Origin of the sequence: Phascolarctobacterium sp. Marseille-Q4147 (assembly GCF_017968825.1) — a bacterium.
GTDB lineage: Bacteria > Bacillota > Negativicutes > Acidaminococcales > Acidaminococcaceae > Phascolarctobacterium_A.
This window is the reverse complement of sequence record NZ_CP072874.1, coordinates 1,790,496-1,848,166: the sequence shown is the minus strand read 5'-3', so window position 1 is coordinate 1,848,166 and position 57,671 is coordinate 1,790,496. Positions and strand designations below refer to the sequence as shown.

The 57,671-nt window shown below is 45.3% G+C and carries 51 protein-coding genes, 1 tRNA gene, 2 pseudogenes and 2 riboswitches (1 of these 56 only partly in view); of the genes and pseudogenes, 14 read left to right on the top strand and 40 right to left on the bottom strand.

What is annotated here, in order from left to right; translation table 11 throughout:
• Positions 1-202 precede the first annotated feature (202 nt).
• The 9 genes from KAH19_RS08595 to KAH19_RS08555 form a co-directional block, all read right to left on the bottom strand.
• Positions 203-1,021, bottom strand: coding sequence for an Rpn family recombination-promoting nuclease/putative transposase (locus KAH19_RS08595; protein ID WP_210684239.1), 819 nt, complete (start codon positions 1,019-1,021; stop codon positions 203-205).
• A 459-nt stretch (positions 1,022-1,480) separates the two neighbouring features.
• Positions 1,481-2,062, bottom strand: coding sequence for an orotate phosphoribosyltransferase (pyrE, locus tag KAH19_RS08590; protein ID WP_210684238.1), 582 nt, complete (start codon positions 2,060-2,062; stop codon positions 1,481-1,483).
• 4 nt (positions 2,063-2,066) lie between these two features.
• Positions 2,067-2,783: an orotidine-5'-phosphate decarboxylase gene (pyrF, locus tag KAH19_RS08585; RefSeq protein WP_210684237.1), complete on the bottom strand. Its 717-nt coding sequence runs from the start codon at positions 2,781-2,783 to the stop codon at positions 2,067-2,069.
• Positions 2,784-2,846: 63 nt separating this feature from the next.
• Entirely contained in the window at positions 2,847-3,812 is a 966-nt protein-coding gene (locus tag KAH19_RS08580; RefSeq protein WP_210684236.1) for a dihydroorotate dehydrogenase, read from the bottom strand.
• A complete protein-coding gene (locus KAH19_RS08575) occupies positions 3,806-4,573 on the bottom strand; it encodes a dihydroorotate dehydrogenase electron transfer subunit (protein ID WP_210684235.1) in 768 nt (255 codons plus the stop codon). The genes KAH19_RS08580 and KAH19_RS08575 overlap by 7 nt, the downstream gene beginning before the upstream one ends.
• 2 nt (positions 4,574-4,575) lie before the next feature.
• Complete coding sequence (carB, locus tag KAH19_RS08570) at positions 4,576-7,785, bottom strand: carbamoyl-phosphate synthase large subunit (protein WP_210684234.1); 3,210 nt, start codon at positions 7,783-7,785, stop codon at positions 4,576-4,578.
• 2 nt (positions 7,786-7,787) lie between these two features.
• Positions 7,788-8,867 (bottom strand): carbamoyl phosphate synthase small subunit, encoded by a 1,080-nt coding sequence (locus tag KAH19_RS08565; protein ID WP_210684233.1) that lies wholly within the window; start codon positions 8,865-8,867, stop codon positions 7,788-7,790.
• Positions 8,852-10,147, bottom strand: coding sequence for a dihydroorotase (locus KAH19_RS08560; RefSeq protein WP_210684232.1), 1,296 nt, complete (start codon positions 10,145-10,147; stop codon positions 8,852-8,854). Before KAH19_RS08560 ends, KAH19_RS08565 begins: the two co-directional genes overlap by 16 nt.
• Positions 10,131-11,087, bottom strand: a complete 957-nt coding sequence (locus KAH19_RS08555; RefSeq protein WP_040564652.1) for an aspartate carbamoyltransferase catalytic subunit — start codon at positions 11,085-11,087, stop codon at positions 10,131-10,133. Before KAH19_RS08555 ends, KAH19_RS08560 begins: the two co-directional genes overlap by 17 nt.
• 252 nt (positions 11,088-11,339) lie before the next feature.
• On the opposite strand from KAH19_RS08555, the gene KAH19_RS08550 reads away from it, so the two are divergent.
• The gene (locus KAH19_RS08550) at positions 11,340-12,581 is read left to right on the top strand and encodes an acyltransferase (RefSeq protein ID WP_210684231.1); all 1,242 of its coding nucleotides are present in this window, start codon (positions 11,340-11,342) and stop codon (positions 12,579-12,581) included.
• Positions 12,582-12,654: 73 nt separating this feature from the next.
• Here KAH19_RS08550 and KAH19_RS08545 read toward each other — a convergent pair whose 3' ends face one another.
• The 4 genes and pseudogenes from KAH19_RS08545 to KAH19_RS08530 form a co-directional block, all read right to left on the bottom strand.
• Positions 12,655-14,088 carry a glucose-6-phosphate isomerase gene (locus tag KAH19_RS08545; RefSeq protein ID WP_210684230.1) on the bottom strand — a complete coding sequence of 478 codons (1,434 nt, stop codon included), beginning with the start codon at positions 14,086-14,088 and terminating at the stop codon, positions 12,655-12,657.
• Positions 14,089-14,218: 130 nt separating this feature from the next.
• Positions 14,219-14,650, bottom strand: a pseudogene (locus tag KAH19_RS08540) (peptidylprolyl isomerase); the annotation flags it as partial.
• Between the two features lie 182 nt (positions 14,651-14,832).
• Positions 14,833-15,618, bottom strand: coding sequence for a hypothetical protein (locus KAH19_RS08535; RefSeq protein WP_210684229.1), 786 nt, complete (start codon positions 15,616-15,618; stop codon positions 14,833-14,835).
• 48 nt (positions 15,619-15,666) lie between these two features.
• A complete protein-coding gene (locus tag KAH19_RS08530) occupies positions 15,667-16,482 on the bottom strand; it encodes an SH3 domain-containing protein (RefSeq protein WP_210684228.1) in 816 nt (271 codons plus the stop codon).
• Between the two features lie 297 nt (positions 16,483-16,779).
• On the opposite strand from KAH19_RS08530, the gene iadA reads away from it, so the two are divergent.
• On the top strand, positions 16,780-17,949 hold the full coding sequence (iadA, locus tag KAH19_RS08525; protein ID WP_210684227.1) for a beta-aspartyl-peptidase: 1,170 nt from the start codon (positions 16,780-16,782) through the stop codon (positions 17,947-17,949).
• Between the two features lie 99 nt (positions 17,950-18,048).
• Here iadA and KAH19_RS08520 read toward each other — a convergent pair whose 3' ends face one another.
• The 4 genes from KAH19_RS08520 to KAH19_RS08505 form a co-directional block, all read right to left on the bottom strand.
• Positions 18,049-19,005, bottom strand: a complete 957-nt coding sequence (locus KAH19_RS08520) for a TIM barrel protein (RefSeq protein ID WP_210684226.1) — start codon at positions 19,003-19,005, stop codon at positions 18,049-18,051.
• A gap of 203 nt (positions 19,006-19,208) precedes the next feature.
• A riboswitch (cobalamin riboswitch) is annotated at positions 19,209-19,361 on the bottom strand.
• Positions 19,362-19,560: 199 nt separating this feature from the next.
• Entirely contained in the window at positions 19,561-20,370 is an 810-nt protein-coding gene (locus KAH19_RS08515) for an ABC transporter ATP-binding protein (RefSeq protein ID WP_210684225.1), read from the bottom strand.
• On the bottom strand, positions 20,370-21,392 hold the full coding sequence (locus KAH19_RS08510; protein WP_210684224.1) for an iron ABC transporter permease: 1,023 nt from the start codon (positions 21,390-21,392) through the stop codon (positions 20,370-20,372). The genes KAH19_RS08515 and KAH19_RS08510 overlap by 1 nt, the downstream gene beginning before the upstream one ends.
• The gene (locus KAH19_RS08505; protein ID WP_210684223.1) at positions 21,382-22,332 is read right to left on the bottom strand and encodes an ABC transporter substrate-binding protein; all 951 of its coding nucleotides are present in this window, start codon (positions 22,330-22,332) and stop codon (positions 21,382-21,384) included. Before KAH19_RS08505 ends, KAH19_RS08510 begins: the two co-directional genes overlap by 11 nt.
• Before the next feature lie 199 nt (positions 22,333-22,531).
• On the opposite strand from KAH19_RS08505, the gene KAH19_RS08500 reads away from it, so the two are divergent.
• The 3 genes from KAH19_RS08500 to fba all read left to right on the top strand — a co-directional run bounded on the left by KAH19_RS08500 (position 22,532) and on the right by fba (position 24,397).
• Positions 22,532-22,729, top strand: a complete 198-nt coding sequence (locus KAH19_RS08500; protein ID WP_210684222.1) for a DUF896 domain-containing protein — start codon at positions 22,532-22,534, stop codon at positions 22,727-22,729.
• Positions 22,729-23,382 (top strand): RluA family pseudouridine synthase, encoded by a 654-nt coding sequence (locus KAH19_RS08495; protein WP_210684221.1) that lies wholly within the window; start codon positions 22,729-22,731, stop codon positions 23,380-23,382. The genes KAH19_RS08500 and KAH19_RS08495 overlap by 1 nt, the downstream gene beginning before the upstream one ends.
• Before the next feature lie 85 nt (positions 23,383-23,467).
• The gene (fba, locus tag KAH19_RS08490; RefSeq protein ID WP_210684220.1) at positions 23,468-24,397 is read left to right on the top strand and encodes a class II fructose-1,6-bisphosphate aldolase; all 930 of its coding nucleotides are present in this window, start codon (positions 23,468-23,470) and stop codon (positions 24,395-24,397) included.
• A gap of 90 nt (positions 24,398-24,487) precedes the next feature.
• Here the strand turns inward: fba and KAH19_RS08485 are convergent, their stop codons facing one another.
• Positions 24,488-26,095, bottom strand: coding sequence for an MBL fold metallo-hydrolase RNA specificity domain-containing protein (locus tag KAH19_RS08485; RefSeq protein WP_210684219.1), 1,608 nt, complete (start codon positions 26,093-26,095; stop codon positions 24,488-24,490).
• A 259-nt stretch (positions 26,096-26,354) separates the two neighbouring features.
• On the opposite strand from KAH19_RS08485, the gene KAH19_RS08480 reads away from it, so the two are divergent.
• Positions 26,355-27,539 carry an ISL3 family transposase gene (locus KAH19_RS08480; protein WP_210684218.1) on the top strand — a complete coding sequence of 395 codons (1,185 nt, stop codon included), beginning with the start codon at positions 26,355-26,357 and terminating at the stop codon, positions 27,537-27,539.
• 218 nt (positions 27,540-27,757) lie between these two features.
• Here KAH19_RS08480 and KAH19_RS08475 read toward each other — a convergent pair whose 3' ends face one another.
• Positions 27,758-27,898 (bottom strand): hypothetical protein, encoded by a 141-nt coding sequence (locus KAH19_RS08475; protein WP_210684217.1) that lies wholly within the window; start codon positions 27,896-27,898, stop codon positions 27,758-27,760.
• 97 nt (positions 27,899-27,995) lie between these two features.
• Between KAH19_RS08475 and KAH19_RS11105 the strand changes: the two are divergent.
• A pseudogene (locus KAH19_RS11105) lies at positions 27,996-28,076 on the top strand (virulence protein); the annotation flags it as partial.
• Positions 28,077-28,256: 180 nt separating this feature from the next.
• On the opposite strand, the gene KAH19_RS08465 reads toward KAH19_RS11105, so the two are convergent.
• Positions 28,257-28,333, bottom strand: a tRNA-Pro gene (locus KAH19_RS08465).
• Positions 28,334-28,415: 82 nt separating this feature from the next.
• Positions 28,416-28,751 carry a hypothetical protein gene (locus KAH19_RS08460; RefSeq protein ID WP_210684216.1) on the bottom strand — a complete coding sequence of 112 codons (336 nt, stop codon included), beginning with the start codon at positions 28,749-28,751 and terminating at the stop codon, positions 28,416-28,418.
• A 165-nt stretch (positions 28,752-28,916) separates the two neighbouring features.
• Between KAH19_RS08460 and mscL the strand changes: the two genes are divergently transcribed.
• From mscL to KAH19_RS08435, 5 genes are all read left to right on the top strand, one after another.
• Positions 28,917-29,345, top strand: a complete 429-nt coding sequence (gene mscL, locus KAH19_RS08455) for a large conductance mechanosensitive channel protein MscL (protein ID WP_368495204.1) — start codon at positions 28,917-28,919, stop codon at positions 29,343-29,345.
• 165 nt (positions 29,346-29,510) lie between these two features.
• Positions 29,511-30,734, top strand: coding sequence for a tyrosine--tRNA ligase (gene tyrS / locus KAH19_RS08450; RefSeq protein WP_210684214.1), 1,224 nt, complete (start codon positions 29,511-29,513; stop codon positions 30,732-30,734).
• Between the two features lie 101 nt (positions 30,735-30,835).
• Positions 30,836-32,161 carry a branched-chain amino acid transport system II carrier protein gene (gene brnQ / locus KAH19_RS08445; protein ID WP_210684213.1) on the top strand — a complete coding sequence of 442 codons (1,326 nt, stop codon included), beginning with the start codon at positions 30,836-30,838 and terminating at the stop codon, positions 32,159-32,161.
• Positions 32,162-32,201: 40 nt separating this feature from the next.
• Positions 32,202-33,065, top strand: coding sequence for an Mrp/NBP35 family ATP-binding protein (locus KAH19_RS08440; protein WP_246869343.1), 864 nt, complete (start codon positions 32,202-32,204; stop codon positions 33,063-33,065).
• A 25-nt stretch (positions 33,066-33,090) separates the two neighbouring features.
• A complete protein-coding gene (locus tag KAH19_RS08435) occupies positions 33,091-33,570 on the top strand; it encodes a YbaK/EbsC family protein (protein WP_021719328.1) in 480 nt (159 codons plus the stop codon).
• Between the two features lie 149 nt (positions 33,571-33,719).
• Here KAH19_RS08435 and KAH19_RS08430 read toward each other — a convergent pair whose 3' ends face one another.
• The 18 genes from KAH19_RS08430 to KAH19_RS08350 form a co-directional block, all read right to left on the bottom strand.
• Complete coding sequence (locus KAH19_RS08430) at positions 33,720-34,295, bottom strand: 4Fe-4S binding protein (protein WP_210684212.1); 576 nt, start codon at positions 34,293-34,295, stop codon at positions 33,720-33,722.
• The gene (locus tag KAH19_RS08425; protein ID WP_021719326.1) at positions 34,288-34,479 is read right to left on the bottom strand and encodes a 4Fe-4S binding protein; all 192 of its coding nucleotides are present in this window, start codon (positions 34,477-34,479) and stop codon (positions 34,288-34,290) included. The genes KAH19_RS08430 and KAH19_RS08425 overlap by 8 nt, the downstream gene beginning before the upstream one ends.
• Positions 34,480-34,494: 15 nt before the next feature.
• Positions 34,495-35,757: a thioredoxin gene (trxA, locus tag KAH19_RS08420; protein WP_246869342.1), complete on the bottom strand. Its 1,263-nt coding sequence runs from the start codon at positions 35,755-35,757 to the stop codon at positions 34,495-34,497.
• Between the two features lie 47 nt (positions 35,758-35,804).
• Positions 35,805-36,566 carry a DUF134 domain-containing protein gene (locus KAH19_RS08415; protein WP_210684211.1) on the bottom strand — a complete coding sequence of 254 codons (762 nt, stop codon included), beginning with the start codon at positions 36,564-36,566 and terminating at the stop codon, positions 35,805-35,807.
• A 99-nt stretch (positions 36,567-36,665) separates the two neighbouring features.
• Entirely contained in the window at positions 36,666-37,184 is a 519-nt protein-coding gene (locus tag KAH19_RS08410; RefSeq protein WP_210684210.1) for a DUF6125 family protein, read from the bottom strand.
• 35 nt (positions 37,185-37,219) lie between these two features.
• Positions 37,220-38,335 (bottom strand): Coenzyme F420 hydrogenase/dehydrogenase, beta subunit C-terminal domain, encoded by a 1,116-nt coding sequence (locus tag KAH19_RS08405; RefSeq protein ID WP_210684209.1) that lies wholly within the window; start codon positions 38,333-38,335, stop codon positions 37,220-37,222.
• Positions 38,336-38,486: 151 nt separating this feature from the next.
• Entirely contained in the window at positions 38,487-40,970 is a 2,484-nt protein-coding gene (locus KAH19_RS08400; protein ID WP_210684208.1) for an excinuclease ABC subunit UvrA, read from the bottom strand.
• Positions 40,971-41,471: 501 nt separating this feature from the next.
• Entirely contained in the window at positions 41,472-42,311 is an 840-nt protein-coding gene (locus KAH19_RS08395) for a MerR family transcriptional regulator (protein WP_210684207.1), read from the bottom strand.
• Positions 42,312-42,322: 11 nt separating this feature from the next.
• Positions 42,323-43,318 (bottom strand): ABC transporter substrate-binding protein, encoded by a 996-nt coding sequence (locus KAH19_RS08390; RefSeq protein ID WP_210684206.1) that lies wholly within the window; start codon positions 43,316-43,318, stop codon positions 42,323-42,325.
• Complete coding sequence (locus KAH19_RS08385) at positions 43,311-46,733, bottom strand: cobaltochelatase subunit CobN (protein ID WP_210684205.1); 3,423 nt, start codon at positions 46,731-46,733, stop codon at positions 43,311-43,313. Before KAH19_RS08385 ends, KAH19_RS08390 begins: the two co-directional genes overlap by 8 nt.
• Before the next feature lie 27 nt (positions 46,734-46,760).
• On the bottom strand, positions 46,761-48,878 hold the full coding sequence (locus KAH19_RS08380; RefSeq protein ID WP_210684204.1) for a TonB-dependent receptor: 2,118 nt from the start codon (positions 48,876-48,878) through the stop codon (positions 46,761-46,763).
• 572 nt (positions 48,879-49,450) lie between these two features.
• Positions 49,451-50,632 carry a metallophosphoesterase gene (locus tag KAH19_RS08375; protein ID WP_210684203.1) on the bottom strand — a complete coding sequence of 394 codons (1,182 nt, stop codon included), beginning with the start codon at positions 50,630-50,632 and terminating at the stop codon, positions 49,451-49,453.
• A 14-nt stretch (positions 50,633-50,646) separates the two neighbouring features.
• A complete protein-coding gene (locus tag KAH19_RS08370) occupies positions 50,647-51,183 on the bottom strand; it encodes an RNA 2'-phosphotransferase (RefSeq protein ID WP_210684202.1) in 537 nt (178 codons plus the stop codon).
• Between the two features lie 12 nt (positions 51,184-51,195).
• Positions 51,196-51,387 (bottom strand): hypothetical protein, encoded by a 192-nt coding sequence (locus tag KAH19_RS08365; protein ID WP_210684201.1) that lies wholly within the window; start codon positions 51,385-51,387, stop codon positions 51,196-51,198.
• Between the two features lie 103 nt (positions 51,388-51,490).
• Positions 51,491-51,973 (bottom strand): WYL domain-containing protein, encoded by a 483-nt coding sequence (locus KAH19_RS08360; RefSeq protein WP_210684200.1) that lies wholly within the window; start codon positions 51,971-51,973, stop codon positions 51,491-51,493.
• Between the two features lie 314 nt (positions 51,974-52,287).
• Entirely contained in the window at positions 52,288-52,416 is a 129-nt protein-coding gene (locus tag KAH19_RS10990; protein ID WP_256437800.1) for a hypothetical protein, read from the bottom strand.
• A 147-nt stretch (positions 52,417-52,563) separates the two neighbouring features.
• Positions 52,564-52,770 carry a hypothetical protein gene (locus tag KAH19_RS08355; RefSeq protein ID WP_210684199.1) on the bottom strand — a complete coding sequence of 69 codons (207 nt, stop codon included), beginning with the start codon at positions 52,768-52,770 and terminating at the stop codon, positions 52,564-52,566.
• Positions 52,767-53,741 carry a LysR family transcriptional regulator gene (locus tag KAH19_RS08350; RefSeq protein ID WP_210684198.1) on the bottom strand — a complete coding sequence of 325 codons (975 nt, stop codon included), beginning with the start codon at positions 53,739-53,741 and terminating at the stop codon, positions 52,767-52,769. The genes KAH19_RS08355 and KAH19_RS08350 overlap by 4 nt, the downstream gene beginning before the upstream one ends.
• Positions 53,742-53,980: 239 nt before the next feature.
• Positions 53,981-54,070, top strand: a riboswitch (glycine riboswitch).
• A gap of 68 nt (positions 54,071-54,138) precedes the next feature.
• Here KAH19_RS08350 and KAH19_RS08345 point away from each other — a divergent pair.
• Positions 54,139-55,179 carry a low specificity L-threonine aldolase gene (locus KAH19_RS08345; protein ID WP_210684197.1) on the top strand — a complete coding sequence of 347 codons (1,041 nt, stop codon included), beginning with the start codon at positions 54,139-54,141 and terminating at the stop codon, positions 55,177-55,179.
• A 12-nt stretch (positions 55,180-55,191) separates the two neighbouring features.
• The gene (locus KAH19_RS08340; protein ID WP_210684196.1) at positions 55,192-56,409 is read left to right on the top strand and encodes a dicarboxylate/amino acid:cation symporter; all 1,218 of its coding nucleotides are present in this window, start codon (positions 55,192-55,194) and stop codon (positions 56,407-56,409) included.
• Between the two features lie 452 nt (positions 56,410-56,861).
• Here the strand turns inward: KAH19_RS08340 and KAH19_RS08335 are convergent, their stop codons facing one another.
• Positions 56,862-57,671 carry the 3' end of an autotransporter outer membrane beta-barrel domain-containing protein gene (locus KAH19_RS08335; protein ID WP_210684195.1) on the bottom strand. Its footprint extends 3,708 nt past the window's final position, so 810 of the gene's 4,518 nt are visible here — the last part of the coding sequence; its start codon lies off the right edge, out of view — the gene reads right to left on this strand; its stop codon occupies positions 56,862-56,864.

Genomic DNA, 57,671 nt, shown 5'->3' with positions numbered 1-57,671 from the left:
TTTATTTCCGATAAGTTCTGCGCCTTATCAGTAGTGTTCGTGGTTTATGATGCTAGTATAATATATCATTGTTAAGGAAGTATTATGCCGATGTTAAGAGCATGTTAAATAGCAAAAAAGCACCTGCCTATCATTTATCTGATAAGCAGGTGCCAAAACTTATGTTATTGTGTTTCTAATGTGATGCCATTTAAAATTAAAATCATGCGGTCAGCTTGGAGGCCAATTCACGAACCTCTGCTTCTGTAAGCTTAGAGTGACGTACGGTGAATTCTATGCTCATGCCGTCAGCAAGCAAGCCTTTAGCAAATTCAATATTTTTCTCTTTGGCAGTTTCCTTTGCCACTGCTTCTGCCTTTCTTGCAGCATATTCTTCAATTACATCAGTCATTTTTTCTTCACCCTCCTTACTGTATTTCAAAAACTCCATGCGTTCGGCAAATTCATGGTAATGCAGATTCTTTGGCTCTGTGCAATATAAATCCTGCATCAGCTTACCCAACGCTGTATCATCTCGACGCTGGCTGTTGACATAGATAATGTGAGAGCCATCCTCAAAGCATTTCGCATTTTCATCGATTCTGCGCCTGATATTATATAACGGCAGATTATCGTGCAAGACATCATTTTCAGTGATAAAAATTACATAAGTATCCGGCAGCTCTTCATAAAGCTTACTAGGCTGCAGAAAATGTGTATCAAGGATACTGCTGTAAAATCTGGCGCGTCTTGCCGGAGCGCCCTCATCGCTTCTCTGCACCTCTACGTTAAAATAACGTCCTTTGCTATCCTGCGCTAAAATATCCAGTTGAGAAGAATGTCCGTAGATGTTTTGAATAAAGCTCTGAATCCTGACATTCCTCACCTTAATTTTATCATCTCCCAGGATAACGCGCAAGAAAACCTGTGCTGCTTCTTTGTTGTCATCAAGCATAAAATTCATAAACCTGTTGTTCATCATACAAAGACTGCGAATAACCTGCTTAATTTCACTTTCTTGACTTGCTTCATTTGTTTGCATAGCTTCAACTCCCTTCTTCTTAATAAAAAACGCCTTATGTACTACTCGATAATACATAAGGCGTTCGTGACGCTGCAATGACCATGCTCCAGGCAGGTGTGCAAGATCTTATGAATTTATATTATCAGATTTTTCTGATTTTGTCAAGAGGAAAGCTCTTGTGCGCTATCCCTTAAAAGTATAGTAACTTTAAAGGAAAAAGCAAACTTATAAGGAAAAAGCACCTGCCTATCATTTATTGATAAGCAGGTGCTTTGAATTTTAGATTAGCTTATTTATCCTCTTTCTTGCTCCTTATTCAGTCGCAAGCGAGGATAATTCGACATTCAGTTTCTCGCGGCGCTACGCTTGCGACAAATCGGGTGTCATTTATCCTCTTTCTTGCTCCCTGTTCGGTCGCAAGCGAGGACAGCGCGACCAACGAGTTTTTTATTCGCGAAGCTCATAAAAACTCGGGTCTTACTTGCCAGTTCTGCCACGTTTGGTGAACGGTACGCCTTTAGCGCACAGCGGGCAGGTTGCCGGATCAAAGGTTTCTACGTTCAGGTGCAGCAGAGCCTCGGTGCGAACGCCAAAGTCTACCTTACCGCCGCTGCGGTCAACCAGCAGACCAACGCCTACGAGCTCGCCGCCATGCTCTTTAACTACTTCCATAACCTCTTTAACACTGCCGCCGGTGGTTACGATGTCTTCAACAACCAGTACGCGGGTGCCTGCCGGAATTTGGAAGCCACGACGCAGAGTCATTTTGCCGTTTTCACGCTCGGTGAAGATAGCACGGGTGCCCAGAGCCTTGCCAACCTCGTGAGCCAGCAGGATACCACCGGTCATCGGGCCAACTACCAATTCAACATTGTCGTTTTCATAACGACGTGCAATTTCCTGGCACAGGCGCTCGGTATATTTAGGATGCTGCAATACGTTGAATTTTTCAACATACATAGGGCTATGCAGACCGCTGGTCAGCAAAAAGTGACCATGGAGAACTGCTTCGGTTTCCTCGAGCATTTTCATAACATCTTTTTCTTCTAAAACTGCCATTTGCTTACACTCCTTTAATCTCTTCTACAATTGCCAATGCTGCTGCTTGTCTTGCTTCAGCCTTAGTAATAGGTCTGCCTACTACGATGTGACTGCTGCCGTTTTGCAGAGCGCCTGCCGGTGTTGCAACGCGCTTCTGGTCATCCAGAGAGCTGCCTGCAGGACGTACGCCCGGGGTAACAATCAGGAACTCGGGACCGCAAGCCTCACGGATTGCCGCAGCTTCCTTAGGAGAAGCAACAACGCCGTCCATGCCTGCTTCCTTCGCCAGCTTAGCCAGGCTGATAACTTGCTCGGCAATGGTATTTTTATAATTCAAATCAGCAAACTGTTCATCATCCATGCTGGTAAGAATGGTTACAGCAATCAGCTTCGGTGCCGGACGGCCTGCTGCCTTAGCAGCCTCATGCACAGCCTTAACAGCCTCTGCCATCATCTTTTTGCCGCCGACAGCATGAACGTTCATCATGTCTGCACCCAAATCGCTGAGTACGGTAAGTGCATGAGCAACAGTGTTAGGAATATCCTGCAGCTTGAGGTCCAGGAAAACATGCTTGCCCTGTTCCTTTAAAAAGCGGATAATTTCGCTGCCTACTGCATAATAAAGCTCCATGCCAACCTTGTAGTAGCTTACTGCGTCACCCAATTCGACAACGCAAGCCTTAGCCTGCTCCAATGTAGGAAAGTCGAGTGCGACTATTAATCTATCATCATGTTGCATGAGAAAATCTCCCTATTAAATATATTTTTCCAAGACGCCGGAGAATAACATTATAAATCGTCGTTATTCAGCTTCGTTAAACAACGGCATGCTTTTTTTACCTTCAGGTAATGCCAGGCCGACAATTTCGGAAATATTCTGCGCGTTGTGTCTGTCCAGATATGCCAGCATACCATGGGCAATGGTTTCAGCGATATCAGGCTGTACAAAGTTTGCGGTGCCAACTGCTACCGCACTTGCGCCTGCCAGCATGAACTCAATTGCATCCTCGGCACACATAATGCCGCCCATGCCGATGATGGGAATATGCACAGCCTGTGCTACCTGGTAAACCAGGCGCACTGCTACCGGACGTACAGCAGGACCGCTGAGGCCGCCGGTTACATTGCCAAGCACAGGACGCTGACGCTCAATATCAATCTTGGTACCGAGCAGCGTGTTAATCATGGAAATTGCATCTGCACCTGCTGCCTCTACAGCCTTGGCCATTACCACGATATCCGTTACGTTAGGAGAAAGCTTGGCGATAACCATTTTGCTGGTGTTAGCCTTAACCGCACGTACAACCTCAGCAGCTGCCTCCGGCACAGTGCCGAAAACAATACCGCCCTCTTTGACGTTCGGGCAGGAGATGTTGATTTCTACTGCATCAACACCGTCTACGTCCAGCTTTTTGGCAACAGCGCCGTATTCCTCGGGAGAATGGCCGTAGATGTTGACAATAACAGGAACATTATATTTTTTCAGCTCAGGCAGAGTGTGCTCCAAGAAGTACTCACTGCCGGGGTTTTCCAGACCGATGCAGTTCAGCATACCGGACGGGGTTTCTACCGCACGCTGGCCCTTATTGCCTGCCGCAGGCTCTAAGGAGGTACCCTTTACGGTAACAGCGCCAACCTTTTCCAGGTCGAGAAAATCGGTAAATTCCAGGCCAAAGCCAAAGGTGCCGGAGCCGGTAGTAACAGGAGTAGCCATTTTCAGGCCGGCAATATCAACTGCTAGGCGGCCATCATACAATGCTTTTACCATTCTCCTACCTCCTCTGCCCAGAATACCGGGCCGTCCTTGCAGACCTTAATGCGTTTGCCGATGCCTTCGCAGGCACAGGACAGACACGCACCCAGACCGCAGGCCATGTATTTTTCCAGAGATACCTGACATTTTACACCGGCCTCTAAGCAGGCATTGGCAACTGCGCGCATCATCGGTACAGGACCGCAAACGTAAACGCAGTCATAGCCACCCTCTTTTAACAGCTGCGGCAGCAGGGCCATTACGGTGCCCTTGGTGCCGACACTGCCATCATCGGTGGTCAGGTAAATATTTTTGCTGAGGCTTTCATAAAGCTTGGTCCAGAACAATTCCTCGGCACTGCGGCCGCCCATCAGGATATCGGTATTGCCCTCACCGAAGCCCTCTGCCAAAAACAGCAGCGGAGCCAGGCCCAAACCGCCGCCAACCAGCAGCGGTTTCTTGGCACTCATATCAAAGCCGTGTCCCAGCGGGCCGACGATGCTCAGCTCGTCGCCGCTGCAAACGTCAGCCAGAATATGAGTGGCTTCACCAATGATACGATAGATCATGGTGATGGTTCCCTCAGCCTTGTTAACTCCTGCTACGCCGAAGGGACGGCGCAGCAGCGGAGCGGTATTCTTGCACACCTTCACGTTGACGAACTGTCCGGGGACAGCTTCGGCAGCGATTTCCGGTGCATAAACATTTATTAATTTTGTCGTACTATTTAAAACTCGTTGACCAATTACCTTGGCACTCGCAATAGTTTTAGACATAATCAATCCTCCCAGGTCAGGTCCTGCAGAGCAGTAACGCGTACAACGCTACGACGACGCATTGCGCTCATAACGTTCAGCAGCTCGCGTGCAGTATCCATAGAGGTCAGGCAGGCAATTGCATGCTCTACGGTAGAACGGCGGATCTTGAAGCCGTCACGTTCAGCGTCACGGCCATGGTTGGTGGTGTTGATAACCATACCGATGCGGCCGCTCTTGATATCATCAATCAGGTTCGGATGACCTTCGCTTACTTTGGTAGCAACCTCAACAGTTACACCGTATTGCTGCAGATATTCCGCAGTACCGCCGGTTGCGATAACGGTATAGCCCAGCTCTTCAAAGCCGCGGGCAATAGCAACTGCCTCAGGCTTATCCATATCAGCAACAGTAATCAGGATTGCACCCTCGTGCGGTACATTGATACCGGAAGCAATGCAGGCCTTATACAGTGCACGGCTGTACTGGTAGTCGCAGGCCATAACCTCACCGGTGGATTTCATTTCAGGTCCAAGGGTGATATCTACGTTGCTCATCTTGTTGAAGCTGAATACCGGAGCTTTAACAGCATAGTAGTCCGGGAAGAAGCGCAGGCCGGCTTGCAGGCCCTGCTCTTTGAGGCTCATGCCCATTGCGCATCTGGTAGCAACGTCTACCATGGAGATGCCAGTAATCTTGCTCAGGAACGGTACAGTTCTGGAGGAACGCGGGTTAACTTCGATTACATAGACATGTTCGTCACGAACGATGTACTGAATGTTAATCATGCCCTTAACTTCCAGGCCCAGAGCCATCTTGTTGGTGTATTCGATAATGGTACGGATAACACTTTCGCTCAGGCTACGCGGCGGATATACGGCAATGGAGTCACCGCTGTGTACGCCTGCACGTTCAACGTGTTCCATGATGCCGGGGATTAATACTTCCTTGCCGTCGCAGATAGCGTCAACCTCTACCTCAGTGCCCTGCAGGTAATGGTCAACCAGTACCGGATGCTCGTGAGAAGCCTTAACAGCATAGGTCATGTAGTTGCGCAGCTCGTCATCGTTATAAACGATTTCCATAGCACGGCCGCCCAGTACGTAGGAAGGACGAACCATGGTCGGATAGCCAACATTGTGAGCAGCAACCAGTGCACCCTCGGTATCGAATACGGTGTGGCCTTGCGGACGCGGGATATCGCAGCTTGTCAGCAGCTCGTCGAAACGTTCACGGTCCTCGGCGCGATCGATGCTGTCAACGGAGGAGCCCAGAATCTTCACGCCAGCGCGGGAGAGCGGGCCTGCCAGGTTGATAGCGGTCTGACCACCGAATTGAACGATAACGCCTTCCGGTTTTTCTTTGTCGATAACGTTGAGAACATCCTCAACAGTCAGCGGCTCAAAGTACAGTTTATCGGAAATATCGAAGTCAGTGGAAACGGTTTCCGGGTTGTTGTTGATGATAATGGTTTCATAGCCCATTTCCTTCAACGCCCATACGCAGTGTACGGAGCAGTAGTCAAATTCTACGCCCTGACCGATACGGATAGGACCGGAGCCGAGTACAACTACTCTCTTATTGTCGCTTACTTCAACCTCATCCTCGGTTTCGTAGCAGGAATAGTAGTACGGAGTTGCAGCTTCAAATTCCGCAGCGCAGGTATCAACCATTTTGTAGGTCGGCAGAATGCCGTTAGCCTTACGCATATCGCGAATTTCGAACTCAGTCTTGCCTACGCGTTTACCGATAACAGCATCGGCAAAGCCCATTCTCTTAGCCTTACGCAGCAGGCTCGGAGTCAGCTCGTGAGTTTCCAGAGCTTTTTCCATTTTAATGATGTTTTGGATTTTGGAGAGGAACCACAGGTCAATCTTGGTGATGTCGTGAATCTCTTCCAGAGTAATACCGCGGCGGATAGCCTCAGCAACAACGAAGCAGCGCTCGTCGTCAATGCGTTTGATGCGGTCATGAATTTCTTCATCGCTCAAAGCCTTCAGCTCAGGCATTTCCAGATGGTTGAGGCCGATTTCCAGGCAGCGAACCGCTTTCAGCATGGAAGCTTCAAAGCTGCGCTCAATTGCCATAACCTCACCGGTAGCCTTCATCTGAGTGCCCAGGGTGCGGTCAGCGGTTACGAATTTATCGAACGGCCAACGCGGGAATTTCAGTACGATATAGTCAATGGTAGGCTCGAAGCAAGCCTTAGTCTTTTTGGTAACAGCGTTTTCGATTTCGTCCAGGTTGTAGCCGACAGCAATTTTGCTGGTAACCTTAGCAATCGGATAACCGGTAGCTTTGGAAGCCAGTGCGGAAGAACGGCTTACACGCGGGTTAACTTCGATTACATAGTAGTTTTCGGAGTACGGGTCGAGAGCCAGCTGTACGTTACAGCCGCCAACTACGCCCAGCTCACGCACGATATCGATAGAAGCCTGACGCAGCAGCTGTACTTCTTTATCGCTCAGAGTCTGTGCCGGAGCCACAACGATGGAGTCGCCGGTGTGTACGCCAACAGGATCCAGGTTTTCCATGGAGCAGACGGTGATGCAGTTATCAGCAGCGTCGCGGATTACTTCGTATTCGATTTCTTTCCAGCCGGCGATGCTGCGTTCAATCAGGCATTGGCCGATGGGGCTGTAGCCCAGGCCCTTTTGCACGATATCAATCAGCTCTTCCTCGTTTTCAGCAATACCGCCACCGGTACCGCCGAGGGTATAAGCAGGACGGACAATCAGCGGATAGCCGATTTCCTTGCCGAAGTCGCAAGCAGCTTCAATGGTTTCTACAATGGTGCTTTCAGGAATCGGCTGATGGATTTTCTCCATAGTTTCCTTGAACATTTCACGGTCTTCACCACGTTTGATTGCGCTGATCTGAGTGCCCAGCAGACGAACATTGTACTTGTCCAAAATGCCTTGCTCTTCCAGTTTCATAGCCATGTTCAGACCAACCTGACCACCAAGAGTTGCCAACAGGGAATCAGGACGCTCACGTTTGATAATTTTTTCAATGAATTCAACGCTGATAGGTTCAACATATACACGGTCAGCCACATGCACATCAGTCATAATGGTTGCAGGGTTACTGTTAATCAGTACAACCTCCAGGCCTTCTTCCTTCAGAGCACGGCAAGCCTGAGTACCTGCATAGTCAAACTCTGCTGCCTGACCGATGATAATAGGGCCGGAGCCGATAACGAGAACCTTTTTAATATCTTTAAGTTTCGGCATAATTAACGACCCTCCATCATATCAACAAAATGTTTAAACAAATAATCATGATCACCAGGGCCGGGGCAGGCTTCCGGATGATATTGAACGGTAAAGGTAGGATGCTTGGTGTATTCCAGGCCTTCGATAGTACCGTCGTTCATGGAAATATGGCTAATGTTGATGCCCTTGCCTTCCAGAGATTTTTCATCTACAGCATAGCCGTGGTTTTGGGCGCTGATGTAGATACGGCCGGTTGCCAGGTATTTTACCGGTTGGTTGATACCGCGATGGCCGAATTTCATTTTATAGGTATCAGCGCCGTTAGCCAAAGCCATGAGCTGATGACCGAGGCAGATACCGAAAATCGGTTTCTTGCCGATTAATTTCTTAATGTTTTCAATAACCTCAGGCAAATCCTTCGGGTCGCCAGGGCCGTTGGACAGGAAGATACCGTCCGGATCGCATGCCAGTACCTCTTCTGCGGTAGCGGAAGCAGGAAATACTGTCAGGCGGCAGCCAAAGGCTTCAATGGATTTCAGGATATTGCGTTTAATACCGAAGTCCATAACAGCTACATGCAGCTTGCCCTCGCCCATGGTGTAAACCTCGGGAGTAGTAACCTGCTCAACCTGGTTGCGTACTGCCGGTAAGTCCAGCAGCTTCTGTACTTCCTCATCAGGCATTTCTGCCGGAACGATTACGCCCTGCAGTACGCCGTGATTACGGATTTTACGGGTGATAGCACGTGTATCTACACCTGCTAAGGTCGGAATATCCTGTTCAATCAGGAAATCCTCCAGGCTCTGCTCATTGCGCCAGTTGCTGGGGCAATCGCACAGCTCGCCGATAACGAAGCCCTGGAAGAAGCATTTCTCGCCTTGGTTAAACAGCGGGTTGCAGCCATAGTTGCCTACCAGAGGATAGGTCATTACTACAATCTGGCCGCAGAAGGACGGGTCAGTCAAGGTCTCCTGGTAACCGCTCATGCCGGTGGTGAATACAACCTCACCTACAGCATTGCGTTTGCCGCCATACAGAGTGCCTTCAAAAACGCTGCCGTCTTTTAAAACTAATTTTCCTTTTCTTACTTTTTCGTGCATACTACACCATTCCTCATTACAAAATTACCGTGCAGCATAGTGGCAACAGCCTTGCCGGTGCAAGCCTTGCCTTCGTACGGGGTGAATTTGCCGCGGGTATAGAATTTGGAGCTGTCAACAGTCCATTTTTTATTCAAGTCCATAATAGTGATATCAGCAACGCTGCCTTCTTTCAGGGTACCGCCGGCCAGCTTGAACAGCTTAGCAGGCTCGCAGCTCATTTTGCTGATAATAGTATTCAGGTCGAATACATGGGTGTGATATAAGTCAGTCAGCATTACTGCCAGAGAGGTTTCCAGACCGCAGAAGCCGTTCGGAGCATAGCGGAATTCAACATCCTTTTCTTCCGGTGCGTGCGGGGAGTGGTCGGTAACGATAGCGTCAACGGTGCCGTCCAGAACAGCCTCACGCATAGCCTGTACGTGATCTGCACTGCGCAGCGGCGGGTTAACGCGAGTTGCGGAATTATAATCAGCGCAAGCCTCATCAGTCAGAGTCAGATGATGTACGGTTACTTCGCTGGTAACATTTACGCCGCGTTTTTTAGCCTGGCGGATGATGTCGATAGCACCCTTGGAAGCAACGTGGCAGATATGTACATGTGCGCCAGTGTATTCAGCGATGATGCAGTCACGTGCAACAGCGATATCCTCGCTGATTGCCGGTACGCCCGGTACGCCGATACGTGCGGAAACAACGCCTTCATGCATGTAGCCTTCGGAATCTAGCTCAGGATCAATTGCATGGCACAGCAAAGGTTTGTCAAAAGCAGTTACATATTTAGCAGCCAGCACCATCAGACGGGAGCTCTTTACATAATGGCCGTCATCGGAGAAGCCCATAGCGCCTTTTTCTGCCATATCGCCCATCTCTGCCAGCTCTTCGCCCTTTTCGCCCTTGCTGATTGCGCCGATAACTTCAACGTTAGCGTAGCTTTCTTCACGAGCGCGTTCTTTAATACCGCTTACTACGATGGAGGTATCGATAACAGGCTTGGTATTCGGCATGCAGGCAACGGTGGTTACACCGCCGGCAGCAGCAGCCTTGGTACCGCTGATAATATCTTCTTTAGCTTCCAGGCCGGGCTCACGCATATGAGTGTGTACGTCAATCAGACCGGGAGTTACTACGAGGCCGGTTGCATCAAAAACCTCGTCAGCAGCTTCGGCAATGTCCTTGCCCAAAGCTTTAATTTTGCCATCCTCAACGAGGATATCCATTACAGCATCTAATTTTTGGCTGGGGTCTACTACCCTGCCGTTTTTAATCAACGTTTTCAATGTGTTTACCTCCTGTCAAAGTCAAGAATAAGAGTGCCATACGTACAGCTACGCCGTTTTGTACCTCAGTACGGATTGCGGCGTTATCGCAGTAACCAACCTCCCAGGAGATTTCCAGGCCACGGTTCATCGGGCCGGGATGCAGCACGGTTACGTCAGGCTTAGCCAGCTTCAGGCGGTTTTCGTTAATACCGAAGATGCGTGCATATTCACGCGGAGACGGGAACAGGCCCTTTTGCTGACGTTCCAGCTGAATACGCAGGATATCGATTACGTCAGCGCCTTCGATTGCTTCTTCAACGCGTTTGTGTACGGTAACGCCCAGAGAAGCGATGTCGTGCGGCAGCAGAGTCATAGGACCTGCAACGTGTACCTCAGCGCCCATTTTGGTCCAGGCAGCAATATTGGTGCGGGCAACACGGCTGTAGAGAATATCGCCGATGATTGCCATTTTCAGGCCCTTCAGGTTTTTGCCCTGCTCACGGATAGTAAACATATCCAGGAAGCCTTGAGAAGGATGTGCGTGTGCGCCATCGCCAGCGTTGATGATTACAGGGTCTGCAACCTTAGCAGCATAAGCTGCTGCGCCTTCAATGGGGTGACGCATAACAATCGCATCACAAGCCATGGATTGTACAGTCAGGATGGTGTCGCGCAGGCATTCACCTTTGACAACACTGGAAGAGGATGTAGTGATGTTTACTACATCGGCACCCAGATATTTGCCTGCCAGCTCGAAGGATGTACGGGTACGTGTACTGGGCTCATAGAACAGATTGATGATAGATTTACCGCGCAGTGAGGGCACCTTTTTGATATCCCTCTTCATAATCTTCTTCATTTCCTCAGCTGTTTTCAAAACCAGCTCGATTTCCTCAACGCTGAGGCTTTCCAGATCCAGTATATCTCTGCCACCCAGAGATACATTTGATTTAGCCATTAGCTTTACCTCCTGTTTTTTATAATAAAATTGCATAATAAAAGGCCTTCTCGTCCCATGATGGTGCAAAAAGGCCTTAGGTTTCATAATAACTTATACCTTGCAGTCTCACAGGACCAATTTAAAGGTGCAAATTGATTGTATATATTTTACACCTTAATGAAGAATACGTCAAATATTTCGAGGTAAAATCTTGGCAGGAATTTTTTACTTATAGTATAATAAAGAAGATTAAAAATTAGCGAGGTACTTATGCGAAACACCATTATAGATAATCTGCGTGGCATCTGCATGCTTGGCGTCATCGGTATTCATATCGGCAGCCTGGCACTTGCCCCCAACAACTTTACTCTTTACTTATTACTGGAGATTTTAAGCCGTTACAGTGTCCCCTCCTTTTTCTTTATCTCCGGCTACGGCCTGACCTGTACGGATAAAGGCCTTTTAAGCGGCAGCCGGCTGAACTATATCGACTTTATAAAGAAGCGTCTGCGGGGAGCAGGCCTGCCCTATCTCAGCTGGTCGCTTTTTTACATGCTTTACTTCTGGCTGATTCTGCCACCGGGCTTCGTCAGCTGGAATCCGCTGCATGTGGCCTATGTATTATTCTTCGGCCTTGGCTGCTACCATTTGTATTTTATGGTCATCCTGCTGTGGTTTTATGCAAGTTATCCGCTCTGGCGCCAACTTCTGCGTATAATTATACATCAAAGCATACCGTTTATGCTAGTGCTTTTATTCATTTTCCAGCTTGCTTTCAATTGGTGGACAACACATCCGGGCCTGAATACAGCGGGTTGGAGCGTCATAGCTAAAAATTTCTTTGATTATCGCCTCAACTATCTTCCCTTGCATTATTTGCTTATTTTTATGAGTGGCGGCTTGGCAGCCTGCTATTGGGAAAAATTCATCGCCCTCCTGCGCAGATACAGCGCCATAGTATGCATGATTTTTGCTGCAAGCGTGGCCTGGGACGTGCAAAGCTGCTACGAAGCAGTTACGGTCAAAGGCTACACGCTGATTGATCTGGCCAACACCTATCACCAGCTCAGCCCGCAGGGACTCTGCTACACTGTAGGCTCGCTGCTCTTCTTCTGCCTGGCACTGGACTGGCTGGAGCGCAGAGCGCAGGCAAAAGCACATACAGAGGCTCCCAATGCACTGCAATCTATCCCTCAAGCAACATCACATACAGAGGCTCCCCTTGGGGGGAGCTGTCACCGCAAGGTGACTGAGAGGGGTTCCCTCACCAACCTTCTCTACAAGGCCATCAGCATCCTCTCCGCCTACTCCATGCTCATCTACTTTGTGCATCCGCTGCTTTTGGACTGGCTCAGCAGCGCCTACAACCATTTCGGCATCATCATGACCGTCAAAAAGGTAGCACTGTCCTACGTGCTGCTGGTGCTCGGCTCGCTGGCCTTCAGCATCCTGCTGACAAAGGCATTTGAAAAATGCAGTACGGCGAAGCTGCTGTTTACCGGCAAGCGGTGAATTTAATACATAGCAAAAAGACGTTGCGTGCTTTCTGAGCACACAACGTCTACTTTTTTTGCCATCTTAAATTTTACAGCTGAGCCTTCATTAATTTCTTATATACCTCTACGCCCGGCTGGTCAAACGCATCCACATCCGCCAGCTCGCCCTCGTAGGCAATCGTCAGCATCAAAAAATACATCAGCTGACCAAGATAATATTCATTCAGCTTCGGCAGCGTAAAGCGCGCATTGTAACGGTTATCACCCGTCAGCGCCGCTTCATTGGCATTCAGCGCCGCTTTAAGAGCCTTCGCCATATCCATGCCCTCGTACTTATCAAAGAACGGTACATCGGCAAAGGGATTATGCAAAATTGCCTCTTCCTCGGGATTGGCAACCTCCAGGAACTGTACCACCTTGTTCAGACGGCCGTCCTGATGCTGCTGCGTCTGCGCATGCATATCCGTTGTACCGACAGCAACAATCGGCGTTCTGCCGTAGTAAACAACCTCACCCTCACGGTTGCAGCGCTTGCCCAACGATTCCGCCAACAGCTGCACATACCATTCGCTCAAGGATTTCAGGCGCATGCTGTACGGCATGAACACTTCAATATCACGTCCGCGCTCATAGGCCATGAATTTCAGCAAAGCGTTGAGCAGCGCAGGATTCTCCGCAAGCTCCGCCTGCTGGCAATAGATATCCATATCACGCGCACCGCGCAAAAACTCTTCGATATCACCGCCCAAGGCAGCCATCGTTACGAGTCCCGGGTCAGTCATAATGCAGAAGCGTCCGCCGATGCCCTCCTTGATGTCAAAGCGCTCCCAGCCAAATTTTTCCGCCAACTGCAAAAGCGGCGCATTTTCCACCGGAGCCTTTAAATCAGTAACTACCGTGCAGTCAAGGTCGATATCTGCGTTTTGAGACAGATTAGCATAGAAATACGTAAAAGCAGAAATTGTTTCCAGCGTAGTACCGGATTTAGAAATTGGCACCAGCATAATCTTTAGCTTCTTGCCTTCTTGCGCACTTACTCCAGCCATACGGCGCATCTTGAACAGCAAGCTGTTGCAGTCCACCGGATCAAGATTATTGCCGGAAAAATAAATGCAGGGCTGGCCTTGGCGCAGTGTTGCACTGGTATTCCAATGATAACCGCCAAAGGCATCAAACAGCACCTTGTTGCCCAAGTAGGAGCCGCCAACGCCCAAAAAGATTACGACATCTTTACTGCGCAGATGCTTGCTGTAGCGCATCAGCTTGATAATCGACTGCTCCGTATTGGGGTTGCCGTCAGCAATATACGGCATACGTGGAAAATAAACATGCTCAGGCGTGCCGTCCTTAGATAAATGCTTCTTGGAAAAACCGGTACGGCGCAGCTCGCACACAGCCTTCTCGGCTACGGCTCCCTGCTGCTGCAGTGCCTGCTCCACTTCCTGCGCTTGCAGTCTGCCCGCTCCAACCATATTGCTGAAGTCAAAAACAATACCACTGGGCATAACAATTTTATATTCCAAAATATACACTCCCAAATATTAGTTGTACCTATAATATGCTATTGTACATATGTTATTATAACATATTCATATAGCAAGTTCCATAGACTATAAGAGCAAGTAATATTTTATTGCAAACAAGACTGAAGCTTTATTTTACCTCTACCAGCTCAATATGGAAGTTCAGTTCCTTACCAGCCATTTCATGGTTAGCATCAAAGGTGATATTGGTATCATCCTTTTCGGTTACCAGTACAGGTACGGGCTGACCAAATTGGTTCTGCAGGTAAACTCTCTGACCAACGGTCAGGTTTTCGGAACCCGGCAGTTGGGCAATCGGCATGGTGAAGATAGCCTTCGGGTCAGCCTCGCCATATGCTTCTGCCGGCAGCAGATGGATGTCAACCTCAGCGCCGACCTCCAGGTCTGCAACAGCTGCATCAAAGCCTTTGATCATCTGGCCTGCGCCGCAAACAAATTCCAACGGCTCGCCACGGTCATAAGAAGAATCAAATTGCTTGCCGTCATTAAAGGTACCTTTATAGTGTACGCGACAGGTTTTTCCTACATTACGTCCGGTTAATTCATTGCTCATTATTAAATCACCTCATAAAAATTTTTGATATATAGCCTGCATAAGCGTATATCAGTCACAATTATGTATATTATATTATAAATTTCGCCTTATTTCACCTCAAAAAAACGGCAGCCGGTTAAATTCCGACTGCCATAATTATTTTCGGCTCTGCGCAGCAGCGCTTCTATTCACCTTCCTGCAGAAAGATACTGCCTCATCAGACCCTTAAAGCCCTGCTTTTTGAAGTCCTTCAACGGCAAATATTCAATTTCAACACTGTTATTAGCGTATTCAGACCTCATTTCATTGAACTCTTCCACAGTCATATCTGTTTCCTGCGCAGCATCTTTTTCGCTTCTACAGCTCATGTTGCGGTAAACGCCAAGGCCGTAATCCTTCGGCCAGGTAAAATAAAGCTCATAGCATCCGAGGTTGCCGTCAGGCTGCAAATGCTCCACAGCAAGCACCTGATGCGAAATGCCGGTGCCGCCTCGTGTCACCAGATTGTCATTTGCCATAAGCTGCAGACTGCTACGGCTCCAGCCCTCCGCAACGTATTTCACTCTGCCGTCCGCAAAGGTGTAAATCGCATAAATCTCCTTACCGTAATGCCCCGCGCCGCGTTTTTGGCTAATCCAACCGATAAGCAGCTCCGGAACACCGTCGCCGCTGATATCCTGCAGCGTATAGCCAAGCTGCTGCAGGGCCGCCTCCCGCTTGGCGAAATCCCGCACCTCCCAGATGCCTGTTCTTCCCTGCTCCGGCAGGTTATCACTCGTACCTTCAGCGATAAATTCATAAACGCTGTCTACAACCTTTGCATATTCCTGCTCATAGGCCGGCGCTGCTTTGGCAGCGGCCTCCGCCTTAGGCAAATCCATCTGCGGTAATACGGCATTTTGCTCTGTGCCATAGCCGGCAAACGCCGCCAGAAGCATTGCCAGGCACATGTTCTTAAACAGCTTCCGCTTCATTACGCCACCTCCTGTCAAAAGATGTTGCAGCCCAAATTGCTTCATCCGTCAGTTCGCTAAATGAACATCACTCTCACAGTAAATAATTTCTGCTATCACATCACGAGAATCCAACTTCACATAAAAGCTCTTATGCAGGCATTTTTGCCCCCTTGCGTTGTATGCATATTTTACCCAACCGATCATATGATGCGTATCCGATATACCAACACCCATAGGATCATCCTCCCAGCCATTCATTTTCAGGTAACCGTCCAGGTCAATCTGCCTGTCTGTGTCAAGCTGCTGACCGACAGCATAGCCTGCCATGCTGCCATGAAGTTTATTAACCTTCACTTCATTCACTTTGTTTCTCGCTGAATCTATATAGAACAGACGCGGTCCGACCTGCATCTTTTTATCGGCATAGGAGATAGTGTCATCAGTATTCTTTTCCACACGCCCCAGGTAATAGGCGTTCGAAGCAAAAATTTTCGGATCCATAATCCAATCGGCTTCCAGGGCAGCATTAAAGCGTCCTGCTGCGCTGGCAGCTTTCGGGGTTGTATCAAGATATTTGCTTGCCATAAAACCAACATGGCCCTTTTCAGTAGTACCAAGAAGCCATTTGTATTCACTGTTTACTACATCTACAACCATGCTTACATAAAATTTATCTCCCCTTTGCAGCATGGTGATAACATCACAATCGGTATTAGGCTGTGTTCTGACATTAACATCCGTTGCGTTGCAATATACCTCCAGCGGCCAGCCGGGATAAGACCTGAGCTCGTTGGCCAAATAATCTGTGTTAACTTCGGCAAAGGCAGTGTTGGCAAATATTGCCAGTCCAAGCGCTGCGCTTAAGAATAATTTCTTTTGCATATCCATCCCTCCACTTCCTGCCGTCTGCGTTACGGGCAGTTGTTTTCCTGATTATATTTTAGCGTGAAAATAAGCAAAGCGCCCCACCCGAATGCGTGAATTCGGGTAGGGCGAGGGGGAATTTTGGGGAGAAAGGGTATGTTTTTATGCCTCATCAAGCTCCTGCAAGCGTTTCAGCCATTTACTACCTCTATTATACCATTAAACCCCGAAAACTTTCTTGCCTCATATACCATTTTCAACAATTCAGTGTATAATTAAAGCATAAATAATTTTTCAGAAACGGAGAATCCTCACATGAAATGCTTACTCATTAAAAACGCGGACGTATACGCTCCGCAGCCCCTCGGAATTGTCGACCTCCTGATCATCAACGACAAAATCGCCAAAATAGGCCAACAGCTTGCAGCACCGCAAGGCTTAGACTGCCAAATTCTTGACGCCCAAAAGCGCAAGGTAGTCCCCGGTTATGTTGACCAGCACGTGCATATTATCGGCGGCGGCGGTGAATCCGGTCCCTATAGCCGTACTCCGGAAATCAACCTCAGCGAGCTGACAAAGGTTGGCATTACTACCGTAGTAGGCGTTTTAGGTACAGACGGCACCTCCAGACACAACGAAAGCCTGCTGGCGAAGGCCAGAGGCCTGACGCACGAAGGCATCACCGCGTACATGCTCACCGGCTCTTACGAAATCCCCCTGCATAACATGACCGGTGATGTGCGCCGCGACATCATCCTGATTAACGAATGCCTTGGCATCGGCGAGGTTGCCTTATCCGATCACAGAAGCTCGCAGCCTACTCGCGAGGAGCTGGAAAAGGTGCTTACGCAGGCTCGCCTGGGCGGTATGCTTTCCGGCAAGGCCGGTGTTGTGCAGTTCCACATGGGCGTTGGCAAGCGTGGCATGGATGTCCTGCTGGCGATTGTACGCGAAACGGAAATCCCCGCCCGCCATTTTATCCCCACCCACGTCAACCGTGCCTTCCATCTTTTTGAACAGGCCAAGGAATTTGCCCGCTTAGGCGGTTATGTAGATATCACCTCCGGCATCAGGGAGCAGGACGGCTTCCCCGCCTGCGTCAAGCCCAGTGACGCCATCAAAATTCTTTATGAAGAAGGCGTGCCGATGGACAAAGTAACCATGAGCTCGGATGCCAACGGCTGCATGAGCGTAACACTTCCCGACGGCAGCCAAAAGCAGCTTGCCGTTTCGCCGGATTCCTTCCAGGAGGAAGTTAAGGATGCTCTGCTTGCAGGCGTTCCCACGGAGGTTGTGGCAAAGGTTGTCAGCAGCAATCCGGCGCAGGCCAACGGTCTGTATCCGCAAAAGGGCTGCCTGCAGGCCGACAGTGACGCCGATCTGATTATTTACAGCGACAGCTATGACGTAGATACAGTAATCGCCAAAGGCCAAATCATGGTAGCAGCGGGCGAAGCGCTTGTCAAAGGCACCTTTGAAAAATAAACATTGTAACGAAAAATCCCCTGCACAAGCCTCTGCTTATGTAGGGGATTAATTTTTTATGATATTTTTCGTTATAGCTTGACGCACTCAGGCCGCCGCTTATCTGGCAACAGAAAGCTGCTGCTGCATCAGCGGAATCATTTCCTCGATAGTTTCATATGCCAACTCATGATTTACATATTCCGGCTGAACGCACTGCAAAATCTGTTTGGCTGCCGTGGTAGTAAAAGGCTTATGCCGATCAATCGCCGCAATATGACGCCAAATAAGCTCCGAATCACAATTAGCCGGCACCTTGCGTTCAAAGCTGCGCAAATACTTGCCGGAAAGCGAGCAGGAAAGATGCACGCCCTTAATCAGCTCAGCATACGGACCGAGCTTGTCCACCGTGCGGCAGACAAAATCCGCTGCTTCCGCCTCCGTGCGCAGACGCGGATTTGTATTCATCAGGTGACCGGTATCAAGCATAATGCCGACGTTTTTGCGCTCAATGCGCTCAAAGAAAAACTTCACCTTGCGCGCATCCGTCAGGCGCAGACCGGGCCACCACAAATTTTCGAACAGCACCGTAACGTTGGCAGGAATCTCATCCGCCACAGCATTAAAAACATCTGCCGAAGCAGCCAATACCTCGCGGTCATCGTAACGGAAATCAAAGGTAAAGATTGTTTTGGTATCGGCCTCCGCCACATGCCACACCAGATATTCCGGCTTCTGCGAAATGGCAGCGCAGATATTACGGCGGATAACAGCCAGCCATTCATCACAGCTCATGGCTGTCTTAAAATATGTCTGGCGTTCGTGGATACTGCGGAACTGCTGCTGCAGGCGTTTAGCCTTTCGCAGCCAAAAATCCATCCAATACGGCCAATAATTCAAATGTGCGCCAATAGTCAGCTCCTTGTAATCAGGGAATGCTTCCGGATCTCTGTAAACAAACTGTTCAATACCGTCAACCCCCAGCTGCTGCACTAAACCGGCCAAGGTCATCCCCTTACGCTTCAATTCATCTTCATACCAATCAATAGGACAATAGTTAATAAGATACTTAGTCATTTTTCACCCTTCTTTGCTACATACTGCACGCTCTTAGCGTTTGCTCTAACTGTGCTACCGGCAAATAGCTTGGAATTCTTTTTTCATAAAAAAACTGCGGCGGTAACGCTGCAGTCTTAATTTAGCTCACGCAAGCAGCACTACTGGAATACTAAAGATGGTTTTACCATCCTTCCTTTCACCTGTACATCGCAAGCTTGCGGAAAAAACTTTTGGGCATAGGCACTCTGACTAAGCTCATCGTCGGACAGCATCTTGTGAGGATATGCGCTGCCAGGCTCACATTACAGTTGCGGTACAGTACCAGATTCGCACTGGTTTTCCTTCTGCTCAAAGCATATTAAGTTTTTATTGTCTTGCTTTCTTTATCTGTTGAAAGCTGCGTAATAGTAACATCTACTATTTATAGCATAATTAGTATATCATCAATCAGCTTTTTTGGCAATAGAGTTATGAAATTTTTTCCACATCTGTACTGCAGAAATAAAAAACTCCCGCAAGTGCGTATACTTTCGGGAGTTTATATTTAAAATATGCCATGACGCAGACAATGGTTTAGCGACAGACTGTAATAGGAACGAGGGCCGGAAGCCCATTACTGCACGCAAACTCATCCGCCTGCACGCGGAACACGTCCGCCAGAAGTTTAGACGTAACAATTTCTTTAGGCTCACCGCTGACTACCAGGCGTCCCGCCTTGATAACGGCAACATAATCAGCGTACTGAATGGCATGGTTCAAATCATGGATAACCATGACAACCGTCAGTCCCAGCTCCTTGTTGAGCTTATCAAGCAGCTGCATAACCTCCAGCTGGTGACAGATATCAAGATAGGTCGTAGGCTCGTCAAGCAGCAGTACCTGCGGTCTTTGTGCCAGCGCCATCGCAATCCAGGCGCGCTGACGCTCGCCGCCGCTCAGCGTGTGCAGAAGGCGGTGGCTCATCGACGTCATATTGGTCTGCTCCAAGGCCCAGGCAACATGCTGTGCATCGTCCTTATCACCGCGCCCTAAAAAGCTGCGATGCGGAAAGCGTCCCATTTCAACCAAATCCTGCACCGTCAAATCAGTAGGCGCAACCGGTGACTGCGTCAAAATCGCCAGACAGCGGGCAAACTCGCGATGCGACAGGCTATGGATATCCTTCCCCAGGAAGCTGATGCTGCCCTTGGCACACGGCAAGATGCGGGCAATCGCCTTCAGTGTCGTACTTTTACCGCAGCCGTTGGGGCCGATGATAGCAGTAATCTTGCCCTCGGGAATTGCCAGCGACAAATCATGGATGATTGTTTTTTTGTTAATTGCTATATCAATATGCGTTGCCTCTAAAACAGCTTTAAAGGGCGCTACATTATTTTGTGTCATCAGATTTCCCTCCTTAACAGGAATAAGAAGAAGGGCGCGCCCAAAAAGGCCATAATAATACCAACAGGCAGTTCAATCGGTGCAAAAATTACACGCGCAAAGGTATCACTGAGCGTAACAATGGCAATGCCCAAAAGTGCGGAGGCAGGCAGCAGAAAGCGGTAGTCGCTGCCTATCAGCAGTCGCGCCGCATGCGGCACAACAAGGCCGACAAAGCCCAGCAGTCCGACAACGCTGACAGCACTGGCTGCGAGCAAAGCCGCAATAGCCGTAAGGATAATGCGCGTTACCTCAACATTGACGCCAAGGCCGCGTGCCATCTCATCGCCCAGCTGCAGGATGTTCAGATAAGCGGCACTGGCAAGCGCCAGAATCAGACCGATAACAGCATATGGCAGAATAATATTTACATGCGGCCAGCTGCGTGCGGCAAGACCGCCTACCATCCACATTAAAGCACCGTGCACTCTGTCACTGTAAAAAATCATCAGTCCGCTGATGCCTGCACCCAAAAAGGCAGATACCGCAACACCGGCAAGAATAATACGCACCGGCTTGATGCCGTTTTTCCACGCCAGAATATAAATGCAGACTGCAGCCAGCATCGCACCGATGAAGGCAACCGGCGTAATCAGGTATTCCATCGCCGGGAACAGAATCATTATCACAACACCTGCCAGGCCTGCGCCGGAGCTGATGCCGATAATATGCGGGTCCGCCAGCGGATTACGCATAATCGCCTGCAGAATCGCACCGGAAAGCGACAGGTTAATGCCGACCAAAGCACCGACGATGGTGCGCGGCATACGGATGTTCCAGATAATCTGACTGCGCGGATCATCACCGGGATTAAGCAGAATATCGGTAATCTCCTTGATGCTGATAATGCTGGAGCCTTTTGTTAAGCTCAAAAAGCTGCCCAATACTGCCAAGAACAAAAATATCACGAGAATAGTAATACGCCATTTAGTACGGCCGATACCAAAATGCTCCGTCTGCTCTACAGACTGCTTATTTTCCATTAGTAAAGACCTCCGGATAAACCTGCTGTGCCATAAACTTTACAGCCTCCGGATAGCGCAGGCCGGGGTTAATCAAAAACAGTTTTTCCGGCAGCACATATACTCTGCCTGCTTTTACAGCCGGCAGACTGTTCCATGCGGGGTTATTTTTAAAGTCGGTACGCAGACGGTTTTCAATTTCCTCAGGCTTGCCCATAGATGTAATAAAGATAATTTCCGGGTTCTGCTCTACCAGTGTTTCCATGCTGTAAGGAGTTTTATTGGATTTTCCCTTGAGCGCTGCGGCAGCAACATTTTCAAAGCCCAGGATATCACTTACACAGCCGGCAATGCTGTGCGAGCCTTCTACAGTAACGGCGCTGGCTGTTGCATGCATAATAACGATACGCTTCTTTTCCTTAGGCAGCTTGCCGGTAACGGCGGCAACCTGCTTATCCAGCAGCTCATTTTCCTTTTGCGCCTTATCCTGCGTACCATAAATATCGCCCAAGGTTTTGATGGTACCCTTTACATCCTCAAAGGTTTGGGTATCAAACTCCACTACGTTGATTTTGTTGGATTGCAGCATGGGAATAAATTTATCATGCTGATTTTTGCTGGCCAGAACCAGATCAGGCTTCAGGCCGACAAGTGCTTCCATATTAATATTGTAGACCATGCCTACCTCCGGCACAGACTTCATAGACTCGGGAATCTTGCCTACCTTAGAGCTGGCGCGACCGACTACAGTACCGCCGACAGCCTCAATCATACTCAAATATGAAGGACTGAGGCTTACAACTCTTTCAGGCTTTTTGGCAAGCGAAACCTGTCTGCCTGCAGCATCGGTAAGCTGCAGATAAGCCTTGTCACCGCCTGTCTGCGTTCCTACACCGCCGCAACCGGCAGCAACCAGCATAGCCGCACATAATAGACCACAAGCAATTTTTTTCAAGAACATGTTAATCACCTCATACTCAACTTACATTGCCCAAGCCACAAGCTTTGGCAATATATATAACTCTCTGATAAAAAAAGCTTAATAATATCGCCCTCATAATAGCACAAATCAGAAGTGTAGTCAATGAAAGTTGCTAAGAAGCGCACATAATAGTATAATTAAATGAATAAGCTAGTTATGACAAAGGAGTAGAAATATTATGGAAATCAATGCAATGATTAACCGCATAAATGCATTAGCCAAAAAGAAGAAAACTTCCGGTCTGACCCCGGAGGAACTGGCAGAACAAAAGGAGCTGTACAAGGAATATCTGTCCAATATCCGCAGCCAGCTGAAGGCTCAGCTCGATAACATCGAGGTAGTCGACGAGCTGCCGGATAAAAAACAGCTGCACTGATGGCTGCTATCCTGTCGCCATCCATGCTGGCCTACGAGGACGATTTTCTGCTGATTATCGATAAGCCTGCAGGCATGCTGGTACACCCCACCGTCAGCGAGCGAGGCGCAACGCTCTACGATTATGTAAAGGCATATTATGAAGCCAACGGCATTGATGCCGGTATTCATCCCGTGTCGCGCTTAGACCGCAACACCTCCGGCCTCGTTATTTTCGCCAAGGAGCCTGTTGTCCAGCATTGGCTTAGTCAGCAGCAGGTTGAAAAGGAATATCTGGCACTGGCCTGCGGACGCTTTGAAAACAGCGAAGGTATTATCGAAGCACCCATCGCCCGCAAGGAAGGTAGCATTATCGAACGCTGCGTTGACTACACGCGCGGCAAATACGCCAAAACAGCCTATGAGGTTTTGGCAGTCTACAGCAGCTGCACGCTGCTCAAGGTCCGTCTTTTCACCGGACGCACGCACCAAATACGCGTGCATCTTGCTTCCATCGGCCATCCGCTCGTAAACGACAATCTTTACGGCACCCCCGGCCCCCAGGCGCGCCATGCGCTGCATGCCTATCGCTTGGCCTTCAAGCATCCGGTAAGCGATGTATTTTTAGAAATTACCCGCGCTTTGCCGGAGGATTTACAGAAACTTCTGTACTAAATAAGCAGACCATGATATAATTAGTGTATACTAATGTAAAGACAGAGTAGCTGTAAGGCTACCCTGAATAAGGAGGAATAGACAAATGCCCTTAGTTACATCTACTGAAATGTTCAAAAAAGCTTATGAAGGCCACTATGCTGTTGGTGCCTTCAACGTCAACAACATGGAAATCATCCAAGGTATCGTTGCTGCAGCTCAACAGGAAAAATCCCCGCTGATTCTGCAGGTAAGTGCCGGCGCCCGCAAATACGCTAACCACATCTACCTGATGAAACTGGTTGAAGCAGCAATCGAAGATACCGGTCTTCCTATCTGCCTGCATCTGGACCACGGCGAAGATTTTGACATCTGCAAAGCCTGCATCGACGGCGGCTTCACCTCCGTTATGATTGACGGCAGCAAGCATCCTTTTGAAGAAAATATCGAAATGACTCGTCGTGTTGTTGAATACGCACACGAAAGAGGCGTTGTAGTTGAGGCAGAGCTTGGCCGACTGGCAGGCGTTGAAGACGCTGTTAAGGTTAACACCAAGGACGCTACCTACACCGATCCCGATCAGGCTGTAGAATTCGTTGAACGCACCGGCTGCGACAGCCTGGCAATCGCTATCGGCACCAGCCACGGCGCTTACAAATTCAAAGGCAAACCGGAACTGGACTTCGCTCGTCTGGAAAAAATCACCAACATGCTGCCCGGTTATCCGCTGGTTCTGCACGGTGCTTCTACCGTTATCCCGTCCTTTGTTGAAGAATGCAACAAGTACGGCGGCAAGCTGGACGGCGCTCAAGGCGTACCTGAAGACATGCTGCTGCAAGCCGGCAAATTCGGCGTTTGCAAAATCAACATTGATACCGACCTGCGTCTGGCAATGACTGCTTCTATCCGTAAGCATCTGGTAGAAAACCCCGGCGACTTTGATCCTCGCCAATACCTGAAACCCGCTCGTCAGGCTATCCAGGACATGGTAGCTCACAAAATGCGTGACGTACTCAACAGCAGCAACAGACTGTAAGCTATAACAATTTAAAACTAAAATGCACCATTCCCGAGTGTTAAGGAATGGTGCATTTTTTTATTTATGCAAAGCGTATATCATTTTTTCTTACAAATCCTTCAGGATATCGTCCATATATTTATGCAGCTTTTCCAGCTTCTTGCGTACCATAACCGCCTTATCCGGGTTACGCGCTACAATCTGTTCGATTTTGCTGCGCTGCAGCAGATAATCGCGTTCCATGCCACGCATGAAAGCACGCAGGTCGATAGCAGCAGGCTCAACCTGAACCATTTCGGATTCATGCATCTGCCACTCGGTACCATGGATTTCGGCGCAGTCACCAAAGTGCGGGATGTAGGTTGCCGTTCCCAGATTGCGTCCCAAAGAATCTGCCAGCTCCATGGCTGCATCAAGCTCGCCATGCGTAACGAAAAAGGCCTTAGGAACCTCCTTCATGCTGCTGTACCAAGCTAACAGCTGCTGCTTATCCGCATGGGCAGAAAAACCCTTCATATTGTAAATTTTGGCGTTGACTCTGATATCCTCGCCCATAATCTTAATGCGCTTAATACCTTCTATCAGCCTGCGTCCGATAGTGCCCTCCGCCTGATAGCCGGCAAATACTATGCTGCTGTCCTCACGCCACAGATTATGCTTAAGGTGATGCAGAATACGTCCGGCATCTGCCATACCGCTGGCCGAAATAACAATCTTGCTGCCAGGAATTTCGTTAATCGCCATGGATTCCTGCACCGTAGCGGTAAAGCGCAAGTTATGCATAGACACCAGCCTGCGTCCCTGCATTGCGTAAAGCGCCCGCGCTTCCTCATCATATTCCTCGGGATTCGTCATAGTAATCTGCGTAGCTCTGTTGGCCATAGGACTATCTACGTAAATAGGAATCTCCGGAATTTTGCCTTCTGCCTGCAGCTTTTGGAAATAGTACAGCAGTACCTGCGTACGCCCGACAGCAAACGCAGGAATAATAACGTTACCGCCACGCTCGACAGTATCGTTGATAATATTCGCCAGCTCGCCTTCCTTATCGTAAGCTTCGTGGATGCGGTTACCATAGGTAGATTCCGTAATAATAAAATCCGCACCGCCTGCTGCCGCCGGGTCCTCAATAATCGGCTGATTCGGCTGACCGATATCGCCGGTAAAAATCAAGCGTGTCTTTTTATCGCCTTCGTTAACAGACATCTCTACAAAAGCAGAGCCCAGAATGTGTCCCGCTACGCGGAAGGTTACGGTAACGCCGGGAACAACATTAAACGGTTCGCCGAAGCTGCGCAGCTTGAACAAATGCAAGGCGCGGGAAGCGTCATCAACCGTAAACAACGGCTCAACAATCTTTTTGCCGGCACGCATGCCTTTGCGGTTGGCGTATTCCGCCTCACCCTCCTGGATATGCGCACTGTCCGGCAGCAGAATCGAGCACAGCTCCTCCGTCGATTTAGTGCAATAGATGGGGCCGCGGAAGCCTTCCTTAACCAGCTTCGGCAACAGACCGCTGTGGTCAACATGGGCGTGCGTCAATACAACAGCCTCAATCTCTCCAGGATGAAATAAAAAGTCCTTTTCGTTCAGCGCTTTTATCAGCTTGGAGCCTTGGAACATGCCGCAGTCTACCAAAAACTTGTGTCCGCTGACCTCCAGCAGATAGCAGGAACCGGTAACGGTGCGCGTTGCACCTAAAAAAGTTATTTTCATCGCAAAGCCTCCATTCTGCAAGTAGTATTTTCAGTTATATTTTATAATTCTACAAAACGAAGGGAAAATCCTTTTTATGGGGAAAATTAGTGGGATGAAGAAAAAAAGGTTCTATAATAAGTGTTGGGGTATTGACCTAGATTAGGTCAATACTTCCAGCACTTATTTTTTAGACAAAAAATAAAGCATAAAATGCTGGAATTGTAGTAAAATATCATCGACCAAAACAATACAATCTACAAAGGAGACCAGACACCTTATGCTTCATGACAATTATACACAATCCATTCCTTTTTTTAAAGGGGTAAACACAAAATACTTTGAGGAAGATGAATCAACAGGATCATATAAAGCCTTTATAGAGATGCCTTTGAAAGAACATCGTTGTCCTCACTGCGGTAATAATACTACTTATATTAAGGATTACAGACTCCAAACGGTCAGGGACTTGGTTGTTTTAGGCAAGCCGTTAATTGTCACAATAAGAAAAAGACGTTATGTTTGCAAAAACTGCAATACTACTTTTACTGAAGAAAATCCATATATAAAAAGATATTGCCATTTTCCAGACAGGCTTTATCTTGAATCAATCAAAGAAACTTTCTGCTTGCAGAGCTTTTCATCAATAGCTAAAAGATTTGGAGTATCTGTAACCAGTATAATAAGATGGTTCGACAAGCTCAATTTCCCTCACCCCAAATTGCCGGAATGCATAGCAATAGATGAATTCAGAGGCAATGCCGGTGGTGAAAAATTCCAATGCAATATTGCAGATCCTGTAAAACATCAAGTAATAGATATCCTGCCGAGTCGTAATACGGAGAATCTTTGTAAACATTTCTTAGAATATCCATATAAAGAACGTGCTGCAGTCAAGAAAATAGTTATGGACCTAAGTACTTTGTTCAGGTCTGTTGCCAAGACCATGTTTCCAGAAGCCAAGATAGTAGCAGATAAGTTTCATGTTATCAGAGTAGTCATAAACAGCCTGGAGAACGTCAGAAAACGCATTCAGAAAGAATTTCATGCAACAAAAAGGAAATGGTTCAAGCGAAGTCGCTATCTTTTGCTTAAGCCGGAATACAAGCTAACAGATGAAGATAAAACAGAGTTAGCTAGGATGCTTAACTCATCCTACGATCTTGAAAAAGCATATGTTTTGAAAGAACGTTTTTATGAAGTATTCAGGAAACAGACAAGAACTGAAGCAAAAAAAGAACTGGGAAAGTGGTTATTGTTGGCAGCTGATTTATCACTTCCTGAATTTCGGCATTGCATTACGACTTTTAGTAATTGGAAGATTGAAATTGCAAATATAATTGGCGAAAGAGTTTCTAACGGGTTTATCGAAGGAAGCAATAATAAAATCAAAGTATTGAAGCGAATCAGCTATGGTGTGCAGAATTTCGATAGGTTTCGTAACAGAATACTGTATCTGCAATAAAATATTGTGAAAATGCATTAGGATAACTATTTCTTATTACAAAACAAAAACAAAACTAGCCTCCAATATAAATATACTAGAGGCTAGTTGAATTGCAAAAATAATTATGTATTGTCTAGGTCTATGATGTTAAAGTCTTGAATACCCCAAAACTTGACATAGAACCGAAAAAAAGCAGACTCTGAGTTTTTACTCAAAATCTGCTTAGTCAATACTTTTCAACAATCCAAGTCCATAAGTTCCTTATATGCATCTAAAACCTCTTTTGGTGCATTTTCGTCTATTTCCCCATGTTCCTTTTCGTAATGAGATAAAATATCTACTAATTCACGAATTCTAGGAGTCATTTTTATCTGCATTTCTTATCCCTCCTGCTGATTTCATCTATATTATATTCTCTAGAAATCAATTTATCTACACCGGTTGCTTAAATTCAGGCACCACAATAGTCTTTAGAGCCTTGACGTCATTCTTGCTGTCGGTTTTCGCGTCCGTTCACCGCGCAGCAGACAATTCCGTCAACGGGCCAACAATACATTTAGCGTCAACCCAACAGATTACCTAAAAAAATACGCAAAAGAGATTCCGAGCTTGGGACTTACATAGGGATAAATTGCCCCCAGGTAGCAATGCCAACTCAAAACGGTAAAAATCGTCGCACCTTAGTCGCAAATATAAAAAGAACCGCATTCTCATGCGGTTCCTAAGTTTTAAATTTGGTCGGGGCGGCGAGATTCGAACTCACGGCCTCTTGTACCCGAAACAAGCGCGCTACCAAACTGCGCCACGCCCCGACATTTGTTGTTGCTGTTCATCAGCAACGAATGTAATTATAAAGCATCTTTAAGCTTTTGTCAACACTTTTTTTGAAAAATTTTATCCTTGGGTCACAACGCGGATGTTGGTAACCTCAAAAGCCTCAGCAATAGCCAGTAAAATCTCTCTTTCAATGTTGGTACGGTGCAGCTCGCTTTCAGCAACAAGCATGATACGGGTATCAGCATAGTTGATGTTGTGCACCTTGCTTACCAGGCGCTTGAAGGTTTCCTCACCGATAATTTCCTTCAGCTTTTGCAGACGTGCAAACACCTCCGGTTTTTCCTTCTGCATACGTTCTTCCAAAGGAGAGAACGGTACAGTTACAACTCTGGCATCACGGGCCAGGACATAATTCTCCTCGCCTTCGCCTGGTACTACTAAATCGTCACGCATAATTCTTCCTCCATCTCTATATCTAACTAAATGAACCTGCATAACGCAGAATTTATTTCCCTTTATTATATGTCACAAGCACTTTTTCGTCAAGCAGCAGGATTTTTAGTATTTAACGAGAATACTATAAAAAATACTTTTAACGAGGGGTGTTCATATATGTCTATGAAAGAAGATTTTAAAAAATTTGCTATGCGTGGTAATGTTATGGATATGGCTGTCGGCGTTATCATCGGCGGTGCTTTCGGCAAAATCGTCAGCTCGCTGGTAAACGATGTCGTTATGCCTCCATTAGGTATGGCGCTTGGCAAGATGGATTTTTCCAATCTGTTTATCAGCCTCAACGGCAAGGAATATGCTACACTGGAAGCAGCAAAAAAGGCCGGCGCTCCTGTACTTGCCTATGGCAGCTTCTTCAATTCCGTACTGGATTTTCTGATTCTCGCTTTTGTCATCTTCCTGATGATTCGCCAGATCAACAAGCTCACTCCGGAACCGGAGCCTGCACCGGAGCCGCGTCTGTGCCCCTACTGCAAATCAGAAATTGCCGATGACGCAACCCGTTGCCCGCATTGCACATCTCATTTGGAATAATAGTTTACACTTTCGGCTGATATCCAGGATTTTCTCCTGTATATCAGCTTTTTTGCTTTCGTAATGTCTTTTTTGTTTGCTAAAAACAAGCTTATATTGTATAATGTAGACTATATATATCGCCTAGGCTGTTTTTCACAGCTTAAATTTTAAGGAGGTTATCTGATGTCTGTTTTTGACGTACTTATGGAACGTGGCTTTATTAAGCAAATGTCCCATGAAGACGAGATTAAAGAATTATTAGAGAAGGAAAAAATCACCTTTTATATCGGTTTTGACCCCACTGCGGACAGCCTGCATGTAGGCCACTTCATCGCCCTGATGATGATGAGCCATATGCAACGCGCAGGTCATCGTCCTATCGTACTTTTGGGCGGCGGCACCGGCATGGTAGGCGACCCGAGCGGCAAGGATGAGATGCGCAAAATGCTCACCCCGGAATTCATCGCTCACAACATCGCCTGCTTCAAAAAGCAAATGAGCCGTTTCATTGATTTCGGTGAAGACAAGGCTATTATTGTCAACAATGCCGACTGGCTGTTAGACCTTAACTATGTTCAGCTGCTGCGCGAGGTTGGCGTACACTTTACCGTTAACCGTATGCTGGCTGCGGAATGCTTCAAGAAACGTTGGGAAAAAGGCCTGACCTTCTTTGAATTCAACTATATGATTATGCAGGGCTACGACTTCTGGAAGCTGCACCATGACCATAACTGCATTATGGAGCTGGGTGGCGACGACCAATGGTCCAACATGCTTGCCGGCGTAGAATTAATCCGCCGCAAGGATCAAAAACCTGCTTACTGCATGACCTGCAAGCTCCTGACCACCAGCGATGGCCGCAAGATGGGCAAAACCGAAAAGGGTGCTCTGTGGCTTGACCCGGAAAAAACTTCTCCATATGATTTCTATCAATACTGGCGTAATGTTGCCGACAGCGACGTAGAAAACTGCCTGTCCCTGCTGACATTCCTGCCGATGGATGAAGTTCGCCGTCTGAGCGCACTGAAGGATGCAGCTATTAACGAAGCTAAAAAAGTTCTGGCCTATGAGGTTACCAAACTTGTTCATGGCGAAGAAGCAGCGCGTCAGGCGCAGGAAGCTACCGAAGCACTTTTCGGCGGCAATGCCAAAGATATGAGCAACGTACCGGCAATTGAAATTACCCCGGAAGATATGACTGCCAAGATTATCGACGTACTGACTGCCGCCAAAGTTTTCAGCAGCAAGCGCGAAGCTCGTCAGTTAATCGCTCAGGGTGGCCTGACTGTAGCAGACACTGTTCTGCAGGATGCGGAAGCATGCCTGAGCGCAGACATGTTTGATGCAGACAAGAGCCTGTTAATCCGTAAGGGCAAAAAGAAATATTTCCGTCTGCTGGTAAAATAAGCCTTTAAAAGCCATCTATGCTCCTGACGGACTAGGTGGCTTTTTCTATGATTTCAAAATACAGACTACTCTTTTAATTATAGTAGTAAAAGGAGCTCTTAATGCAAAACGATAAAATCAACTTTTCATTAATCATCCCTATCGGCCTGATGTTATTTTCCTTTTTCTTCGGTGCCGGTAACTTAATTTTCCCGCCTGTTTTAGGACAAATGGCAGGCGAAAATATTGGCTGGGGCATGTTCGGCTTCTGCCTGAGCGGCGTTGGCTTCCCGCTTTTGGGTGTACTCGCTATGGCTATGAAGCAAAGCGATAACCCGGACTCCATTGCTATGCCTATGCATCCCCTGTATGCACGCGCCGTTACCATTCTCTGCGCGCTGGCTATCGGCCCGCTGTTCGCTATTCCGCGTACCGCTGCCGTTTCCTTTGACACAGGCATCCACAGCCTGCTGCCTGCTTCCTGCGAAGCTCTCGGCCTGCCGGTATACACCGTGTTCTTTTTCGTCCTGACCTATTTCTTTTCTATTAATCCGTCAAAAATTATCGGTCATATCGGTAAATTTTTGTCCCCTATGCTTTTAATTTGTCTGGCAGTCCTCGTAATCTGCGTTTTCGTAAATCCTACCGGCAGCCTGAAAATGCCTAATCCGGATTTTGCTGTTTCTCCGTTCTTCCGCGGCTTCCAGGAAGGCTACAATACTATGGACCTTCTGGCAGCAATCCTGTTCGGTTCTATTACTATCAAAGCTATTGAAGCTCAGGGCATTACCGACAAAAAGGTTCTGACTAAGCTCTGCTCCTACGCAGGCCTGATTGCAGCCTTCTTCCTCGCTATCATCTATGCAGCACTGGCTTACACCGGCGCACTGAGCATCAATGTTTTCGGTGTTATCCCTAACGGTGCTACTCTGCTCAGCAAAATCTGCACCTACTACATGGGTTTCGGCGGTCAGGTTGTATTGGCTTTGATTATTTTCTTTGCCTGCCTCACCACCAGCATCGGCCTGACAACCGCTATCTCCGGTTATTTTGCCGAGCTTAGTAATAACCGTATGCAATACGAGCGACTGGTATTCTTCATCTCTGCTTTCAGCCTGGTAGTAGCAAACTTTGGTCTGGAAAACATCATCAAGTTCTCCATTCCCGTTATCTGCATGCTGTATCCGATTATCATCGCTCTGGTAATCCTCAACGTCGGTCGTGTAATTATCCATGATGATCAGCTGACCTTCCGCATCTGCCTGACACTGACAACTATTTTCGCTGTTTTCGACGGTCTGCGCGTTGCCAACATCCGCTTCATGGCCTTGGATAACTTCCTGGCGCAGAACCTGCCGCTGTTTGACATCGGCTTCGGCTGGGTTGTTCCCTGCTTCGGCGGTATCGCTGTAGGCCTGCTGCTGAAGGCTGTAAGAAAAGCAAACTAATAAATTTATTCATAATCAATTAGAGAGTAAGGTGTAATTTATGTCTAACGAACAACAATGCAGCAATGCATCTTCCTGCGGCCGCAGCAGCTGTGAAGGCTGCCCCTCCGCAGCAGCTGCAGAAAAAACACAGGCAACTGATTTCCGTGCGCAGCTCAATCCGATGAGCAGCGTCAAGAAGGTTATCGCCGTAGTCAGCGGCAAGGGCGGTGTAGGCAAATCCCTGATCACCGGCCTTTTGGCCAGCAGCATGCAACGCCGCGGTAAGCGCTGTGCTGTTTTGGACGCTGATATCACAGGCCCATCTATGGGACACAACCTGGGCGTTAACGGCAAGGCTAAGGCCAACGAAATCGGTATTCTGCCTCTTACTGCTCCCTGCGGTCTGGAGGTACTTTCTGCCAATATGTTTTTGAAGAATGATTCTGATCCTGTTGTTTGGCGCGGGCCTCTGCTCGCCGGCATGGTAAAGCAATTTTGGAGTGATGCCATCTGGACAGATATAGACTTTATGTTTGTTGATATGCCGCCGGGAACCGGTGACGTACCGCTGACCGTCTTCCAATCCCTGCCTGTTGACGGCATCATCATCGTAACCTCTCCGCAAGAGCTTGTTTCCATGATTGTTGCCAAAGCAGTAAAAATGGCGCGTATGATGAACATTCCGATTCTCGGTCTGATTGAAAACTACGCTTACTTCCATTGCCCCGATAACGGCAAGGATTACGAAATCTTCGGCCCCAGCCATCTGGCAGAAACTGCCGATGCCTACGGCTTGAAGGTGCTCGCCCGCCTGCCGATTAATCCGTCCTTAGCAGCGGCCTGCGATGCAGGCAAGCTGGCGGAATGCCAGGTAGCAGAGCTGGATGACTGCTGTGATTTTTTAACTGATAATTTTCAGTAAGCATTTTTAAAGGGAGGCTTTTGTCATGTCTATAGAAAAGGTTCGTACATACTTGAAACAATTTAATGCAGATAATCGTATCATAGAGTTTGCAACCTCCAGCGCTACTGTAGAGCTGGCAGCACAGGCAGCAGGCTGTGAGCCTGCGCGCATCGCCAAAACCCTTTCCTTTAAGCTGCATGATGACAGCGTTATCCTCATCGTCACTGCCGGCGATGCTAAAGTAGATAACGCCAAATACAAGCATTTCTTCGGCTGCAAGGCCAAGATGCTGACCGCTGACGAAGTGGAGCCTGATATCGGCCATGCTATCGGCGGTGTTTGCCCCTTCGGTATTAATGACGGCGTTAAGGTTTATCTTGACGTTTCCCTCAAACGCTTTGTAACCTTCTTCCCTGCCTGCGGCAGCCACAACAGCGCTATTGAGCTGACTCCGGACGAGCTGGAGCAGTACAGTGCCAACTGTCAGGGCTGGGTAGATTTGTGCAAGGGCTGGCAGGAATAAGCCTTTATAACAACATCAAATTCAATCTTCAATACGCAGCAGATTCGGCGTCTGCTGCGTATTTTTGCGCATAAAAAACCTCCCGCAAGCAGATTTTTACATCTGAATACAGGAGGTCATTTTTCATATGCTTGCAATTTTTTCGCAAGCTATTTTTTCATTTTGCAAATCATCTGCGTCATAGTACCCATTGGGCAAAAGGTACACCAGGTTCTCGGCTTGAACAGCGCCATTACCACTAAGCCAAGCAGCATAGAGGTGAGCATTACGCTGTAAAAGCCAAAGGCATACTGCGCAACCCACGCCGAAGAGCTGCCTGCGGTATAGGCCCACGTCCAGGGAAGCTTAAACGTCCAGAGCAGTATCACTACCTCGCGCAAAGACTGCGCCTGCGCAGCTACAAGATAAGTCTGCCACAGCATATTGCCGAACATGGCCATAAAGAAGCATAAAAAGCCGAAGCGGAACCATTTGGCAACTAAAAGCTCCGGCGTAGCGCGATTACGCGACCACTTCCAATCGCCGCCCAGCTTTGCCAAAAGCAAACCGCGTCCGCAGTAACGGTTGCAGAACAGCTTGTTACCGCCAAACAGTGCCAACAAAACAGGCACCATAAAATCAATCATTCCCAGCCAGGCAAAAAAGATATTGAAAAAGCCTAGGACAAAATAAATTATCGGCCATAGCCAAAGATAATCATACCAATGCTGCGTTTTTTTAGCCATCTGTTGCCACCCTGATGCTGCCTGCAGGACAGGTCTTGGCGCAGAGGCCACAGCCAACGCAGCGCTCCCTGTCCACTCTTGCAAAACACCCCTTGTATATACTGATTGCCTGACGCGGGCACACCTGCGTGCAGGCACCGCAGGAAACGCATCTGTCCTCGTTTACCACCGCAAATCTTTTCATAACGCCACACGTCCTTTAACGCAAATACGCAAGCGCGCTCTGAGCCGCAATAGCGCCGTCATTAGTCGCCGTTACAACCTGACGCAGCACCTTGTCGCACACGTCACCGGCACCGTATACACCGGCAACCGCAGTTGACATATCGTTTTTCACAACAAGGTATCCCTTGTCATTGGTAATACCCAAATCACGGCAGAACTCTGTAACAGGGTCCGCACCGATATAGGGGAAGACGCCCCTTGCAAGCATCGTTTCTGTTGCTCCCGTCTGTTTGTTAAGCACCTTAAGGCCCGCAACGCGATTATTTTCGATAATAACCTCCTGCGGTACACGCCAGGTCAACACCTCAATCTTCGGATTAGCGGCCACCTTCTCCTGCGTAATCTGCTCTGCGCTGATGACATCACGGCGCGCCAGAATCGTAACCTTCGATGCAAATTCCGCAAGATACAACGATTCCTCAAAGGCAGCATTGCCTGCGCCCACAATAATTACCGGCTTATTGCGGTAGAACGCCGCATCGCAGACAGCACAGAAGCTGATGCCACGGCCAATCATCTCCTGCTCACCCGGAATGTTCAGCAAGCGCTCCACGGTACCGGTAGCGATAATCACAGCCGGTGCCGTAAACTCCGCCCCGCTTTCGCAGCACACACGTCGCTCCACACCGTCAACCTCCAGCGCTGCAACCTTCTCATAAACATAGGACGTACCCAACGCCATCGCCTGCTCATAAATATCGTAGGCCAGCTGTGAGCCGTTGACGTTCTTGATACCGGGCCAGTTTTCAATCTCAAAGGTTTTTATCAACTTACCACCGGGAGCAAAGGATTCCAGCACCAAAGTCTTCAAGCCAGCGCGGCGCGCATAAACAGCTGCCGTCAGACCGGCAACACCGCCGCCGATAATAATCAGGTCATAGCTTTTATCGGGAGCCTGCTCCACCGGCGGCTCGTTGCCCAACAGCTTTTCCAGTCTTGCCTGCAGGCGTTCCTTCGGCAGAAATCCTGCGTAACGCGAAGCAACCTCGCCGTTTTTAATAAAGAACAGACCGGGAATAATGGTTATATCCATTTTCTCCGTCAGCTCCGGCTCCTTATCTATATCAATCTTCACGATGTCTATACGCTCGCCCATCTCCTTAGCAATGTCCTCCAGCACGTAACTGAGCATCTTACAGGGACCGCACCAGGTCGCATAAAAATCCGCCAGAAATGTTTTCTTTTCGGCCAGCATCTGCTTGAACTCTGCAGCCGTCGGGTTTACAATAATCGCCATTTACATCAGGCCTCCTTTGCGATGAAATTTTCGTAGTTTATCTTATATCAGTGATGTCCGCCGCAGCCATGCTCACCACAGGTGTGACCTTCGCCGTGCTCACCGTGGTGATTGCATTTAACAGCGGGGTTGTAGTCCAAATTGCCTGCCAGCAAAGCCTCTACCGCTGCGTCTGCACTGCCGCTTACGCCGCCGTACAGCTTAATGCCTGCAGCAGCCAGCGCCATCTGCGCCCCGCCGCCGATACCGCCGCAAATCAGAACGTCTGCCTTCAGCGCGGTCAATACACCTGCCAAAGCACCATGACCTTGGCCGTTGGTATCCACAACCTCGGACGCAACAACTTTGCCGTCCTGCACATCATAAACCTTAAACTCCTCGGTATGTCCGAAATGTTGAAAAATCTCTCCGTTTTCGTAGGTTACTGCAATTCTCATGATATCTTCTCCCTTTTCCTTGTATTTTTCATATAATTTTTGCTTAAAGCAATCCACACAGCCACAGCCTGTACTGCTGCCGTTACAGAGCCGAAAATCGCCGCCTTCGATACGCAGCGGCCGTCCTTCTACAACAAAATCCGCCAGCTTCTTGCGCGCCGTTTCGTAAATGCGCTGCACTGTCGTCCTCGCAATCTGCATAAAGGCCGCGCACTGCTCCTGACTCATACCGCGCCTGTCAATCAGGCGTATCGCTTCGTATTCGTCAACGGTAAGAACAATAGGCTCCAGCTCTGCATTATTGTTTTGCGGTAAAAACTCCAGCGTTTGCGGATAATGGCAAACCTTTCTGCATTTCACTCGTCTGGGCATCTGATTTCCCCCTCTCTGATTCCATTATATAGACGAAATGGGCATATGTCAATTATATTTTTGACATATGCCCATTTAAATTTTGCACCAGCAAATATTCTACTCTTCTTCCAGATAAAATTCCCACGCACAGCCGTCAGGACTTTCCGTACAATCCGGGAAGCAGCTCAGGCAACGGCATTTAATGCGCGCGTCAATCGTAGCTGCAAAACCGCTGTATTCGTAAATGCCGACCGATTTGCAAGGATGATACGGCATACCCTTGCGGCTGCGCGCCGTCTGCACACGGCAGTCGCGGTTGCGGTAAACGAGCCTGTTGCCGTCATGGATACATTCATGCTCATTCAGATTGCCGTAAAAGCGATAGTGCAGCGCCTGCTCCAGACCTTCTAAGCCGGGATTCTCCGGCAGCTGCAAAAACTCCTTGATGCGCTTGGCTTCGATAACGGTAAAGCGCTTCCACGCCTCTTCATCATGGTACATGGCCTCCGCCATGCCGAATTTGCCTTCAATCGACTGGAACCAGACGCCGTCATGCGCTAGCCAGTTTTTCGCGTAGAGCTCAATCAGCTCCAAAAGCTGTTCTTTGCTCAGCTCTGCAAGATATTTATTGTACATGATGAATAACCTCCTTTATGGGGGGAATTGTAATTTTAAAACAACGGTTTCATTTTTTCTTCTTTATCCTCCAAACACCTCTCCACCATCTCTTTCAGCGTATACTCATCAAGATGCTCAAAGAAAAATGGCCTCTTTGGATTAAGCGGCAGCGACTTGCTCACCGCCACATTATACTCCGCGCCCTTGGCAAAGTCCGTTGTCAAAAGCTCCGCCTTGTCCTTAACCTGCGCCAGCAATTCCGCTCCGGCTGCACTGTTCACCAGCACCAGCGTAACGCCCTTATCATCATCAAATTTTGGGAACTGCTTATCAATGCCCCAATAATCGGCAATCGTAATATCCGCCTGGCTGCGCTTATTATTAAACGCACACTCGCCGCAAGACGGACGAATGCTAATGTTATTCAGGAAAAGGCGCATATAGGTTTCCTGCCGCTTGCTCGCCCCGAAGCGCTGATTCTCGGTAAAGAACAAGGTCTCGCCATGCTTCCAACCCTTCGCCTTATCGCGAAACTTCACCTGCACAACAGGCTCGCCTGCCTCCTGCGCCAGCTCCCGCAAATGCTTTTGATAAACCTTGGGACTAGGCACACCATGACAAACAACATCAACCGTTAAAAGATTCTCCGACGGCTTTACCAGATATCTCTTTAAACCGGCAATCTGGCAAGGCGTACCGCTGAACAGAACCTTTCTGCCTGCACGCAAAATTTGCCGTACCTCACTGTAAATCTTGCTGATTTTGCTCTGCACATATTTCGAACCGCGCAGCTTGGGCAACTCGTCAAGGCTGTTCACCAACACATGCTGCACATTAAGCTGCTCATCCAGCGCAGCGCCGACCACAACGCCGCCCTGCTTTAAGACAAACTCAGCAAAAAGCGTGAACATTCCCCCGCTGGAGCTGGTAAAGCGCACTGCATCATCGTTGTTCTTGGCGCCATACACAGCAAGCAGCTCATGCTGCTGCGGCTTGTGCTGCATAGGGCAGACATTTTCGCATAAACCGCAATCCATACACATTTCTTCGTTAACCTTGGGATACAAAAAGCCTTCCTCGTCCGCAGTCATTTTTATACAACCACGCGGGCAAATATTAGCGCAGGCACTGCAGCCTGTACAGTTTTGTTTACTACTCAGCTCAATCATGTGTTTAACCTCCCTGTTGCCATAGCCTTTTACAGCTTATATTTCAGCATAAGACTCTGCTTAAGTGATTTTTCTTTTATTATATCACGCATTTTTCGCCAAAGTCAGTTCTTATTTTTATTATGATATTCTCTTACCAATCCAATCTTACTCACAAAAATCTGCCGGTAATACTGTTCACGTTTTCCTTAATTTCCGCCGGCGTTCCGCAGGCCACAATGCGTCCGCCTGCATCACCGCCGCCAGGTCCCATGTCAATAATATAGTCAGCGTTACGGATAACGTCCAGATCATGCTCAATGACGATAACCGTTGCCCCATTATCCAAAAGTGCCTGAAAAACCTCCAGCAGCACCTGCACATCAAGCGGATGCAGACCAATAGAAGGCTCATCAAAAACAAAGACAGAATCATGCTGCGTCCTGCCGATTTCACTGGCCAGCTTTAAGCGCTGCGCTTCACCGCCCGATAAGCCTGGAGTTTCCTCGCCCAGCGTTAAATAGCCAAGACCAAGCTGACGCAGGACCTTCAGCTTTTGGCTGATGCCCTTCATATTTTTGCAGAACTCAAGAGCAGTGTTTACGTCCATCGCCATCAGCTCCGGCAGCGAAGCACTCTCCCCTGCCTCGTTCGTCAGCCTGATATCGTAGGCTGCCTTCGCGTACCGTGAACCGCGGCAGTCCGGGCAGGGTATATCCACGTCCGGTAAAAACTGTACGTCTAAACTGACAACGCCTGTTCCGTCACAGCCGGGGCAGCGAAGCGAGCCTGTATTGTACGAAAAAGCACCGGCCTTATATTCATGTGCTTTGGCTTCCGGCAATTTGGCGTAGAGCTTACGCAAATCATCATGAATGCCTGCATAGGTAGCCACAGTAGAACGGACATTAATTCCGATAGGTGTCGCATCAATGAGCTTTACGTGCTCAATCCCCTCAGCGTTAACGGCACGTATATGCTCCGGCAGCGCCTTGCCGTCAATCGCCGCAGCCAGCGCAGGCACAAGGCTTTCCAAAACCATTGTGGTTTTACCGGAACCCGATACGCCGGTAACAACTGTCATCCTGCCCTTCGGAATATCTATCTCTAATGGCTTAACGGTATGTATCGATGCAGTAGCAAGATGAATGGTGCCGTCAGCAAACAGCTCCTGCTTCTGAGCGCAGCTTTTCCGTTTTGCCGCTGCCTTTCCGGCAAGGAACGGGCCGATTTGTGAAGCAGGATTTGCTTCTATCTCCGCTATCGTTCCCTGTGCAATTACATGGCCGCCGCCGGCGCCTGCCTGCGGTCCCATTTCCACAAGCCAGTCCGCCTCCTGCAAAATCTGCGTATCATGGTCCACAAGGATTACAGAGTTGCCGTCTGCCACCAGGTCATGCATTACGCTGGTCAGTCCCACGATATTGGAAGGATGCAGACCGATTGACGGCTCATCCAGCACATAAAGAACTCCGGTAGTACGATTGCGGACAGCACGCGCCAGCTGCATCCGCTGCCTCTCTCCCGTAGAGAGCGTAGCAGCGGAGCGGTCAAGCGTAAGATAACCTAATCCCAAATCCATAAGACGCTTTGCTGTGCCGGTAAATGCTTCGCAGATGCGTTCCGCCATCGGATGCATTGCCTCCGGCAGGCTTTCGGGAACACGCTGCACCCACGCTACCAGCTGCACCAGTGTCATTTGGCAGGCCTCAGCCAGCGAAATTCCCAACAGCTTCGGCGCACGCGCAGTTGCGGAAAGACGCGTACCGTGGCAGTCGGGGCAGATATCTTCCTTCAAAAACTTTTCTACGCGCTTCATGCCCTTTTCATCTTTTACCTTAGACAACGCATTTTCGACTGTATAAACAGCGTTGAAGTAGGTAAAATCAAGCTCGGCAAAATCGTTGGAATTGCTTTTCTTCGGATGGTAGAGAATATGCTTCTTCTCCGCAGGACCGTGATAAACGATATCCTTCTCCTGCTCCGTAAGCTCGCAAAACGGTACATCTATGCGCACGCCCATCTCCTTGCAGACATCCGTCATCAGCGACCACATCAAACTGTTCCAAGGTGCAACAGCACCCTGCTCGATGGTAAGCGATTCATCCGGCACTAGCGTACTTAAATCTACCGTGCTGACGCTGCCTGTACCGCCGCAGGTTTTGCAGGCCCCCTGCGAATTGAAGGCCAGCTCCTCGGCAGACGGCGCATAAAACTGCGCGCCGCACTCCGGGCAGGTCAGCTTCTTGCCTGCGGCAACCAAAAGCGTCGGCTCCAGGTAATGTCCGTTGGGACAACGATGGTTGGCAAGGCGCGAATACATAAGGCGCAAGCTGTTCAGCAGCTCCGTGCCTGTGCCGAAGGTACTGCGGATTCCCGGCACTCCCGGACGTTGGTGCAGCGCCAAAGCAGCAGGAACATACAACACCTCATCTACGGAAGCACGGGAGGCCTGCGTCATTCTGCGGCGCGTATATGTCGAAAGCGCCTCCAGATAGCGGCGTGAACCTTCGGCGTACAGCACGCCAAGCGCCAGGGATGATTTGCCGGATCCTGATACACCCGCAATGCCGACGATTTTCCCCAAGGGAATGTCTAGATCAATATTTTTCAGATTGTGGACCTTCGCTCCACGGATAAGCATTTTATCAATCATTTTTCTGCTCCTGTATGAATTGAATCGCTTTTAAAGAAAAAAGAATTTATTCATTTTGCATACTTAAGCAAGGCACGTAACCTTGTATGCTTCAATGCAGAATTAGTCATAAAAAAGATTCTGCATAACATTAGAACTATATCCGTCATTCCCATCGTCAAATCCTGTAAAAAGTATTCTATCATTCGATATCCTATTATATTCCCAAAATCCTTTAAATATAATTGTTTATCATTTTCCAAAATTCGTCAAGTGCAAAAGCCTAAGTATTTTATAGAACTTATATTTAAATAGCTTTTCGGAACCAAGAAAAAGATTACCAGTATCTAAATACGTAGCTGACTGTATTAACCGCTTACGAAAATTACGGATACAATACCACATAGTTAAAAGCGGCTTCCCTTATGCCCGAGAAACCGCTTATCTCATAGATACCGTAAATAAAACTAACTCATATACTTAAAAATATTTATATATTGTATTATTTTGCTAGTTCACAAATCATTTTACAGGTATTGATAATTTAAAAACATATTCATTCTTGTCATTAGTAATCCAATAGTCCTTTTCAAAAGAAACTATTGTATCACCATTTATCTCAAGTTCATTACGTTCAATAAATTGAAAACACTTTTTTATCCATGCTTCACAACAATGATGATAGTTACCCTTTCCATATATCGAAACATAGCATTGATTTTTTGTCTTATGATTAACCAGTTTTCGAAAATCATCAATACAATTATAATTATCCATAGCAAAGAACCTGCTTACAGGACTACATTGAAACTTTTTAGTGTTATCTTGACTCAAAAACCAACCTGTAGTCAAATCACAGTTATTAAGCCTAAAAAGATTTTTCATGAAATTCAACCTTATAATAAGGTTATTTTTATCACCATCCACAGAAGATAGATATTGAGAAACATACATCTTATATTCAGGAAGTTGTTCCAATAAAACTCTATCCAATATCAGATTTCTTATGTGGTCCGTTTTCCTAAGAATAGTTTGCACACTTAGCATTTTTTCCATAAGTTCTTTCTGTTCAAGGATTAATTCTTCTTCTTTTTTCCTCAAAAGATTACTTACGATATTTTCATCACGGTAATTCAAAAACTCACGTATATCCTTTATAGAAAAACCTAATCGTCTCATGCAAACAATCATTTCTAACACATGATGTTCCGCTAAAGAATAATACGCGTAATTATTATCTTGATTTCTTTTAGCAGGCCGTAGCAACTTTTCTTTTTCATAGTAACTCAATGTTTGCTTAGAAATATTAGCAAGCTTTGCAATTTCGCCAGATGTAAATGTATTTCTAATTGATTTTACCATGGTACCCCTTCTTAATAACCCTTTAACAATTTTTCTTCCTTCATATCAAAAGTAGGTCCATAAATACTATTATACAATCCCTTGATAGCATAAACACAGTTCTGCGAATTTGAATAAATATACCTATCAGGTATCGCTATTACTCTTTTAATTCCTTTCAGATGTTGAAAAGCAGGATCCTCTAAAAATTTTTTTCTAAACTGAACATCTATGGCTTCTTCATATTCTCTACCTGCAGAAACAAGAAAAATATCAGGATTTGAGGCTATAATAGATTCTTTGGTTACAGTTTCACCATAATGTATCCCCTGCATACTAATTGCATTTCTTACTCCGGCACGCTTACAAATATCATCATAGACACAGCCGATTCCTCCGTACTGTCTCATTCTGGATACTAACATAACAACCGGTTGTTCAGCTTGTTTCAATTGAATCTTATCATGAACTTCTGCTAGCTGTCTATCCATTTCACGTATTAATTTATCACCATTTTCTTCCTTACCCAAGGACTGAGACATTAGTCTTATGTTATACCTGATATCATCAATGCTATTGGGACCTCTACAGACAACTGTCTTTATACCCATTGCTCTATAAGATTCAATAACATTTTTATCTAAAGTATCAGGTACAAAGATAACATGAGGATTCATCGCCATAATTGATTCTTCACCGAGTTGCTTAAACAACCTATATTCTGTCTTTATATTCTTTGTTTCCTCAGCAATATACGAAATTGCTGGATCCTTGTCAAGGTAATTTTTAGCTACTAAATAATCGGCAGGCGCAATTCCTAAAAGAATAGTGTCATACGTAAGATTATAACACAAAACTCTCGTAGGCTTAGCATCGAAAATAGTTTTATATCCTAAATTATCAATAACGAAATAACTATCTTGTCTGTTCGTCTGATTAATACCTACGAAACATACAATGATTAAGCAACTCAAAACTAGTATAACAATGGCGAAAAATATTCTATATATTTTATTATCACTATTCATCGCTCAATTCCTCTAAATCACCCTCAATTTCTAAAAACTCTTGTAGTAGAGCACTCTCAATTTCTTTAGGCGTATTCCATAAACCTCTTTGTTTTGCTTCTAACAAAACAGTACACATTTTTCTTAAAGCCCATGGGTTTACTTTTTTTAACCATGCATTGACATCTTTTGAAAGGACATACATTTTAGTCAAATCATTATACATCCAATCCTCAATAACATTGCTGGTTGCATCCCAAGCAAAGCTATGACTTACAATATTACATAAATCAGCTGCACCCTTATAGCCATGCTTCTTCATTCCCTGAATAAATTTAGGATTTAGGACTTGAGATAAGTATAACTGTTTCATTTCCTCTGATAAACTTTGAACACTAACAGCATCCTTTTTAGACAAATTCCCACAAAATGACTTTGGAACTTTTCCTGATAAACTACGTACTGCAGCAATCATGCCACCATGAAACGCATTATAATCATCTGATTCTAACATCGTTGTCTCGTAATGGTCTTCATTTTTTAGCGTTAAATCAACTTTGCTAAGCTGTTTGGAGAAAACTTCTGGCAGAAATTGACCTTTAATTTGCTTACCATAAGCATAACTTCCCCAAGATACATATACATCTCTTAAATCATCAATACTTTGCCAGTTCCTGCTTTCTATTGCCAAATTAACACCAGCACCATAAGTTCCAGGTGCACTGCCAAAAATTCTGCATTGCAAATTATCGTAGTTTGTTGTCTCTAATTCATTTGCATCCTCCATTATATGCTTACGCGGGTAATTAACATTCCCGTCCTCATCTAATTTCATAATACCTTGAATACATTCATCCAAATATTCTACAGTAGGATACAATGAATCTCTATACATACCGCTTATTCGCGCTATAACATCTATACGTGGTCTTCTCAAAACGTCTACCGGGATAACCTTAAAACCACTTATTCTCCCATTAGTATTCCATTCTGGCGAAACACCTAAAAGCGCCATTGCCTGAGCTATATCGCAGCCTTTGGTACGCATATTGGTGCCTGACCAAAATATCATAGCAATACGTTCGGGATATCTTCCTTCTTCCTCAATATACTGTTGTATAACCTGATCCGCTAATTGCTGACCAATAATCCATGCTGACTTAGATGGAAGTAAGCGTGGATCTACACCATAAAAATTTTTACCACTTGGAAGACAATCCAGCATACCTGTTGAAGGGGCACCGGATAAGCCACTTTCAATATAGCAACCATCTAAACCTTTAAGTATATTTGTTATTTCTTCATCAGTATGGCTCAACTTATCCAGAACAATTTCTTTAAGTTCATTGTTACCCTGAGTAAAACTATTAATCAGATTTCTTAAATCCGCTTCAGAACCTAAATCACCTAATATATGCAAACCTGTTCTACATTGGTTTGAAGATATTTTCTCAAGATAAGCATGTAAATTCTCCATCTGCTCACAAAAATCAATTTCATTTTCCTTATTACAAAAACATTTCATATCTTCCTTAAGCAGTAATTCAGATATTACTTGCTCTAATTGCGAAACTGTAGAACTTTGTAATCTATAGGCTTCTAAATACTGCTCTACCAAATCATATAGTTCCCGCATTTCACCATATAATCCGGCTTCTTCACAAGGAGCCGGTAAATGATCAACTAATACTGCAGCGCCACGCCTTTTCGCCTGCAGTCCTTCGCATGTAATAGATATTAAATACGGATATATATTAGGAAGACTATCTATAGCCAAATAAGGATAACTAGCTCTGCATAAGCCAGTGCTTTTACCAGGTAACCATTCAAGACTACCATGAGTACCAAGATGTATTACTGCATCAGCTTTAAATACTTCCACCAACCATCTATAAAAAGCCAAATAGTAATGTGTAGGCGGTATATCTCCATTGTGAAAACTTTTTTGAATATCACCAAAAGCAATTCTTGGCGGCTGGACTCCTATGAATATATTTCCTTGTTTAAACCCTGCAATTTTAAATTCTTCTTCTGTATCAGTAAGAAACGAATTTCCGGGCATTTCACCCCAATTATTTTTTATATGGTTTCTAGTGTCCACGCCTAAATTTTCATACCATTGTTTATAACTACCAACAGGATATTTACCACATGGCTCAAGATCTGATTTAAAAAATTCAACCTCATTAGTAAAACTAGAAAGCAGTTTTTCGGCAAGCCATCCTGATTCCTTAGGTAGCGCATCAGTTTTGTAGCCAGCTTTTTGAAGGTTTTCTAAAATCACTTCTCCGCTGCGAAGAGAATCCAAACCCATAGCAGTTCCGATTGTAGCATTTCCTGCAGGATAATTATGAAAAATAAGAGCTATTTTTTTATCTTTATTTTGCTTGAGTTTCAACTGTGCCCAACAATAAGCTCTTTTTGCCATTAGTTTTATATTATCATAAATTGGCACCATAGTTACCAGAGTACCATCTTTTTTTTGTCCAGCTAATGGTACACCATGTACAACTCCATCGAATTCCGGCATAATAATATTTGCTTGAAGCTCGTTTTCATTTAAACCATAACTAGACGCTTCCCAGCTTTCTACATCTTGCAAAAGTATTTCACCTTGAAGTATCGGTATATTTAGTTTCTTCAATAAATCTTTATCTTCAATATCTCTGCCAACTGTCAGAGAAAACCATAAGCAATTTATTAATACTTGTGGTATAAATGCACCTTTTAAACAGGCTAATTCTAAAAAATTATTTTCAAAACCTGGTATATTTCTCTCTCTATCACGATTCCAATGAGAAAAAATAGGCAACACATTACAGTCCAATTGTCGTAATTCATTAATCAAGCTATCTATGTATGAAGTATGTCCCCAAGCCCAATGTTCCCTAGGAAAGTTAATCGCTACAGTGGGCAAAGAAGGATTATAATACTTCTCATAAAAAGCTTCTTTCGTCAAAACATTATCCGCTTCCGGTATGTAAATTCCAGACCAAGCCAATTCTTTAGGATTTTTGTAAATCACATTGATATTTAGAAGATTATTGAGCAAATACAAGTATAAATTTTTTATATTGTACATGCCACCATTATTCATATACGAAGCTACTTGGTTAGCTATCTCATTGTTTAGTAAATTTATTATCTTATTGTTACCATAAGTAAAATTTGCTACTAACGAAATACCTTTCTCTTGAGCAATTCTAAGCATATGGAGAACTCTCTTGTCATCGTTTTGTCCCATCCAATTGATAAGTATACCTTTGCAATCTTTGTTTATATCATTGCTATCTATATATGTTTTTTCTGTCCCGCTAAATAACTTAAATTTTATATTACTTTCATTTAGTTCATTGCTTGCAGCAACATTTTTCCAGGCAGCAATATAATACGGATTAACACTTTCTTTATTGGATACAAACAAAATATAATTCATAAGTCCTCCATACGCATAATAATTAAATTAGAACCTGTAATTAAGTTCTACAGAATATGTACGTCCAGGTTGATAATAATAATTAAAGAAATCTATATCTAAAATATTATTTACCGATGCAGTTAAAGTATAGTTCTTGTTAAATGAATAACTAATATCCATATTCATAATAAAGTATGGATCGTATGAACCATAAACTCCATTAACTGTATCACTGTTATCTGTTTTGCTGAATCGTTTGCTTATGTATTCTCCTGTTAGCATGCCGCTCCATTTATCATCACTATAGGTAACACCTGCACGAAATACTTCTTTAGGAATAGCCGTAACATATTTATCCTTCTCAGTCGCCTTTAAAGCTTTTTTTATTACAGGATTTTGATAGGTATAATTTAAAAAGGCACTCCATTTATCATCAAAATTATGATTTAATTCCAGTTCAAAGCCTTTCGCTTCTGCTTCACCAGCGTTTTGGTAGCATGTAGCATTCATACCATCTACCACGCCTAAAGAGTTTTTATACAGCAAGCCTTTATACTTTGTATCATAAACAGATACACCTATTGCAGACTTATTGTTTAAATCTTTCTTATAGCCCAATTCAAAAGTCTCAGCCTTTTGTGGTTTAAGATTAGGATTTGCAATATTATAGACATTGGAGCTATAACTGGACGAATACATTCTATATAATGACGGAGCTTCAAAAGCTTTACCCCATGACAAATATACACTGCTGTCAGCTTCCGGTTTATACATAACGCTTAAGCTCGGACTCCAATTATCATAAGTAGACTCGTCATAATTAATGGCTTCAGTTTTATTAGGTAACAGAATTCTTCCGTCTGTAGACCATTTATCATAGCGTAAGCCTGCTGTAGCTGTCCATCTGTCAGAAAATTTATGCTCATCCATAACATAAGCAGAGAAAGATTTATTTTTTCCGCTAGCCATAGAATCCACTGCTATCTTACTGTCACTGTTAAACTTATCTGCCAGCTTATAGACAGTAGCATCCATCTTATCTTTTCTGTAGTTTAAGCCAAATACTGCATTGTTATTAGCAGAAATTACTTGATTTTTTTGTAAATCAAAAGAAAATCTGGTATTTGGTTTAGATGAATCAGTTGCTTTAGAAATACTTGTATCATGCTGCTTGTATTGATCACTATAACCTACTACAGCTTTCCAGCCATTTTCGCTATCATTATAGGTCATGTTATATTTATTAGACGCTTTTTCACCTGGAGTAGAAAAATATGTTCCTGCCTTCTTTATAATATCATCACCAAAATAACTTGTGGGCGCAGAATAAGAATACTCATATTCATTTTTAGTAAAATCTAAAGCTAAAGATTTAGATTCATCGAAATGGTATTTGAACCCAACTCCAACAGTGTTTTCATCCCATTGCCTTTTACCCTTATTACCGATTATCCATCTCTTCGCTCCGGTGTTAGTAGTAGTAGTTTCAGCTCCAAAAACAGCTTTAGAGCTCAAAACCGGATCGGTAATATAACCGTCTGTTTTTTTCTTTTCATAGTTAACATTAAAATCTAATTTATCACTGGCTTTTCCGGCAACATATAAGCTATGATTTTGAGTATTATTAGATCCATATGACAATTTTAAATTGACGGATGTTTTATCCACATCTTTAGTGATAATATTAATTACACCGGCAAGTGCGTTACCACCATAAAGAACAGATGCAGGTCCACGAAGTACTTCTACCCTTTTTACCATATCTACAGGAATAGCAGACCATGTTACGGAACCATTATAGGAATCGTTAACTTGAACACCATCAACTAATACAGCTACTGAATTCGCTGCGTTTACGCCTCTCATAACTGTCTGAGAAGGAGTAGAACCAATTCCGCTTAAACGACCTACATACACTCCAGGAATCTTGACAAATGCCTCATCTAAATTATTGATATGCATCTTATTTAAATCTTTATCAGTGATAACACTGACACTGGCAGCAGTATCTAATAATTTCTTTTCACTGCGTGTAGCCGACACTACCATTTCATCTAAAACAACATTTTCATCGAGTACATCATTATTCTGTGCAAAAGCATTCATAGAACTGCCTAAAACAAATAACATCATTAATGTACTACTAACTCGCTTAGTACTCATACTACAGCCCCTTTCTGATATCAAATACTACTTTTCTATTCGTAGCAATACTAACGATATATTATATCGTTGACAGTATTATAAACCAAATAGCAGCATGGCAGTCAACTGTTTTTTATCTACTGCAATTACAGTCTTAATAGGCTTTATAATAAATTCAGTTTCAATAACTATTGTTCTTATTAATCAAAATAAATTTTATTTTGATATGTACTATAAAAGGCGCATACTAAAACCAACTACTTACTATGTACTTTGGCGTAATTACTATAAATCAGATACTCATTCACTCTGCTATAGAAATATAAATACGGAAGCGTATAGTACATAAGCCATTGTCTATGTAATGCATTTGCTTAAACGTTACTTTAGAAAATTTGCGCAATCAAAAAGACCTGATAAAATTAGCTATCAACTAATATTATTAGGTCCTTTTTTATATTACTCTATATTAAAGCCAAAAAAATCTGCCACACAATTTTCCGGGTGATACATAGCTTCAATAACACGCAAGCCTTCGTGATGCCAAAAATCTGATTTTCCAGGCTCGCTTCAATTTCAGCTTTTGATATTCATAGCAGCTTGCTCGAAGCAATCATCTTCGTCACAAAGCCATCCTCGCTAAGCTCCAGCGCCCGCAGCTGACCGCCCATTTCCACCGCTCCGTCCAGATTAAAGCAATGCTCGTTAACCTCCGCCGGCACACCCTCATAATTGCGGTGTCCGTGAACCTGATACTCGTTTGCAGCTGCGTGCTTAGCAAAAGACATATCAACGTCCAACGCATCCTCATACACGCCGGTACCGTAAATCAGCTCCGCTGTTGCCACCAAGGATAAATTCTCCGGCATCCGCGCCAAACCGCCATGACTTACCAAAACCTTTTTCCCCTGATATGTATAGCAGAAGCACTGCGATAATTTCCTGTAAAAATTATATACAGCCTTCCTGCTCAGGCCTGCTTGCGCCAGCTCCGGTGCCGTCTGCATGCGGAACTCCTTCGAAGCAATGCCATCCGGCAAGCCGTAATCCCGCAAGTTAGCCTCATGGTTGCCCTCCAGCAGTGTAACGTTATCTAACGCTGCAAGCTGCAGCAGTAATTGCAGAACCTCGGCATTCTCGCTGCCCCTGTCGATATAATCGCCAAGGAAAATATAGTAGTTCTGCGGATTGATTGCCTCAAGATATTCCTTCAGCGGCTTATAACAGCCATGAATATCACCGATATGAATTACCTTTTTATAGGCAGATAAATCGCGTGGCTTGTACCAGATTTGCGCCAGTTCTTGCGGTTTGATTACGGTAATACCGGACGGAACCTTATTATCCGCCAGCTGAGCATACATTCTTTCAATAACATTTTCCGGAACCTGTTTGTATTCCTCACGCAACAGGTTCCTTTTCTTTGCTTCCTCTATGGTAATATCAGTAAAATCAACCACATAAATGCGATATTTATACTCATTGGCGAGCTTTTTATACGCAGTCATATCTCTGCCACGGATATTGGTGGCATCCACGACCGTAAAGCAGCCTCGCTTCATGCGCTCCTCCAGTGTCTGCAGCAAAAACGGCCACATCTGCTTGTCAAAATGCGGGCTGATGCACCATCTGCCTGCTTTGTTCAGCATCGGCGAAGCATATAACAGGCGTAACCCATCTGCGCTCAATGTATAAGGCTCCAGCCCCTGCTCTTTTATAAACGTACTCTTGCCGGAGCCCGGCACACCACGCATCAATAATAAAATTCTCATATCAATCACCTTACTTAATCCCGTAAAAACTTCTTGGGCACGCTTTCCGTAAGCCACACACCGTTGGCTGAAAGGTAAAACTTGTAGCCCGCTCTTGCCATCTCGCCTGCCAACACTGTGTAGATAAACGGCTCTCCATGTCTTTTGCCTACATTATGCGCTGTTTCCGTATTTGAGGATAAATGCACATACAGCCTTTGCTTCGCCCTAAGACCTTGCCTGTTGATACTCGCAACATATTTAACGCCAGTCCCGTGATATAAAAGCTCCGGCGGCACAGCCTCCCGAAGCTCCACATCAACCTTCATGGAATGCCACTGATTCGCTCTGATTCTCTTCTTATCCTCGCTGAATGCGAAACGCTGCTTATCATCTTCAGCAACAATATGCTCCAGCATAAGCATATTAAATGCTTCTATCCGGTTAAAGGCAACCAGCAGCGCCTCCACCTGCGCCCAACCATGCACATCCAGCTCAATGTCGACTGCTTCCGGTTTATGACGCAGCACCAGCGCCAAAAATCTGCTCCATTCATTCAAACTCTTACTCATAAACTCTCCGCCTCACGCAAAAGAAAAACTCCCGAAACTATAGCCATAGTCTCCGGAGTTCTGCTTCTTCTTACGATTATATACTTTTGCCGAAGCCTTGACCTTAGTAATCGGCTTCACATTTCCCCAGTTGCCTCGTTTGGAGGCGTTGACTATCTTTTGCTGTTTTTTCGACATTTTCTCATAGCTTACAAATCTTTCCATATGCTTATTCCTCCATTATCTGTTCTGTTTTATAAAAATTGCTTGTTGTTATGTTAATCTTGACACAGCAGCAAGGTATAATCATGGAAAAAAACATGCGCACTTAAAATTCTGCGCTGCATTGCATTTGCTCCCTCAGCTTTTTCCTGATAAGCTCCTTAAACGCTTCCGGCTCACGCACCTTAACCGTCGGCCCAAAGCTCAGCACACGGAAAAGCATTTCAGTTTCATCGCCCTTGTCATATTGCACTGTCAGAGTAAATTTTTCCCCCGGCTGCAAAATGTCCAGCAGGAAAAAATGCAGCATGATATCATTCGCCGTAAAGCTTTTGGCTTTTAATGCTTTATAAAAAGGATTATGCCGGATTTTTCTGCTGTCTACAGAAATAAAGCAGTTCTTACCGCCGACATTCTGGCGGAAATACATATACTCACCCAGCCAGCTTTCGATGCGTCTGCGTTCGTTGTCATAGCTGCGTGCGCTTTTATCCGCAAAATCGGCTCTGCTCTTAAAGCCAAAGACATAAAAATCACGCATCAGCTGCCGTATATTATCAAAGTTTTTTATTAACTCATTAAAAGCCATGAGCAGCACCCTCCTTCCGCAGCAATTCCGCTAAACAGTATTCCCAAAAATACGCTGACAATTCAGTGTTACTTTTTCACTTAAGCACTGATTTATCCTTAGTATATCACACGTCAACGACAGATTTTGTCTATGTCAAATAAGTGAATACACTCTAAAAAAAAGTAAATAAGTTTTTTCTGCGTTACAAGCAACAAGAAAAGCGCAGCTATCAACATACTTTATGCATGTATAACAGCTACGCTTTTTTTGCCATTGATAAAAACTTACTCACTTGCGAGCTTAAAGTTTATGTGCGGATTTTGCCGAAAGCCTCAGCCCTCATCCTTGATATTTTCTATTTCGTCCTGCACATCATTACGCCGCTCTTCCAAATCGTCGTAGCTTTCACCGTTAGCCTGTCTTTCCGCTATTTCATCCTCGATAAAAGTTTTTTCTATCATATTTTTTAATCCGCTAACATTAGTTTTATTTACAAGCTTTAAATCACATGATATAATTTAATTGTTGGAAGAGTGTCGATTGGCATCAACCGTTGATGCTCGTACTCCGGAGTGATGCAGCGGATGTCCGAACTGTCATCCTTATAACTAAATACGATAAACAAGATTTGAACCCTTAGGCATAAGTGCGGCATTGTAAGTCGCATCACTTGGGCCTGTTGGTTCAATCTTTTTTATATAAAAACAAATCTGGCTGCAGATAATATAAATCCCTGACTTTACATAAGGTAAGGCCAGGGACTTTTTGTTAGAATGATTGCCTGTCGACGAGGAAAGATATACTGTTATATTCATGTTAAGCTCTCCTCACTATAATTAGCATTCCAATAAGAATTACAGCTATCTATAAATGCTCTTATTTCTTTTTTATTTTCACTTTCTTTCCTGTAATACACATTAACATTATATACTGTTGCCGGATCATTTACTTTATAGAATACCAGCTTATCTGATGGCTCCATATATTGTATCATAGCCTCTCGCATAAAAATAATCCCCTGACCGGAATTCGCAACGAAATACATTAACAGAAAATCCTCCATATATGAAACAACTTTAGGATTAATGCCGCTATTGCGGAATATTTTGCGAGCCCTACGATACATTTCTTTAGTTTTTACATGTAAAATAAAAGGATAATCAGCAAAATAACTGATGGAAACGCTGCTATACTTATCACTGTTTGCAGCTCCGGCAACTACATCCTGATAACTTAAAGCGTATTTTTTTATGTAACTATTAATCGCATAGCTTTTAGGTACGGCAATAATTACCTTTTCCTTTAATAAAGGTACACTAGAACAGCCTTTAACGCGCCTCTGATGAGTCGTAATGGCAAAATCGTAAATGCCTTTCTGTATTCCTGGAAGCGCTTCCTCAGTACGCTTCTCAATGAGCTCTATCTCTATGTCACGTGAAAGCTGTGATTTAAATTTCTCAACAAAATTCGCAAGAAAATGCGTAAACAAAAAAGCATAGCTTGCTATTGTTATTTTTCTAACACCATTCTGCTCTTTACAATTTAAGTCGTAAAGCATTTTTTCTTCAATATCTTTTATCTTCTTAGCTGCATTAACATATATAGTTCCTGCATTTGTAAGCTGCAGAGGCTTGTATTGCCTATCAAAAAGTTCAACACCCAGTCGTTTTTCTTCTTTTTTTACTATTGCACTTAAGGCAGGCTGGCTGATAAATAAATTTTCTGCTGCCTTGGATACGCTTTTGAATTTTGCAATAGCCAAAATATATTCCATAACTCTTTCCATAATTGCCTCGCCAATACCATGAATAATAAATACACAAATAATTACAACTTAATTTCTACTTCTGCTATACCATCGAAAAACACTGTTAACAAGCTATTTCCGGCAAAAATAATATAGCTTTTTTTGTATATTAAAACATAGTTTTTAGTATTGGTCAAGTCACTGATTATAAGATATATTATATATAGTGATTGATATGCAGTGCAAAGCACCATTTCTCAATATTTCAGTAGAAAGCTTTGCACAACTCTGGAGAGTCCCTTATGGGCGCCGAAGGTGGAAAAGAAGTAATTCTTGAGTCTCTCAGGCCAAAGGACAGAGCATTATAGCTATTACCAGACTATAACCTCTAGAGTAAAAACTAGAGGTTTTTATATTTTTTAAGGAGAGTGAATACATGATTGATTTAAGAAGTGATACCCTTACAATGCCTGACCGAGCAATGCTAGAAGCAATTTTAACAGCTCCGCTCGGAGATGATGGACGTACTGACAAAAATAATCGTGGTGAAGATAAGACTATCAATGAATTAGAGGATCTGGTAGCGGCAACTACTGGTAAAGAAGCAGCCTTGCTTTGTCCTACCGGAACTTTCGCTAATACTGTAGGTGCTCTCTTATGGGCCAAAGCTGGCGAAAAAGTACTGGTACACGAACAGCAGCATATGTTGTTAACCGAAAAGTTCCTTTTCTCCGATCAGTTTTGTCGTATGGAGCCCATAAAATATCCATTTAATGCTAATAACACTCCTGATATTGATGCCATTGATAACCTTTTGAAGGAAAGCGGAGCAAAACTAATCTGCATAGAAAACACTCATAATTTTTCAGGCGGTTATGTAATTCCCGTAGAGGAGATGGCAAAGCTCCGTGCTGTGGCAGATAAATATGGAGCCAAAATTCATATGGATGGAGCAAGACTTTTCCATGCTACTGCATCCCTAGGCGTAAACGCAAAAGAAATCTGCCAATACGTAGACTCTGTAATGGTTTGCATTTCTAAAGGTATCGGCGCTCCTGTTGGTGCTCTTATGTGCTCTACTAAAGCCAAAGTTGATGAAGGTAGAGAAATTCGTAAGATTTTGGGTGGCGGATGGCGCCAAGGCGGTGTTTTTGCTGCACCCGGTATTTATGCCTTCAAGCATAACATCAGCCGCATGATTGAGGATATTGAGAATGCACGTTTAACAGCCTCTTTATTACAAGGCAAATTACAGCATATTTCCTTGCAAAAAGAAGTGCAATCCAACATTCTGGTTTTGGATTTGGCAGGAGCTTCAGTATCGCCCTCAAGATTCTGCGAAATGGCAAAAGAAAAGGGCCTTTTAATCAAAACAGTGCTCAAAACCTGCGTGCGTTTAGTATATTACAAAGGTATTACGGCAGAAGATGCCAAAGCTGCTGCAAATATTATTTTGGAGCTTGATAAAAGCTTATAAGGAGGACGCATCATGACTATTGGTGGAAAGAAAATTAGTTTGACGACTCAGATTTTTGTTGCCATGATTATCGGCTCCTTAGCCGGACTTATTTGTGGTGATATAATGAAGCAAGTAGCCTTCATCGGTACCATCTGGCTTAACTGCGTAAAGATGATTGTAGTTCCAATGGTATTTTTTACTATCATCACCGGTATCACTTCTCAGAAGAATTTAAGTTCTTTAGGAAGAATTGCTGGTCACATTATAGCTTACTATGTGCTGACAACACTTGTAGCAACTGTCATTGGTCTTACAGTCACGGAAATTATCCGTCCCGGCGAAATTGCTAACTTTACCGGTCTTGCATCGAAAAAAGTTGCTGCAGCCACTAGCATAACTATGGCAAAATTCTTTACTGATATGTTTACTACTAACATTTTCGTTACCTTCACTAAAGGCAACATTCTTCAAACCCTTATTGTTGCAGTATTCTTCGGTATTGCTATCATGAAAGTTGCAAATGAAGAAAACAAAGAAATGTTAAAAAAAGGCTTTGCAGCTGTAAGTGATATGGTATTCTCCCTTATCACCATGGTTATGAAGGCTTCTCCTATCGGTATTTTCTTCCTTATGGCTGATTCCTTTGCTAAATATGGTGCAAGTCTATTTACAAGCATGGCATATTTAGCGGGTACCTATTATCTTGCGTGCATCATTCACGTTATTTTGGTTTACGGCGGTATTCTCTGGATTTCTAACGGTATTAATCCCTTCCGCTTCATCAAAGATTCCATGGAGCTTTGGATTTATACCTTAACAACCTGTTCCAGCGTAGCTTCCATTCCTGTAAACATTAAAGTTGCTAAGGAAAAATTCGGTGTTCCGGAACGTATTTCCAGCTTCACTATCCCATTAGGCTCCCAGATGAACTATGATGGCAGCGTTATCCTTTATGGCTGCGTAATCGTCTTCATTTCTCAGGTCGTAGGACATTCGCTTGATATTCCTACAATGCTGAAAATCGTAGGTATGTCTGCTATCCTCTCTACCGGTGGCGGCGGTATTCCTGGCAGCGGTATCGTAAAACTGTTTATCATGGTTGAGGCCTTTGGCTTACCTACTGAAATCGTTGGTATTATTGCAGCATTCTATCATATCTTTGATATGGGTACTACTACCAACAACTGCCTTGGTGACCTTGCAGGCACCATCTTCGTATCCCGCATGGAAGATAAAAAAGCTGCGTGACGTAACAATAATGTTATGAAGCCAAAACAAAATTAACTCCATAAACTAAAATACAGCTAACTTAATAAGCAAAGGTATCTCAAGCAGAAGCTAGTTGATATTTAACGGTGAAGTGCACTAACCGTTAAACTTATATACTAAACTTCTGCTAGGATGTCTGAAGAAATTTGCGCAAAACTATTGACAGTACCATTTAATCCTCTGCAAATCTAAATACTAAGTACAGAAACTGGTTGCATATAAGCTATAAAAGATTTATACATCATCAAAAAAAGCCAAGCAATACAACACAACGTGTCGCAGTGCTTGGCTTATTATCTGGCTATATTCATGCTAACAGCTTAATTAATTTCCATAATCAAAAAGGCCGCTTTGCAGCGACCTTTTTCGACTTTCTAAAGCAGGCAGGGATTCCCCCTTCCTTGCTTTTTACATATTATACAGATGAGAAATCAGAACGTAAATCTCAAGCCTGCGTCCACACGCCATTTCTCTTCAACGTCACCGCCGAAGCTGCGTTCAAAGTCTGCATAAATCAGGCTGTTTTTGCTCAGCTTAGCTGTACCGCCGATTTGTGCTTCGTACCAGGTATCGCCAAAATCAATACTGGTTCTGCCTTCAGGCTCGTTCACTGCACGGAAGGTAGTGTCAAAGTCACCGCTGAATTCATGTGCTGCTGCCAGTTTTACAAAGTAGCTTGCATTATCCAGCTTCTGCCCCAGACGGAAGCCTACGCGGCCTACCAACGTATTGAACGCATCCTGCTCTACCTGCATATCCTTCTTCACGCCAACGCTGTCCAGATAATCACTGTGCGCATTGTAATCCTTGCCGTTGATGCGTCCCAAGGTCAGCTCTACGCTCGGATCAAAATAGAAACCGTTGTCATTTTCGAAACGCTTGCCATATTCTGCGCTGATGCTGGTACCCCAGGTCTTGTAATCGCCGCTCAGCTTGTGACCGCTGTCATTGAATACCTCGTAGTCATTATCCAGCTTGCTGTACTTAGCGATGATGTCAACATACTGTCCGTCTTCACTCTTCCAGGTACCGTAGATGCCTGCGCTGTAAGCGGAAAGGTCACCGCGGCCGTTGCCATAGGTTGCATCACCATCGTTGTAGGATACTGCTGCACCGACTGTCCAGCCGTTGCCTGCATCTGCATCATAGCCTAACTGATATGCATTATATTTCAGGTTGAAATCAGTATTCTGGCTGTCCATCTCGTACTTGCCGCCGTAGTATTTTGCCCACAGACCTCT

Bases quoted from the DNA above. Each gene is read 5' to 3' on its own strand.
- KAH19_RS08460 (WP_210684216.1), bottom strand. From the start codon at position 28,751: ATGCGTGACGATTTAGTAGTACCAGGCGAAGGCGAGGAGAATTATGTC.
- KAH19_RS08345 (WP_210684197.1), top strand. From the start codon at position 54,139: ATGATTGATTTAAGAAGTGATACCCTTACAATGCCTGACCGAGCAATG.
- KAH19_RS08430 (WP_210684212.1), bottom strand. From the start codon at position 34,295: ATGGCTAAAAAAACGCAGCATTGGTATGATTATCTTTGGCTATGGCCG.
- KAH19_RS08390 (WP_210684206.1), bottom strand. From the start codon at position 43,318: ATGAATAGTGATAATAAAATATATAGAATATTTTTCGCCATTGTTATA.
- KAH19_RS08415 (WP_210684211.1), bottom strand. From the start codon at position 36,566: ATGCCCAGACGAGTGAAATGCAGAAAGGTTTGCCATTATCCGCAAACG.
- mscL (WP_368495204.1), top strand. From the start codon at position 28,917: ATGAAAGAAGATTTTAAAAAATTTGCTATGCGTGGTAATGTTATGGAT.
- KAH19_RS08580 (WP_210684236.1), bottom strand. From the start codon at position 3,812: ATGGTAAAAGCATTGTATGATGGCCGCCTAGCAGTTGATATTGCCGGC.
- fba (WP_210684220.1), top strand. From the start codon at position 23,468: ATGCCCTTAGTTACATCTACTGAAATGTTCAAAAAAGCTTATGAAGGC.
- KAH19_RS08550 (WP_210684231.1), top strand. From the start codon at position 11,340: ATGCGAAACACCATTATAGATAATCTGCGTGGCATCTGCATGCTTGGC.
- KAH19_RS08350 (WP_210684198.1), bottom strand. From the start codon at position 53,741: ATGGAAAGAGTTATGGAATATATTTTGGCTATTGCAAAATTCAAAAGC.
- KAH19_RS08375 (WP_210684203.1), bottom strand. From the start codon at position 50,632: ATGAGAATTTTATTATTGATGCGTGGTGTGCCGGGCTCCGGCAAGAGT.
- KAH19_RS08575 (WP_210684235.1), bottom strand. From the start codon at position 4,573: ATGTCTAAAACTATTGCGAGTGCCAAGGTAATTGGTCAACGAGTTTTA.
- KAH19_RS10990 (WP_256437800.1), bottom strand. From the start codon at position 52,416: ATGATAGAAAAAACTTTTATCGAGGATGAAATAGCGGAAAGACAGGCT.
- KAH19_RS08410 (WP_210684210.1), bottom strand. From the start codon at position 37,184: ATGTACAATAAATATCTTGCAGAGCTGAGCAAAGAACAGCTTTTGGAG.
- KAH19_RS08380 (WP_210684204.1), bottom strand. From the start codon at position 48,878: ATGAGTACTAAGCGAGTTAGTAGTACATTAATGATGTTATTTGTTTTA.
- KAH19_RS08480 (WP_210684218.1), top strand. From the start codon at position 26,355: ATGCTTCATGACAATTATACACAATCCATTCCTTTTTTTAAAGGGGTA.
- KAH19_RS08475 (WP_210684217.1), bottom strand. From the start codon at position 27,898: ATGCAGATAAAAATGACTCCTAGAATTCGTGAATTAGTAGATATTTTA.
- KAH19_RS08510 (WP_210684224.1), bottom strand. From the start codon at position 21,392: ATGGAAAATAAGCAGTCTGTAGAGCAGACGGAGCATTTTGGTATCGGC.
- KAH19_RS08595 (WP_210684239.1), bottom strand. From the start codon at position 1,021: ATGCAAACAAATGAAGCAAGTCAAGAAAGTGAAATTAAGCAGGTTATT.
- KAH19_RS08400 (WP_210684208.1), bottom strand. From the start codon at position 40,970: ATGATTGATAAAATGCTTATCCGTGGAGCGAAGGTCCACAATCTGAAA.
- KAH19_RS08365 (WP_210684201.1), bottom strand. From the start codon at position 51,387: ATGGAAAGATTTGTAAGCTATGAGAAAATGTCGAAAAAACAGCAAAAG.
- trxA (WP_246869342.1), bottom strand. From the start codon at position 35,757: ATGGCGATTATTGTAAACCCGACGGCTGCAGAGTTCAAGCAGATGCTG.
- KAH19_RS08405 (WP_210684209.1), bottom strand. From the start codon at position 38,335: ATGATTGAGCTGAGTAGTAAACAAAACTGTACAGGCTGCAGTGCCTGC.
- KAH19_RS08360 (WP_210684200.1), bottom strand. From the start codon at position 51,973: ATGGCTTTTAATGAGTTAATAAAAAACTTTGATAATATACGGCAGCTG.
- KAH19_RS08505 (WP_210684223.1), bottom strand. From the start codon at position 22,332: ATGTTCTTGAAAAAAATTGCTTGTGGTCTATTATGTGCGGCTATGCTG.
- KAH19_RS08485 (WP_210684219.1), bottom strand. From the start codon at position 26,095: ATGAAAATAACTTTTTTAGGTGCAACGCGCACCGTTACCGGTTCCTGC.
- KAH19_RS08535 (WP_210684229.1), bottom strand. From the start codon at position 15,618: ATGAAGCGGAAGCTGTTTAAGAACATGTGCCTGGCAATGCTTCTGGCG.
- KAH19_RS08500 (WP_210684222.1), top strand. From the start codon at position 22,532: ATGGAAATCAATGCAATGATTAACCGCATAAATGCATTAGCCAAAAAG.
- KAH19_RS08555 (WP_040564652.1), bottom strand. From the start codon at position 11,087: ATGGCTAAATCAAATGTATCTCTGGGTGGCAGAGATATACTGGATCTG.
- KAH19_RS08395 (WP_210684207.1), bottom strand. From the start codon at position 42,311: ATGGTAAAATCAATTAGAAATACATTTACATCTGGCGAAATTGCAAAG.
- tyrS (WP_210684214.1), top strand. From the start codon at position 29,511: ATGTCTGTTTTTGACGTACTTATGGAACGTGGCTTTATTAAGCAAATG.
- pyrE (WP_210684238.1), bottom strand. From the start codon at position 2,062: ATGGCAGTTTTAGAAGAAAAAGATGTTATGAAAATGCTCGAGGAAACC.
- pyrF (WP_210684237.1), bottom strand. From the start codon at position 2,783: ATGCAACATGATGATAGATTAATAGTCGCACTCGACTTTCCTACATTG.
- KAH19_RS08425 (WP_021719326.1), bottom strand. From the start codon at position 34,479: ATGAAAAGATTTGCGGTGGTAAACGAGGACAGATGCGTTTCCTGCGGT.
- KAH19_RS08565 (WP_210684233.1), bottom strand. From the start codon at position 8,867: ATGCACGAAAAAGTAAGAAAAGGAAAATTAGTTTTAAAAGACGGCAGC.
- carB (WP_210684234.1), bottom strand. From the start codon at position 7,785: ATGCCGAAACTTAAAGATATTAAAAAGGTTCTCGTTATCGGCTCCGGC.
- KAH19_RS08440 (WP_246869343.1), top strand. From the start codon at position 32,202: ATGTCTAACGAACAACAATGCAGCAATGCATCTTCCTGCGGCCGCAGC.
- iadA (WP_210684227.1), top strand. From the start codon at position 16,780: ATGAAATGCTTACTCATTAAAAACGCGGACGTATACGCTCCGCAGCCC.
- brnQ (WP_210684213.1), top strand. From the start codon at position 30,836: ATGCAAAACGATAAAATCAACTTTTCATTAATCATCCCTATCGGCCTG.
- KAH19_RS08370 (WP_210684202.1), bottom strand. From the start codon at position 51,183: ATGAGTAAGAGTTTGAATGAATGGAGCAGATTTTTGGCGCTGGTGCTG.
- KAH19_RS08340 (WP_210684196.1), top strand. From the start codon at position 55,192: ATGACTATTGGTGGAAAGAAAATTAGTTTGACGACTCAGATTTTTGTT.
- KAH19_RS08435 (WP_021719328.1), top strand. From the start codon at position 33,091: ATGTCTATAGAAAAGGTTCGTACATACTTGAAACAATTTAATGCAGAT.
- KAH19_RS08515 (WP_210684225.1), bottom strand. From the start codon at position 20,370: ATGACACAAAATAATGTAGCGCCCTTTAAAGCTGTTTTAGAGGCAACG.
- KAH19_RS08385 (WP_210684205.1), bottom strand. From the start codon at position 46,733: ATGAATTATATTTTGTTTGTATCCAATAAAGAAAGTGTTAATCCGTAT.
- KAH19_RS08530 (WP_210684228.1), bottom strand. From the start codon at position 16,482: ATGCAAAAGAAATTATTCTTAAGCGCAGCGCTTGGACTGGCAATATTT.
- KAH19_RS08520 (WP_210684226.1), bottom strand. From the start codon at position 19,005: ATGACTAAGTATCTTATTAACTATTGTCCTATTGATTGGTATGAAGAT.
- KAH19_RS08355 (WP_210684199.1), bottom strand. From the start codon at position 52,770: ATGAATATAACAGTATATCTTTCCTCGTCGACAGGCAATCATTCTAAC.
- KAH19_RS08495 (WP_210684221.1), top strand. From the start codon at position 22,729: ATGGCTGCTATCCTGTCGCCATCCATGCTGGCCTACGAGGACGATTTT.